49 protein-coding genes and 1 pseudogene (1 of these 50 only partly in view) are annotated in these 56,739 nt (G+C 70.9%); 25 read left to right on the top strand and 25 right to left on the bottom strand.

What is annotated here, in order from left to right; all coding sequences use genetic code 11:
• Positions 1 to 644 carry the 3' end of a bifunctional [glutamine synthetase] adenylyltransferase/[glutamine synthetase]-adenylyl-L-tyrosine phosphorylase gene (locus tag ACFWXC_RS40010; protein WP_384486880.1) on the top strand. It extends 2,374 nt beyond the left edge of the window, so the window shows 644 of its 3,018 coding nt (coding positions 2,375–3,018); its start codon lies beyond the left edge, outside the window; it ends in the stop codon at positions 642 to 644.
• Here ACFWXC_RS40010 and ACFWXC_RS40005 read toward each other — a convergent pair.
• A complete protein-coding gene (locus ACFWXC_RS40005) occupies positions 641 to 1,639 on the bottom strand; it encodes a DMT family transporter (RefSeq protein WP_384486878.1) in 999 nt (332 codons plus the stop codon). The two genes, ACFWXC_RS40010 and ACFWXC_RS40005, sit on opposite strands and share 4 nt — an antisense overlap.
• Before the next feature lie 72 nt (positions 1,640 to 1,711).
• On the opposite strand from ACFWXC_RS40005, the gene ACFWXC_RS40000 reads away from it, so the two are divergent.
• Positions 1,712 to 2,614 carry a LysR family transcriptional regulator gene (locus tag ACFWXC_RS40000; protein WP_384486876.1) on the top strand — a complete coding sequence of 301 codons (903 nt, stop codon included), beginning with the start codon at positions 1,712 to 1,714 and terminating at the stop codon, positions 2,612 to 2,614.
• Here ACFWXC_RS40000 and ACFWXC_RS39995 read toward each other — a convergent pair.
• On the bottom strand, positions 2,607 to 3,209 hold the full coding sequence (locus ACFWXC_RS39995) for a TetR/AcrR family transcriptional regulator (RefSeq protein WP_384486874.1): 603 nt from the start codon (positions 3,207 to 3,209) through the stop codon (positions 2,607 to 2,609). The genes ACFWXC_RS40000 and ACFWXC_RS39995 overlap by 8 nt on opposite strands.
• 177 nt (positions 3,210 to 3,386) lie before the next feature.
• Between ACFWXC_RS39995 and ACFWXC_RS39990 the strand changes: the two genes are divergently transcribed.
• Together ACFWXC_RS39990 and ACFWXC_RS39985 are read left to right on the top strand one after the other, a co-directional pair.
• The gene (locus ACFWXC_RS39990) at positions 3,387 to 4,838 is read left to right on the top strand and encodes an APC family permease (RefSeq protein WP_384486872.1); all 1,452 of its coding nucleotides are present in this window, start codon (positions 3,387 to 3,389) and stop codon (positions 4,836 to 4,838) included.
• Between the two features lie 29 nt (positions 4,839 to 4,867).
• Positions 4,868 to 6,442 carry an amidohydrolase gene (locus ACFWXC_RS39985; protein ID WP_384486870.1) on the top strand — a complete coding sequence of 525 codons (1,575 nt, stop codon included), beginning with the start codon at positions 4,868 to 4,870 and terminating at the stop codon, positions 6,440 to 6,442.
• Between the two features lie 78 nt (positions 6,443 to 6,520).
• On the opposite strand, the gene ACFWXC_RS39980 is transcribed toward ACFWXC_RS39985, so the two are convergent.
• Together ACFWXC_RS39980 and ACFWXC_RS39975 are read right to left on the bottom strand one after the other, a co-directional pair.
• Entirely contained in the window at positions 6,521 to 7,342 is an 822-nt protein-coding gene (locus ACFWXC_RS39980) for a phosphatase PAP2 family protein (RefSeq protein WP_384486868.1), read from the bottom strand.
• Positions 7,343 to 7,424: 82 nt separating this feature from the next.
• Positions 7,425 to 8,447, bottom strand: a complete 1,023-nt coding sequence (locus tag ACFWXC_RS39975; protein ID WP_384486866.1) for a LacI family DNA-binding transcriptional regulator — start codon at positions 8,445 to 8,447, stop codon at positions 7,425 to 7,427.
• A 394-nt stretch (positions 8,448 to 8,841) separates the two neighbouring features.
• On the opposite strand from ACFWXC_RS39975, the gene ACFWXC_RS39970 reads away from it, so the two are divergent.
• The 5 genes from ACFWXC_RS39970 (at position 8,842) to ACFWXC_RS39950 (ending at position 15,555) form a co-directional block, all read left to right on the top strand.
• On the top strand, positions 8,842 to 10,116 hold the full coding sequence (locus tag ACFWXC_RS39970; protein ID WP_384486864.1) for an extracellular solute-binding protein: 1,275 nt from the start codon (positions 8,842 to 8,844) through the stop codon (positions 10,114 to 10,116).
• 102 nt (positions 10,117 to 10,218) lie between these two features.
• A complete protein-coding gene (locus tag ACFWXC_RS39965) occupies positions 10,219 to 11,223 on the top strand; it encodes a carbohydrate ABC transporter permease (protein WP_384486862.1) in 1,005 nt (334 codons plus the stop codon).
• A 13-nt stretch (positions 11,224 to 11,236) separates the two neighbouring features.
• On the top strand, positions 11,237 to 12,148 hold the full coding sequence (locus ACFWXC_RS39960; RefSeq protein WP_384486860.1) for a sugar ABC transporter permease: 912 nt from the start codon (positions 11,237 to 11,239) through the stop codon (positions 12,146 to 12,148).
• Positions 12,149 to 12,368: 220 nt separating this feature from the next.
• Entirely contained in the window at positions 12,369 to 14,030 is a 1,662-nt protein-coding gene (locus ACFWXC_RS39955) for a glycoside hydrolase family 13 protein (RefSeq protein WP_384486858.1), read from the top strand.
• Positions 14,031 to 14,181: 151 nt separating this feature from the next.
• Complete coding sequence (locus ACFWXC_RS39950) at positions 14,182 to 15,555, top strand: alpha-amylase family protein (RefSeq protein ID WP_384486856.1); 1,374 nt, start codon at positions 14,182 to 14,184, stop codon at positions 15,553 to 15,555.
• Here the strand turns inward: ACFWXC_RS39950 and ACFWXC_RS39945 are convergent.
• Entirely contained in the window at positions 15,531 to 16,394 is an 864-nt protein-coding gene (locus ACFWXC_RS39945; protein ID WP_384486854.1) for a helix-turn-helix transcriptional regulator, read from the bottom strand. The two genes, ACFWXC_RS39950 and ACFWXC_RS39945, sit on opposite strands and share 25 nt — an antisense overlap.
• Positions 16,395 to 16,480: 86 nt before the next feature.
• Here ACFWXC_RS39945 and ACFWXC_RS39940 point away from each other — a divergent pair, with 86 nt between their 5' ends.
• Positions 16,481 to 17,257: an SDR family NAD(P)-dependent oxidoreductase gene (locus ACFWXC_RS39940; RefSeq protein WP_384486852.1), complete on the top strand. Its 777-nt coding sequence runs from the start codon at positions 16,481 to 16,483 to the stop codon at positions 17,255 to 17,257.
• A 153-nt stretch (positions 17,258 to 17,410) separates the two neighbouring features.
• Here ACFWXC_RS39940 and ACFWXC_RS39935 read toward each other — a convergent pair whose 3' ends face one another.
• Complete coding sequence (locus ACFWXC_RS39935) at positions 17,411 to 18,016, bottom strand: DUF4232 domain-containing protein (protein ID WP_384486850.1); 606 nt, start codon at positions 18,014 to 18,016, stop codon at positions 17,411 to 17,413.
• Positions 18,017 to 18,151: 135 nt separating this feature from the next.
• On the bottom strand, positions 18,152 to 20,227 hold the full coding sequence (locus tag ACFWXC_RS39930; RefSeq protein ID WP_384486848.1) for a carbohydrate-binding module family 20 domain-containing protein: 2,076 nt from the start codon (positions 20,225 to 20,227) through the stop codon (positions 18,152 to 18,154).
• Positions 20,228 to 20,426: 199 nt separating this feature from the next.
• On the opposite strand from ACFWXC_RS39930, the gene pulA reads away from it, so the two are divergent.
• From pulA to ACFWXC_RS39915, 3 genes are all read left to right on the top strand, one after another.
• On the top strand, positions 20,427 to 25,793 hold the full coding sequence (gene pulA / locus ACFWXC_RS39925; protein WP_384486846.1) for a pullulanase-type alpha-1,6-glucosidase: 5,367 nt from the start codon (positions 20,427 to 20,429) through the stop codon (positions 25,791 to 25,793).
• Between the two features lie 72 nt (positions 25,794 to 25,865).
• Entirely contained in the window at positions 25,866 to 27,488 is a 1,623-nt protein-coding gene (locus tag ACFWXC_RS39920; RefSeq protein WP_384486844.1) for a SpoIIE family protein phosphatase, read from the top strand.
• A gap of 35 nt (positions 27,489 to 27,523) precedes the next feature.
• The gene (locus ACFWXC_RS39915) at positions 27,524 to 27,880 is read left to right on the top strand and encodes a 5-carboxymethyl-2-hydroxymuconate Delta-isomerase (RefSeq protein WP_384486842.1); all 357 of its coding nucleotides are present in this window, start codon (positions 27,524 to 27,526) and stop codon (positions 27,878 to 27,880) included.
• Between the two features lie 110 nt (positions 27,881 to 27,990).
• On the opposite strand, the gene ACFWXC_RS39910 is transcribed toward ACFWXC_RS39915, so the two are convergent.
• From ACFWXC_RS39910 to ACFWXC_RS39895, 4 genes are all read right to left on the bottom strand, one after another.
• On the bottom strand, positions 27,991 to 28,680 hold the full coding sequence (locus tag ACFWXC_RS39910; protein WP_384486840.1) for a TetR/AcrR family transcriptional regulator: 690 nt from the start codon (positions 28,678 to 28,680) through the stop codon (positions 27,991 to 27,993).
• Positions 28,681 to 28,736: 56 nt separating this feature from the next.
• Positions 28,737 to 29,765: a PDR/VanB family oxidoreductase gene (locus tag ACFWXC_RS39905; RefSeq protein WP_384486838.1), complete on the bottom strand. Its 1,029-nt coding sequence runs from the start codon at positions 29,763 to 29,765 to the stop codon at positions 28,737 to 28,739.
• Positions 29,765 to 30,670, bottom strand: coding sequence for a metal-dependent hydrolase (locus ACFWXC_RS39900; protein WP_384486836.1), 906 nt, complete (start codon positions 30,668 to 30,670; stop codon positions 29,765 to 29,767). The genes ACFWXC_RS39905 and ACFWXC_RS39900 overlap by 1 nt, the downstream gene beginning before the upstream one ends.
• Before the next feature lie 94 nt (positions 30,671 to 30,764).
• Positions 30,765 to 32,693 carry a hypothetical protein gene (locus ACFWXC_RS39895; RefSeq protein WP_384486834.1) on the bottom strand — a complete coding sequence of 643 codons (1,929 nt, stop codon included), beginning with the start codon at positions 32,691 to 32,693 and terminating at the stop codon, positions 30,765 to 30,767.
• Positions 32,694 to 32,852: 159 nt separating this feature from the next.
• Between ACFWXC_RS39895 and ACFWXC_RS39890 the strand changes: the two genes are divergently transcribed.
• On the top strand, positions 32,853 to 33,260 hold the full coding sequence (locus ACFWXC_RS39890; protein WP_384486832.1) for a hypothetical protein: 408 nt from the start codon (positions 32,853 to 32,855) through the stop codon (positions 33,258 to 33,260).
• A gap of 78 nt (positions 33,261 to 33,338) precedes the next feature.
• On the opposite strand, the gene ACFWXC_RS39885 is transcribed toward ACFWXC_RS39890, so the two are convergent.
• The 9 genes from ACFWXC_RS39885 to ACFWXC_RS39845 form a co-directional block, all read right to left on the bottom strand.
• Positions 33,339 to 34,898, bottom strand: coding sequence for a DUF1996 domain-containing protein (locus ACFWXC_RS39885; protein WP_384486830.1), 1,560 nt, complete (start codon positions 34,896 to 34,898; stop codon positions 33,339 to 33,341).
• Positions 34,899 to 35,071: 173 nt separating this feature from the next.
• The gene (locus ACFWXC_RS39880; protein WP_384486828.1) at positions 35,072 to 35,722 is read right to left on the bottom strand and encodes a LuxR C-terminal-related transcriptional regulator; all 651 of its coding nucleotides are present in this window, start codon (positions 35,720 to 35,722) and stop codon (positions 35,072 to 35,074) included.
• A complete protein-coding gene (locus tag ACFWXC_RS39875; protein WP_384486826.1) occupies positions 35,707 to 37,002 on the bottom strand; it encodes a sensor histidine kinase in 1,296 nt (431 codons plus the stop codon). Before ACFWXC_RS39875 ends, ACFWXC_RS39880 begins: the two co-directional genes overlap by 16 nt.
• A gap of 173 nt (positions 37,003 to 37,175) precedes the next feature.
• Positions 37,176 to 38,186, bottom strand: coding sequence for an NAD-dependent epimerase/dehydratase family protein (locus ACFWXC_RS39870; protein WP_384486824.1), 1,011 nt, complete (start codon positions 38,184 to 38,186; stop codon positions 37,176 to 37,178).
• Between the two features lie 65 nt (positions 38,187 to 38,251).
• On the bottom strand, positions 38,252 to 38,839 hold the full coding sequence (locus ACFWXC_RS39865) for a winged helix-turn-helix domain-containing protein (RefSeq protein WP_384486822.1): 588 nt from the start codon (positions 38,837 to 38,839) through the stop codon (positions 38,252 to 38,254).
• A gap of 328 nt (positions 38,840 to 39,167) precedes the next feature.
• Positions 39,168 to 40,106 carry a DUF6891 domain-containing protein gene (locus tag ACFWXC_RS39860; protein WP_384486820.1) on the bottom strand — a complete coding sequence of 313 codons (939 nt, stop codon included), beginning with the start codon at positions 40,104 to 40,106 and terminating at the stop codon, positions 39,168 to 39,170.
• Positions 40,107 to 40,188: 82 nt separating this feature from the next.
• On the bottom strand, positions 40,189 to 41,220 hold the full coding sequence (gene glnII / locus ACFWXC_RS39855) for a glutamine synthetase (protein WP_384486818.1): 1,032 nt from the start codon (positions 41,218 to 41,220) through the stop codon (positions 40,189 to 40,191).
• Between the two features lie 273 nt (positions 41,221 to 41,493).
• On the bottom strand, positions 41,494 to 42,192 hold the full coding sequence (locus ACFWXC_RS39850) for a hypothetical protein (RefSeq protein WP_384486816.1): 699 nt from the start codon (positions 42,190 to 42,192) through the stop codon (positions 41,494 to 41,496).
• Between the two features lie 121 nt (positions 42,193 to 42,313).
• On the bottom strand, positions 42,314 to 42,682 hold the full coding sequence (locus ACFWXC_RS39845) for an arsenate reductase family protein (protein ID WP_384486814.1): 369 nt from the start codon (positions 42,680 to 42,682) through the stop codon (positions 42,314 to 42,316).
• 136 nt (positions 42,683 to 42,818) lie between these two features.
• Here ACFWXC_RS39845 and ACFWXC_RS39840 point away from each other — a divergent pair, with 136 nt between their 5' ends.
• From ACFWXC_RS39840 to ACFWXC_RS39815, 6 genes and pseudogenes are all read left to right on the top strand, one after another.
• Complete coding sequence (locus ACFWXC_RS39840; RefSeq protein WP_384486812.1) at positions 42,819 to 43,262, top strand: hypothetical protein; 444 nt, start codon at positions 42,819 to 42,821, stop codon at positions 43,260 to 43,262.
• Positions 43,262 to 43,909 (top strand): annotated as a pseudogene (locus ACFWXC_RS39835) (caspase domain-containing protein); the annotation flags it as partial. The gene ACFWXC_RS39840 and the pseudogene ACFWXC_RS39835, both read left to right, overlap by 1 nt.
• A gap of 237 nt (positions 43,910 to 44,146) precedes the next feature.
• Positions 44,147 to 44,743 carry a peptidylprolyl isomerase gene (locus tag ACFWXC_RS39830; RefSeq protein ID WP_384486946.1) on the top strand — a complete coding sequence of 199 codons (597 nt, stop codon included), beginning with the start codon at positions 44,147 to 44,149 and terminating at the stop codon, positions 44,741 to 44,743.
• A gap of 196 nt (positions 44,744 to 44,939) precedes the next feature.
• Positions 44,940 to 45,254, top strand: a complete 315-nt coding sequence (locus tag ACFWXC_RS39825) for a hypothetical protein (protein WP_384486810.1) — start codon at positions 44,940 to 44,942, stop codon at positions 45,252 to 45,254.
• Between the two features lie 170 nt (positions 45,255 to 45,424).
• Entirely contained in the window at positions 45,425 to 46,765 is a 1,341-nt protein-coding gene (locus ACFWXC_RS39820) for a DUF2252 domain-containing protein (RefSeq protein WP_384486808.1), read from the top strand.
• 246 nt (positions 46,766 to 47,011) lie between these two features.
• On the top strand, positions 47,012 to 47,296 hold the full coding sequence (locus ACFWXC_RS39815) for a hypothetical protein (RefSeq protein WP_384486806.1): 285 nt from the start codon (positions 47,012 to 47,014) through the stop codon (positions 47,294 to 47,296).
• Between the two features lie 28 nt (positions 47,297 to 47,324).
• Here the strand turns inward: ACFWXC_RS39815 and ACFWXC_RS39810 are convergent, their stop codons facing one another.
• The 4 genes from ACFWXC_RS39810 to glnA form a co-directional block, all read right to left on the bottom strand.
• Positions 47,325 to 47,909, bottom strand: coding sequence for a hypothetical protein (locus tag ACFWXC_RS39810; protein WP_384486944.1), 585 nt, complete (start codon positions 47,907 to 47,909; stop codon positions 47,325 to 47,327).
• 2 nt (positions 47,910 to 47,911) lie between these two features.
• Complete coding sequence (htpX, locus tag ACFWXC_RS39805; RefSeq protein ID WP_384486804.1) at positions 47,912 to 48,832, bottom strand: zinc metalloprotease HtpX; 921 nt, start codon at positions 48,830 to 48,832, stop codon at positions 47,912 to 47,914.
• Positions 48,833 to 48,969: 137 nt separating this feature from the next.
• Positions 48,970 to 49,227 (bottom strand): hypothetical protein, encoded by a 258-nt coding sequence (locus ACFWXC_RS39800; RefSeq protein ID WP_384486942.1) that lies wholly within the window; start codon positions 49,225 to 49,227, stop codon positions 48,970 to 48,972.
• Between the two features lie 103 nt (positions 49,228 to 49,330).
• Positions 49,331 to 50,740: a type I glutamate--ammonia ligase gene (gene glnA, locus ACFWXC_RS39795; protein ID WP_351732124.1), complete on the bottom strand. Its 1,410-nt coding sequence runs from the start codon at positions 50,738 to 50,740 to the stop codon at positions 49,331 to 49,333.
• A 211-nt stretch (positions 50,741 to 50,951) separates the two neighbouring features.
• On the opposite strand from glnA, the gene ACFWXC_RS39790 reads away from it, so the two are divergent.
• On the top strand, positions 50,952 to 51,419 hold the full coding sequence (locus ACFWXC_RS39790) for an RDD family protein (RefSeq protein WP_384486802.1): 468 nt from the start codon (positions 50,952 to 50,954) through the stop codon (positions 51,417 to 51,419).
• Positions 51,420 to 51,616: 197 nt separating this feature from the next.
• Here the strand turns inward: ACFWXC_RS39790 and ACFWXC_RS39785 are convergent, their stop codons facing one another.
• A complete protein-coding gene (locus tag ACFWXC_RS39785; RefSeq protein ID WP_384486801.1) occupies positions 51,617 to 53,260 on the bottom strand; it encodes an FAD-dependent oxidoreductase in 1,644 nt (547 codons plus the stop codon).
• Positions 53,261 to 53,462: 202 nt separating this feature from the next.
• On the opposite strand from ACFWXC_RS39785, the gene ACFWXC_RS39780 reads away from it, so the two are divergent.
• From ACFWXC_RS39780 to ACFWXC_RS39765, 4 genes are all read left to right on the top strand, one after another.
• Positions 53,463 to 54,527, top strand: a complete 1,065-nt coding sequence (locus ACFWXC_RS39780; RefSeq protein WP_384486799.1) for a SchA/CurD-like domain-containing protein — start codon at positions 53,463 to 53,465, stop codon at positions 54,525 to 54,527.
• 40 nt (positions 54,528 to 54,567) lie between these two features.
• The gene (locus ACFWXC_RS39775) at positions 54,568 to 54,984 is read left to right on the top strand and encodes a cupin domain-containing protein (RefSeq protein WP_351732132.1); all 417 of its coding nucleotides are present in this window, start codon (positions 54,568 to 54,570) and stop codon (positions 54,982 to 54,984) included.
• Positions 54,981 to 56,255 carry a beta-ketoacyl-[acyl-carrier-protein] synthase family protein gene (locus ACFWXC_RS39770; RefSeq protein WP_384486796.1) on the top strand — a complete coding sequence of 425 codons (1,275 nt, stop codon included), beginning with the start codon at positions 54,981 to 54,983 and terminating at the stop codon, positions 56,253 to 56,255. The genes ACFWXC_RS39775 and ACFWXC_RS39770 overlap by 4 nt, the downstream gene beginning before the upstream one ends.
• Positions 56,252 to 56,739 (top strand): beta-ketoacyl synthase N-terminal-like domain-containing protein (locus ACFWXC_RS39765; protein ID WP_384486794.1); only part of this gene is annotated, 488 nt, incomplete at its 3' end. The genes ACFWXC_RS39770 and ACFWXC_RS39765, both read left to right, overlap by 4 nt.

Genomic DNA, 56,739 nt, shown 5'->3' with positions numbered 1-56,739 from the left:
GCAAGTCCGGGCCGCTGGTGCGCACGCTCAAGTCCTACGAGGCGTACTACCGCCGGTGGTCCCTGGTGTGGGAGTCGCAGGCCCTGCTGCGGGCCGAACCGGTGGCCGGGGACGAGGAGCTGGGGAGCCGGTTCATCGAGCTGATCGACCCGCTGCGGTATCCGGCGGAGGGGCTCGGCGAGGACGCGGTACGCGAGATCCGGCGGCTGAAGGCCCGGATGGAGTCCGAGCGGCTGCCGCGCGGGGCCGACCCCAAGCTGCACACCAAGCTCGGGCCGGGCGGGCTGTCCGACGTCGAGTGGACCGTGCAGCTGCTCCAGCTGCGGCACGGCTGGGCCGAGCCGGGGCTGCGGACCACCCGGACCCGCGAGGCGCTGGCCGCGGCGTGCGCGGCGGGGCTGCTGGGGGCCGAGGAGGCCTCGACACTGGACGAGGCGTGGGTGCTGGCCACGCGGGTGCGGAACGCGGTGATGCTGGTGCGGGGGCGGGCCGGCGACACGTTTCCTCCGGAGAGCCGGGAGTTGGCCGCGGTGGGCCGGTATCTGGGGTACGGGGACGGGCATGCGGGGGACATGCTGGATGCGTACCGGCGGACTGCGCGGCGGGCTCGGGTGGTTGTGGAGGAGCTTTTCTACGGGGCCTAGGTGTTTGGTTCGGGGGCGTTCGGTCGTGTTGCGGGTGCGGGTGCGGGTGCGGGTGCGGGTGCGGGTGTGTGGGGGCTGGTCGCGCCCCGCGGCGGAGCCGCTGATGTATACGGCCCCGCGCCCCTTGCGGGGCGCTCCGGTTGGCGGCGTGTCAAGGCCACCCCGGTCAACACGACCACCATGCCCGCCACCACCCGCCGGCCGATGTGCTCGTCCAGGATCAGGGCGCCCAGGGCCACCGACACCACCGGTAGCAGGTAGCCGACCGTTGCCGCGCTGGTCGCGCCTTCGTCGGCTATCAGGCGGTAGTTGAGGTAGAAGGTGACGCCCGTCGCCAGGACGCCCAGGGCCGTGACCGCGAGGATTCCGACGGCGTCCGTGTCCACCGGGCCCGCCCACGGCAGCCCCAGCGTGCTCCATGCCGTGGCCGTCAGGAGTTGCGCGGCCGAGACCGCCAACGGGGCGCCCCGGCCGGTGAGATGGCGGGCCATGTACGCGAACGCCACCGAGTAGCTGGCCGCCGCCCCGAGCAGGGACAGCGCGCCCCAGCTCAGGAGGCCGGAGCGGTGCCAGGGCGCGAAGATCAGGACCGTACCGGCGAAGCCCACGAGGAGGCCGGTCAGGCGGGTGCCGGACAGGCCGCGGTCGGTGCCGACGGCGAGGCCGATGAGCAGGGACCACAGGGGAGTCGTGGCGTTCAGGACGCCCGCGATGCCCGAGTCGACCGACCGCTCGCCCAGTGCGAACAGGGCGAAGGGGATGGCGTTGCAGAACAGGGCGGCGACCGCCAAGTGGCCCCACAAGGCACGGGAGTTCGGGAGGCGCTGGGCGGCCCTGCGGGCCAGCAGGGCCAGGACCGCGGTGCCCAGGGCGCAGCGCACGATGGTGATCTGGGCGGGGGACAGGCCGTGGTTCAGGGCGAGTTTGATCCAGAGGAAACCGGAACCCCAGAGCAGGGCCAGGGCGGCCATCCGGACGGTCGAGGCGAGCGGCATGGCTCCCACCGTGCCCGCCCCGACCCATCAGGACAAGTGAAAGGTTGTGCATGCACCGTTAAGCTGTACTGCATGCTGGATGTGCGACGGATGCAGATGCTCCGGGCCGTGGTGGCCGACGGATCGGTGACCGGCGCGGCGGCCACCCTCGGCTACACGCCCTCCGCGGTGAGCCAGCAGATCGCCGCGCTGGAGAAGGAGGCCGGGGCCGCGCTCCTGGAGCGGGTCGGGCGGGGGGTGCGGCCCACCGCCGCCGGGCTGCTGCTCACCGGGTACGCCGACACGGTGGCCCGGCAGGTCGCCGAGGCCGAGGCCGCCCTGGCCGACCTGCTCGCGGGGCGCACCGGGCGGCTGTCGGTGCGGTACTTCGCCACGGCGGGGGCGGCCCTGGTCGCCCCGGCGGTCGCCCGGCTGCGCGCGGAACACCCCGGGGTGCGGCTCGAACTGCGGCTGTCCCGCGACTCCGAGGAGCCGCTGGCCGACGTGAAGGAGGGCCGGGCGGACCTGGCGCTCCTGGTGCGGGCCGAGGACCGGCCGGAGACCGGCGTACGGCTGGTACGGCTGCTCGACGACCCCTATCTCGCCGTGCTGCCGCGCGGGCACCGGCTCGCCGGGCGGCGCAGTGTGCGGCTGACCGAGCTGGCGGAGGAGGAGTTCGTCGGCAGCGAGTGGCCCGGGCCCTGTCTGGACGCGCAGTTCGACGCCTGCGAGGCCGCCGGGTTCCGGCCCCGGTTCGTCGTGGACAGCGAGGACTATGTCACCGCGCAGGGGTTCGTCGCCGCCGGGCTCGGGGTGAGCCTGGTGCCCCGGCTCGGGCTCGGCAGCCGGCATCCGGGCGTGGTGGTACGGGAGGTGCGCGACCCCGTGCCGGTGCGCGCGATCCACGTGGCGGTACGGGAGACCGCGCCGCCGCAGCCCGCGCGGGAGGCGTTCCTCGACGCGCTGCGGGCGGCGGCCGGGGCGACCGTCAAGTGAGCATGGCCCGTGCGTGGTTCATGAGCCCCGTCAGCCCCACCTCGAAGGCCCGGTCCGCGCGGCGGTCCGCCACCGCGGCCAGGGCCTCGGCCAGCCGCGGGGTCGGGGTCCGCGTGGACAGCTCCCACATCGTCTCCGGCGCCGCCAGGTCCAGTGCCGAGCCCAGTACCAGGTTCTCCAGGGCGATCAGCAGCGGCATCACGTCCGCGGCGGCGAAGCCCGCGTCCAGCAGCACCGTGACCGCGCGCTCGTACTGCTCCAGGACCCGGGGGGCCCGCACCGGCGAGGTCATCAGGAGCGGGATCGCCTTCGGGTGCGCGGCGAACGCGGCCCGGTAGGAGCGGGCCCAGGCCTCCAGCGCGGTGTCCCAGGGGGTCAGATCCAGGGTCGCGGGGTCGATCACGGCGGCGACGCGTTCGCGCAGCAGCTCGACGATGCCGTCACGGCCGTCCACGTGGTGGTACAGCGAGCCGGCCTGCGTGCCGAGCCGCTTCGCGATCCCCGGGACGCTGAAGTCGCCCTGCTCGTCCACGAGTTGCAGCGCGGTCGTGGTGATCCGCTCCCGGTCGAGGAGCGGGGTGCGCGGCCGTCCCATCAGCGTGTTCTCTCCTGAAGGTGTGAAACGGGGCTTCCCGGATGTCCAGGAGGAGGCTACATTGCCAAAACCGAAAGGCTTTAGATTTACGGGTCCGGGGCAGCCATGCCCCGGTAGCGCCGGTCATCCCGCACGCCCGGAACCCTCCCGTCCGTCGCGCTCGAAGGGCTCCTCCCCATGTCCGTCACCGCTCGCGAGGAGAGCACGCCACCCGCCGTGGCGACGCTCCGCTCCGGCTCGCTCGGCACCTCCGACATCGCCTTCTTCGTCATCTCCGCCGCCGCCCCGCTCACCGTGATGGCCGGCGTCGCCCCGCTGGCCGTCCTGCTCGGCGGCATCGGCGCCCCGGCCGGCTACCTGATCGCCGGCATCACCCTCGCCGTCTTCGCCGTCGGCTTCACCACCATGAGCCGCCACGTCAGGAGCGGCGGCGCGTTCTACGCGTACATCACCCGAGGCCTCGGCCGCCCCGTCGGCATCGGCGCCGCGCTGCTCGCGCTGATCGGCTACAACGGCATGGAGATCGGCGTCTACGGACTGCTCGGCAGCGCCGGGCGGGACACCGCGAAGGCGCTGTTCGGCGTCGACGTCCCCTGGCTGCCGATCGCCCTCGCCGGACTGCTCCTCATCGGCTACGGCGGCTACCGCTCCATCGAGTTCGGCGCCAAGGTGCTGGGCGTGCTGCTGGTCGCCGAGACCGGGATCCTCGTCCTGCTCGCGGGCGGAGTGCTGGTCAAGGGCGGCGCCCACGGACTGTCCGGCGCCTCCTTCGCCCCGGACCACGTGTTCGTCTCCGGTACGGCCGTCGTCCTGGCCTTCGCCTTCGCCGCCTTCACCGGCTTCGAGTCGACCGTCATCTACCGCCGCGAGGCCCGCGACCCCGAGCGCACGGTCCCGCGCGCCACCTACGCGGCCGTCGCCTTCCTCGGCCTCTTCTACGCGCTCATGGTGTGGATCGTCATCCAGGCCTTCGGCAACGAGGAGGTCGTCGCGGCGGCGGCCAAGGACCCCGGCGGCCTCTTCTTCACCGCCATCACCACCTACGTCGGCGGCTGGGCGGCCGACCTGATGCACCTCTTCATCGTCACCAGCATCATCGCCTCGCTGCTCGCCTTCCACAACGCCATCAACCGCTACGCCCTCGCCCTCGCCGAGGAGGGCGTCCTGCCCAGGGCGCTCGGCACGATCCACCCGCGGCACCGCTCCCCCTACCGGGCCGGCGTCGCGCAGACCGTCATCGGCCTGGTGGTCGTGCTGGGCTTCTGGGCGGCGGGCGCCGACCCGTACAACCAGCTGCTGCTGTGGGTCAACACCCCGGGAATGATCGGCCTGTTCGCCCTCCAGCTGCTCGCCGCGATCGCCGTGCCCTGCTACTTCCGCCGGGTACGGCACGACGAGGGCACGCTGCGCACCGTGGTGGCGCCGACCGTCGCCGCCGTCCTGCTCGCCACCGCCATAGGGCTGGTCATCACCCACATCGACGTGTTCACCGGCGCCTCCGGCACGGTCAACACGGTCCTGATCGTCATCGCGCCCGCCGTCTTCGTCGCGGGCCTCGGCCTCGCCTGGTGGCTGCGCCGCGAACGGCCCGCCGTGTACGCGGACTTCGCCGCCGAGCCCGCCGAATGACCGTACCGAACGAAGGAGTTCGCCCCGCCATGACCGCCGCCCCCGACCTGGTCCTCACCGGCGCCCGGGTCCGCACCCTGGACCCCGCCCGCCCGTTCGCCACCGCGGTCGCCGTGCGCGACGGGGTGATCGCCGCCGTCGGCGACGAAGGGGACGTCCCCGGCTGGCGGGGGCCGGGCACGGAGGTCGTGGCCCTGGACGGCGCCCACCTGGTGCCGGGCCTGGTGGACGCGCACAGCCACCCGGTGTGGGGCCTCGACATGGCGACGGGCACGGACCTGTCGGGGGTGACGGATCTGGCGGGACTGCGGGCGGCGCTGGCCGGAGCGGGCCGGGTCGACGGCTGGGTGATCGGGTACGGCCTCGACCACAACGCGTTCGAGGGCCGTCCCGTCCACCACGACCTGGTGGCCGACGTGCTCGGCGACGCCCCGGCCTTCCTGCGCCTGTACGACGGCCACTCCGCCCTCGTCACCGGTCCGGCGCTCGCCGCCGCCGAGGTCGCCGGGCCGCGGGTGTTCGCGCAGCGCGCGCAGGTGGTCTGCGACGGCGCGGGCCGGCCGACCGGGCACCTCGTCGAACACGCGGCGATGGAACTGGTCGAGCGGGTCATGCCCCGCCCCTCGTACGCGGCCCGCCGGGCCCGGCTCGTGGAGCTCCTCGGCGCGATGGCGGCCACCGGGCTGACCGGGGCGCACGTCATGGACGCGGGGGACGCGGAGCTGGTCGGGGCGGTGGCCCGGGAGACCGTGCTGCCGCTGCGGCTGAGGTTCGCGCCCTGGTGCATGCCGGGCGTGGACGAGGCCGGGCTGGCGGAACTGGTCGCCGCGCAGGGCCGGGGCGGGCGGCACTGGGTGGTCGACGGGGTCAAGTTCTTCATGGACGGGACCGTGGAGGGCGGCACGGCCTGGCTGGAGCACGCGGACTGCCACGGGCAGGGGACGGCGGCGTTCTGGCCGGACCCGCAGGCGTACGCGGCGGCGGTACGGGCGCTGCACGCGGCCGGGGTACGCACGGCGACGCACGCGATCGGGGACGCGGCGGTACGGCATGTCCTGGACGTGGTGGCGGGGCTGGGGGAGGGGGCGGCCGGCCGGCACCGGGTGGAGCACATCGAAACGGCCCCGGACGACCTCCTGCCCCGCTTCGCGGAGCTGGGGGTGGCCGCGTCGATGCAGCCGCCGCACACGGCGTACACCCGGGCCGACGGTACGGACGAGTGGTCCCGCCGGCTGGGCGCGGACCGCGCCGCCCACGCCTGGCGCCTGCGCGACCTCCGCGACGCGGGCGCGACGGTCGCCCTGGGCTCGGACTGGCCGATCGCCCACTACGACGTACGGACCGTACTCGCCACCGCCCGCGCCCCGCGCGGCGCCGCGTCGGCCCGCTCGGGCCTGACGGGCCTGGAGGCCCTGGAGGGCTGCACCAGCCATGCGGCGCGCGCGGCGGGCGAGGCCGAGGTGGCGGGCCGCATCGCACCGGGCTACCGGGCCGACCTGACCGCGTTCGCGGTGGACCCGGTATCGGCTCCCGCGGACGAACTGACGGAGGCACCGGTACGAGTGACGGTGACCGGGGGGTACGTGGTGCACCGGGGGGAGTGAACGGCCGACGGACTGAGCCCACTCCGGCACCGCCGAACTCCGCCACCGCGGCCGAGCACCGCCGCGGCACTCGCCGGGCTACGCCTGTTTCGGTAATGCGTGGGGCAGGGTGCCGTACCACAGGCCCGCCAGGGTGACGCCGAAGGTCAGGCAGAGCATGCCGCCCGCCGCGTCGAGCCAGAAGTGGTTGGCCGTGGCGACGATGACCAGCAGGGTCGCCGTCGGGTAGAGGAGGCCCAGGACGCGTGCCCAGGGCACCGATGCCAGGGCGAAGATCGTCAGGCCGCACCACAGGGACCAGCCGATGTGCATGGACGGCATCGCGGCGTACTGGTTGGACATGTGCTTGAGGTCGCCGGAGGCCATCGAACCCCACGTGTGGTGGAGCATCACCGTGTCGATGAAGCCGTCGCCGTTCATCAGCCGCGGCGGGGCGAGCGGGAACAGGTAGTAGCCGAGGAGGGCCACGCCCGTCGTGGCGAAGAGGGCGAGGCGGGCCGCCGCGTAGCGGCCGGGATGGCTGCGGTAGAGCCACACCAGCACACCCAGCGTCACCACGAAGTGCAGTGTCGCGTAGTAGTAGTTCATCCCGACGATCAGCCAAGTCACCGAGTTCACCGCGTGGTTGACCGAGTTCTCGACGGCGATCCCCAGATGGTGCTCGGCCCGCCAGATCCAGTCCGCGTTGCGCAGCGCCTGCGCCTTCTGCTCCGGGACCGCGTTGCGGATGAGCGAGTAGGTCCAGTAACTCACCGCGATCAGCAGGATCTCGAACCAGAGCCGGGGCCGGCGCGGCGTGCGCAGCCGGCGCAGGAACCCCTGCTCTCCCTCGCCCGTGACGGTCCGCGGAAGGGTCTGTTGTGCACGACCTTCCGGCTCTGTCACGGTCGAGTCACTCATAGGCACAGAGTCTGCCAGAAAAGAAGTCTCCGACAGATCATCCCAAGGTTGGGTTCACGGTGCATGTTCTACGGCGGGGCGACTACTTCCCCGGTACTGCCGCCGTAGAACCGCGTACCACCAACTCCGGCATGAAAACGAACTCGCTGTGCGGAGCCGGCGTCCCCCCGATCTCCTCCAGCAGGGTGCGCACCGCGGCCTGCCCCATCGCCGGGACCGGCTTGCGGATCGTGGTGAGCGGCGGGTCGGTGAAGGCGATCAGCGGGGAGTCGTCGAAACCGACCACCGAGATGTCCTTGGGGACGTCCAGCCCCCGCTGCCGGGCCGCCCGTATCGCGCCGAGGGCCATCATGTCGCTGGCGCAGACGATCGCCGTGCAGTTGCGGTCGATCAGCGCGCTGGTCGCCGCCTGACCGCCCTCCAGGGTGTAGAGGGAGTGCTGCACCAGCTCGGTCTCGATCGTCCCGGCCGGCAGCCCCAACTGGTCCTGCATGGCCCGTACGAAGCCCTCGATCTTGCGCTGCACGGGGACGAAGCGTTTCGGGCCGAGAGCGAGGCCGATCCTCGTGTGCCCCAGGGACGCCAGGTGCGTGACCGCCAGGGTCATCGCCGCCCGGTCGTCGGGGGAGATGAACGGCGCCTGCACCTTGGGCGAGAAGCCGTCCACGAGGACGTACGGCACGCCCTGCGCCCGTAGCCGCTCGTAGCGCTGCATGTCGGCGGTCGTGTCCGCGTGCAGGCCGGAGACGTAGATGATGCCGGCGACCCCGCGGTCCACCAGCATCTCGGTCAGCTCGTCCTCCGTGGAGCCGCCGGGGGTCTGGGTGGCGAGCACGGGGGTGTAGCCCTGCCGGGTCAGCGCCTGCCCGATGACCTGGGCCAGGGCCGGGAATATCGGGTTCTCCAGCTCGGGGGTGATCAGCCCCACCAGGCCCTCGCTGCGCTGCCGCAGCCGTACCGGACGCTCGTAGCCGAGCACGTCCAGGGCGGCGAGCACGGACTGGCGGGTGGTGGCGGCGACGCCCGGCTTCCCGTTGAGGACCCGGCTGACGGTCGCCTCGCTCACCCCCGCCTGCGCTGCGATGTCGGCAAGCCGTGTGGTCACGGCACTGGACTGTACCGGCCGTATGTCCCCTTGCACACCGATCGGGCGCCTGATGCGGCCTGGGGGGCGGCCCGGTGCGGGCTGCTGCGTCATCGCACTCCCTCGTGAAACGTGATGGCAAGAGCTTGCAGAGTCTTGCACAAGTGGCCCTCGTAGCGCTCTACCGCCGTAAACAAGCAGCAAGCAAGCGTCTCACGGCGGTCGCCGACAGGTCACGCCCGGATAACTTCGGAGATCTCTTGCACTTTTTTGCTGCAAGGTCTTTCGTCGCGCTTACATCGCTGTTACGTTCCCTGACGCCCGGCCGCCGCAACGGCGCTGTCGGCACGACGGCGAGGACGGCGGACGGGGCCGCCCTCGCATCACTCGGGCTTTTCACCCTCAAGGAGAACTCATGCGGCGTGGCATAGCGGCCTCCGCGCTGGTGGCGTCCCTCGCCCTCACGGCGACGGCGTGCGGCGGGAGCGACAGCGACAGCAAGTCGGACGGCCCGGTCACCATCACCTGGTGGGACACCTCCAACGCCACCAATGAGGCACCGACGTACAAGGCCTTGGTCAAGGAGTTCGAAGCCGCGAACAAGGACATCAAGGTCAACTACGTCGACGTCCAGTTCGACCAGGCGCAGAACAAGTTCGACACGGCGGCCCAGTCCGGCAAGGGCGCCCCCGACGTGCTGCGCTCCGAGGTCGGCTGGACCCCCGCCTTCGCCAAGGCCGGCTACTTCCTGCCGCTGGACGGCACCAGCGCGCTCGCGGACAAGGACAAGTTCCAGTCCAGCCTGATCACCCAGGCCCAGTACGAGGGCAAGACCTACGGCGTCCCGCTGGTCACCGACACCCTCGCGCTCGTCTACAACAAGGCCCTGCTGAAGAAGGCCGGCATCGCCGAGGCCCCGGGGACCTGGGACGAGGTGAAGGCCGACGCCGCCAAGATCCAGGCCAAGGCCAAGGTCACCGGCTACTGGGGCCCCGAGGCCGCGTACTACACGCAGCCCTTCCTCTACGGCGAGGGCACCGACATGGTCGACGCCTCCGCCAAGAAGATCACCATCACCTCGGCGGCGGCCGAAAAGGGCTACCAGACCTGGCTGGACCTCTACTCCGGCAAGGGCCTGCAGAAGGCGGACACCACCGCCGACGCCTACGCCCACCGCCAGGACGCCTTCGTCAACGGCAAGGTCGCCATGACCATCGAGGGCCCCTGGGAGATCACCAACTTCTACAAGGGCTCCGCGTTCAGCGACAAGTCCAACCTCGGCATCACCACCGTCCCGGCCGGCTCCACCGGCAAGGCGGGCGCCCCGACCGGCGGCCACAACCTCTCCATCTACGCCGGCATCGACAAGGCCCACCAGGAAGCCGCCGAGAAGTTCGTCGCCTTCATGACCTCCGCCAAGACCCAGACGCAGATCGCGCTGAAGAACTCCACCCTGCCGACCCGCTCCGACGCCTACACCGCCGAGGTCAAGGCCGACCCGGGCATCGCCGGCTACCAGGCCGTCCTCTCCTCCGCGCAGCCGCGCCCGGCGCTCGCCGAGTACTCCTCGCTGTGGGGTCCGGTCGGCACCGAGCTGACCAAGATCGCCGGCGGCAAGGAGTCCCTCGACAAGGGCCTGAGCACCGCCGAACTCGGGATCGAGAAGCTCGTCCCCGACTTCAGCAAGTAAGCCCCGAGTGGCCGTCGGATCCCCTGGAACACGGGGGAAGGGATCCGGCGGCCACCGGCCTGTGCCCAGCCCGATCCCGGAAAACCCAGAAGGTGTCGAACCATGACAGTCGCCATCGACCGCGCGACCGGCAAGCGCCACGGAGACCGCGCGCCCCGCCCCGGGCTGGGCCGGCGGTTCCGCAACAACTACCAGAAATACTGGTACGCCTACGCGATGATCGCCCCCGTGGCCGTCGTGCTCGGGGCGCTCGTCATCTACCCGTTGGTATACGGCTTCTACCTGACGCTGACGGACGCCAACAGCCTCAACACCGCCCGCACCATCGGCGTCAACCACATCGACGCCACCTACAAGTTCATCGGCCTGGACAACTACAAGGACATCCTGTTCGGCCCGACGTCCTACGACCGCTTCTGGTCGCACTTCGTCTGGACGATCGTCTGGACCGCGCTCTGCGTCACCCTGCACTACACCATCGGCCTGGGCCTGGCCCTGCTGCTCAACGAGAAGTTCCGCGGCCGCACCTTCTACCGCATGGTCCTGGTGCTGCCCTGGGCGGTGCCCACCTTCGTCACCGTCTTCGGCTGGCGGTTCATGCTCGCCGACGGCGGGATCATCAACGCGGCCCTCCACTTCCTCCATCTGCCGCAACCCGACTGGCTGGAGGACACCTTCTGGCAGCGGGCAGCCGCCATCCTCGTCAACACCTGGTGCGGTGTGCCGTTCATGATGCTCTCGCTGCTCGGCGGCCTCCAGGCCATCGACGGCACGCTCTACGAGGCCGCCGAGATGGACGGCGCGAGCGCCTGGCAGCGCTTCCGGTACGTCACCCTGCCGGGGCTCAGGTCCGTCAGCTCCACGGTCGTCCTGCTCGGCATCATCTGGACGTTCAACCAGTTCGCCGTCATCTTCCTGCTGTTCGGCAACACCGCCCCGGACGCGCAGATCCTGGTCACCTGGGCCTACTACCTCGGCTTCGGACAGCAGCCGCGTGACTTCGCCCAGTCCGCCGCCTACGGCATGCTGCTGCTGGCCGTCCTGATCGTCTTCACCTCCTTCTACCGCCGCTGGCTCAACCGCAACGACCAGCAGCTCGCGATCTGAGGCAGGAGTTCCCATGAGTACGACCACTGTCGAGACCTCCGCCCAGGTCGCCGAGGAGGCCCCTGTGACCAGCAGTCCGCGCCGTGCCCGCCGCCGGGACGAGCGCGGCCCGCTCGGCACCGCCGTCACCCACGGCATCCTGGGCGTCGCGAGCCTGATCGCGTTCTTCCCGGTCGGCTGGCTGATCTTCCTCTCCCTCGGCCCGGACAAGGACGACTACCTCCATCCGAGCGGCATCTGGCACAAGATGACGCTGGACAACTACTCCTTCGTCCTCCAGCACACCGGCTTCTGGGACTGGTTCAGGACGACGATGATCGTCGTCGGCGGCACCACGGTCATCGGGCTGATCCTCGCCTCGACCACCGGCTACGCCGTCTCCCGCATGCGCTTCCCGGGCTACCGGAAGTTCATGTGGCTGCTGCTGGTCACCCAGATGTTCCCGATCGCGGTCCTGATCGTGCCGATGTACCAGATCCTGTCGCGGCTCGGCCTCATCGACAGCTACCTCGGCCTGATCCTGGTCTACTGCACCACCGTCGTCCCCTACACGGCCTGGCTGCTCAAGGGCTACTTCGACACGATCCCCTTCGAGATCGACGAGGCCGGCCGGGTCGACGGGCTCTCGCCCTTCGGCACCTTCATCCGGCTGATTCTGCCCCTCGCGAAGCCGGGTCTCGCGGTCGCCGCGTTCTACAACTTCCTCACCGCCTTCGGGGAGGTCGCCTTCGCCTCCACGTTCATGCTCAGCGACGACAAGTACACCTTCGCCGTGGGGCTGCAGAGCTTCATCAGCGAGCACGACGCACAGCGCAACCTGATGACCGCGACGGCGGTGCTGATCGCGATACCGGTGGCCGTGTTCTTCTACCTCGTGCAGAAGAACCTGGTGACCGGGCTTACCGCGGGCGGCACGAAGGGCTGACGCCGGCCGCCGGAAAAGCTGCCCCGGCCGTCGTTCGGGTGCGGCGCCGTCGTGGCTGGTCGCGCAGTTCCCCGCGCCCCTTACGGGGCGCTGCCCCACGGGGCGCGGGGTGGCGGCCGTGGTCACCATCCGACCCCGCTGTGACCGCGGCCGCCTCGTCACCCCACCCGTATCCGTATCCACCTCTGACCCGATGACTCCGTTACACATCAAGGACGCCATGAGCCAGCAGCAATCCGCCGCACCGGCCACCGCCACGACCACCGTCGCCCGTCGCCGCGACTGGTGGCGGGACGCGGTGATCTACCAGGTCTATCCGCGCAGCTTCGCCGACAGCAACGGCGACGGGATGGGGGACCTGGAGGGCGTACGTTCCAGACTCCCGTATCTGCGTGACCTCGGTGTCGACGCCGTGTGGCTCAGCCCGTTCTACGCCTCCCCGCAGGCCGACGCCGGCTACGACGTCGCCGACTACCGGGCCGTGGACCCGATGTTCGGCAACCTGCTCGACGCGGACGCGCTGATCCGGGACGCCCACGAACTGAGCCTCAGGATCATCGTCGACCTGGTCCCGAACCACTCCTCCGACCAGCACGAGTGGTTCAAGCGGGCGCTGGCGGAGGGCCCCGGCTCGCCGCTGCGGGAGCGCTATCACTTCCGTCCGGGCAAGGGCGCGAACGGCGAACTCCCGCCCAACGACTGGGAGTCCATCTTCGGCGGCCCGGCCTGGACGAGGGTGGCGGACGGGGAGTGGTACCTGCATCTCTTCGCCCCGGAGCAGCCCGACTTCAACTGGGAGCACCCCGCCGTCGGCGACGAGTTCCGCTCCATCCTGCGCTTCTGGCTGGACATGGGCGTGGACGGCTTCCGTATCGACGTGGCACACGGCCTGGTGAAGGCGGAGGGCCTCCCGGACCTCGGCGGCGCCGACCAGCTGAAGCTGCTGGGCAACGATGTCATGCCGTTCTTCGACCAGGACGGTGTGCACGAGGTCTACCGGCAGTGGCGGCACGTCCTCGACGAGTACGCGGGCGAACGGATCTTCGTCGCCGAGGCCTGGACGCCGACCGTGGAGCGCACCGCCAACTACGTCCGCCCGGACGAGCTGCACCAGGCCTTCAACTTCCAGTATCTGAGCACCGACTGGGACGCGAAGGAACTGCGCACCGTCATCGACCGCACCCTGGAGGCGATGCGCCCGGTCGGCGCCCCCGCCACCTGGGTCCTCTCCAACCACGACGTCACCCGGCACGCCACCCGGTTCGCCAACCCGCCCGGCCTCGGCACCCAGATCCGCACGGCCGGAGACCGGGAGCTGGGCCTGCGCAGGGCGCGGGCGGCCACCCTCCTCATGCTCGCGCTGCCCGGATCGGCGTACATCTACCAGGGCGAGGAGCTGGGTCTTCCGGACGTCGTCGACCTGCCCGACGAGGTCCGGCAGGACCCCGCGTACTTCCGTGGCGCCGGGCAGGACGGCTTCCGGGACGGCTGCCGGGTGCCGATCCCGTGGACACGGGAGGGCTCGTCGTACGGCTTCGGCGGCGGGGGCAGCTGGCTGCCGCAGCCCGCGGGCTGGGGCGAGCTGAGCATCGAGGCGCAGACCGGGGTGGCCGGTTCCACCCTGGAGCTGTACCGCACCGCGCTGCGCGTCCGTCGTACACAGTCCGATCTGGGCGCGGGCGAGGCGGTGGAGTGGCTGCGCGCCCCGGAGGGCGTACTCGCCTTCCGGCGCGGGGAGTTCGTGTGCGTCGCGAACACCAGCGGGGAGTCGGTGACCACTCCGGCGTACGGGCGGGTGCTCCTGACCAGCGGTGAGGTGACCGAGGCGGGCGGCGAGGCGAAGCTGCCGGCCGACACCACCGTGTGGTGGACGACCGCCTGACGGACCGTCAATCGGTAACTTCTTGCGGCAACTTCTGAGGGCCCGCTACCCATTCGGGGAGCGGGCCCTTAACATCTGCGCAACCGCAAGGTTTCAGCAACCTTTCAGCAAGAGCCTTCAACGGCGCCTTCAAAGACGAAGGAACCCCCACATGGCACCCAAGACCCTCTCCGCCGCGCTGGCGCTGGCCGCCTGTAGCGTTGTCATGACCCCGTCCGTCGCGGCCGCCTCCCCGCCCGGCACCAAGGACGTCACCGCCGTCCTCTTCGAGTGGAACTACGCCTCGGTCGCCAAGGAGTGCACCGCCACCCTGGGCCCCGCCGGCTACGGATACGTCCAGGTCTCCCCGCCCGCCGAGCACATACAGGGCTCGCAGTGGTGGACGTCGTACCAGCCGGTGTCCTACAAGATCGCGGGCCGGCTCGGCGACCGCACGGCCTTCCAGAACATGGTGAACACCTGCCACACGGCCGGTGTGAAGGTGGTCGTCGACACGGTCGTCAACCACATGTCGGCGGGCAGCGGCACCGGCACCGGCGGCTCGTCGTACACGAAGTACGACTACCCCGGCCTGTACTCCTCCTACGACTTCGACGACTGCACCTCCTCCGTCTCGAACTACTCCGACCGCTGGAACGTCCAGCACTGCGAACTGGTCGGCCTGGCCGACCTGGACACCGGCGAGGAGTACGTCCGCAAGACCATCGCCGGCTACATGAACGACCTGCTGAGCCTGGGCGTCGACGGCTTCCGGATCGACGCGGCCAAGCACATCCCGGCCGAGGACCTGGCCAACATCAAGACCCGGCTCACCAACCCGTCGGCCTACTGGAAGCAGGAGGTCATCTACGGCAGCGGCGAGGCCGTCCAGCCGACCGAGTACACCGGCAACGGGGACGTCCAGGAGTTCCGCTACGCCTACGACCTCAAGCGCGTCTTCAACAACGAGAACCTCGCCTACCTGAAGAACTACGGCGAGGGCTGGGGGTACATGAGCAGCTCGGTCGCCGGCGTCTTCGTCGACAACCACGACACCGAGCGCAACGGCTCCACCCTCAACTACAAGGACGGCGCCAACTACACCCTGGCCAACGTCTTCATGCTCGCCTATCCCTACGGCGCCCCGGACATCAACTCCGGCTACGAGTGGACCGACGCCGACGCGGGCCCGCCCAACGGCGGTACGGTCAACGCCTGCTGGCAGGACGGCTGGAAGTGCCAGCACGCCTGGCCGGAGATCATCCGCATGGTGGCCTTCCGCAACGCGGTACGCGGCGAGTCGGTGACGAACTGGTGGGACGACGGAGCCGACGCGATCGCCTTCGGGCGGGGCGCCAAGGGCTACGTCGCCATCAACCACGAGTCGGGCTCGCTGACCCGCACGTACCAGACCTCGCTGCCGGCGGGGACGTACTGCAACGTGCAGGCGAACACCTCGGTGACGGTCAATTCCAGCGGCCAGCTCACCGCCACCCTGGCCGCCAACACCGCCCTCGCGATCTACGCGGGGAAGTCCACCTGCTGATCCATCCGCTGCGTACCGATCACCGACAGCAGCCGCAGCGCCTCCTCGGAGCGTGAGCCCGGGGTCGCGGTGTAGATCACGACCTGCTGGTCCCGGTCGGTGATGTCGAGGGCGTCGCAGTTGACGGTGACCGGGCCCACCACGGGGTGCTGGAAGGTCTTGACCAGGGTGGGTTCGGCGGACACGTCGTGCGACTCCCACAGCCGCCTGAACTCCTCGCTCCCGGCGAGGAGTTCGGCCACCAGTCCGGTCACCTCGGGGGCGCCGGGGTAGCGGGCGGCGGCGGCCCGCAGACGCTGCGCCGAGAGCTGTGCGAAGGCGTCGACGTCCGACAGCCCGTAGAGCCTCCGGCCGCCCGGGCGCGGGCTGAGGAAGGCTCGGCGCACGATGTTGCGCTCGCGCGGGGGCAGCGCGGAGAAGTCCTCCATGAGCGCGGCCGCGAGATCGTTCCAGGCCAGCACCTCGAAGGTCGCGGAGGTCACGAAGGCGGCGGCCTGCGGAAGCCGGTGCAGCAGGTCCAGGATGCTCTGCCGGACTTCGCGGGAGGGCCCGGGCGGCGGTCCCGGCGGAGCTCCGGCGAGGTGGTGCAGATGGCCGCGCTCGGCGTCGGACAGCCGCAGCGCCCGCGCAAGGCCGCCCAGCACCTCCCGCGACGGCCGCGGCCCCCGCGCCTGCTCAAGCCGCGTGTAGTACTCCGTCGAGATGAACGCCAGCTGCGCCACCTCCTCGCGCCGCAGCCCCGGCGTCCGGCGGCGCGGGCCGCGCGGCAGCCCCACCTCGGCGGGAGAGATCCGCTCACGTCGGCTGCGCAGGAAAGCAGCGAGTTCTTGCTTGTCCACGCATCCAGTGTGCGCCGGGCGCCCGACCTCATCCAGGTACCGCCGGTGCCTGGATGGGCCCCGTGCCCGGACGCAGGCTCGAAGCCATGGACAACACAGTGAACACAGGCCTTCTGACCGGCAAGGTCGCCTTCATCAGCGGAGCCGGCCGCGGGATCGGCGCGGCGGCCGCCCGGCTCTTCGCCCGCGAGGGCGCCCGGGTCATGCTGGCGGCCCGCACGGAGGACCAGCTCAAGACGGTCACCGAGGAGATCCGCGCGGCCGGTGGCACCGCGGACTACACGGTGTGCGACCTGGCCGCCGCGGCGAGCGTCCGCGCCGCCGTCGACCGCACGGTGGAGGTCTACGGCCGCCTGGACCTCGCCTTCAACAACGGCGCCACCATCCAGCACCCCGGCCCCATGGACGAACTCCCCGAGGCCGACTTCGACCACATCACCGACGTCAACCTCAAGAGCGTCTGGCTCGCCATGACCGCCGAGGTCCACGCCATCCGGGCCACCGCCGGCACCGGCGCGATCGTCAACAACTCGTCCGTCGGAAGCCTGGGCGCCAACCCCGTCCTGCCGGTCTACGGCGCCCTGAAACGCGCCGTCAACAGCCTCACCGAGTCCGCCGCCGTCACCTACGGCCCCGAGGGCATCCGCGTCAACGCGGTCGCCCCCGGCGGCACGCTCACCGAGATGGTCCGCGCCTGGGAGGAGGCCACCCCCGGCGTCATCGACCGGATGAGGGCCACGACCCCGCTGGGCCGCACGGCCGACCCCGACGAGATCGCCGAGGCCGCCGCCTGGCTGCTCAGCGACCGCGCCTCCTATGTGACGGGCACGGTCCTGCGGGTGGACGGTGGGGCGCGGGCTTAGGCGGGCCTGGCGAAGTCCGCGGCGGTTCGGCAGCGCCCCGTAAGGGGCGCGGGCCTGTATCGATATGCGGCTCCGCCGCGTGGGCGCGGCCGGCCACGACGGCGCCGCAGTCGGCAGACGGCACATCGCGGCACTTCCAGCGGAGCCCTTAGGTCACGGAGTGACGTTGATGTGCGTGGCCAGCGCGGTGACCGAGAGGTCGGCGTGGTCGACCCACTGGGGGAACGCCAGCGTCTTGTGCTTGGTCGAGGCGGGCGGGGTGATCTCCAGGTAGGAGGCGTGCACCGCACCCGAGGTGCCGGTGTTGGCGTGGGTCCAGGCGACGACGGCCTCGGCGCTCTGGCCGTCCTTGAGGACCAGGGTCTTCTTGCCCGGGTCCTTGGCGTACCAGGTGTTGCCCCAGTGCGTGTGGGTCGTGATCGCCTTGTGCGCGGAGTTCTCCAGGCCCAGGCCGGGGTAGCCGCGCAGCGCACAGGTCTTCCCGCTGAGGTTGCGCAGCGTGATGACGACACCCTGGTGGTTCATGCCGCCGGCGAGCTGCTGGCCGAAGGTGGCCTTGAGCGCGGCGGCGGAGCAGGTGGGCGTGGCCTTGGCGGCGGCCGGGGTCGCCGCATTGGCGGTACCCGCCCAGACGAGGCCCAGACCGGCGAGCGCGGCCGCGCCTCCGGCAAGCTTGGCGCGGCTGATCCCGCGGCGGGCGCGGTGCCTGCCCGCGGACCCGGCGGTGTCGGTGCTGTAGGTGTTCAGGTCTTCGTTCACGGCGACGACGCTCCACTCGTGTCGTGAGGCACGGGGCGTGGTCTGCGCCCCGTGCCGTCCTCTGGTGCCTTACACGAGGTTCGATGCACGACACCGCGGATTTGTTCGCGCCGTGCCGCGGGAATCTTTCCGGGCCTACTTCCAGCTGTCACTCGTCGTGTAGCCGGAGGAGCTGCCCGTGGTGTAGGAGCGGTTGGTACCCGATTCCCATGTCACGGTTCCGGAGCTGTCCTTTTTGATGAACTTGTACTCAAATGTGGTGCTCTTCGGGACGATCACCAGCTTGCTCCACGTCGGGTACGACTCCGACGACAGCGGGATCGCGTCGCTCGTGTTCCAGGAGCCGAGGGACGCGATCGAGCCGACGACGTAGACGTTGGTGCCCCAGTCGGTGGTGGCGTACTCGTTGAAGGTGACGTCGGTGGCCGAGTCGCTCGCCACGTTCCAGGAGTTTTTCAGCGAGATCGCCGAAGTCGTCGTGGCCGCCGCTCTGTTGGCGTTCGATTCCCAGGTGACGTTCCCGGAGCTGTCCTTCTTCACGTATTTGTAAGTGAAGGACGTGTTGATCGGCACGTTCACCGCGCCCGACCAGACCGGGTAGCCGGAGGACGACAGCTGGACCGCCTTCGAGGTGTCCCAGCCGCCCAGGGCGTCGAGGGAGCCGACGACGTAGACATTGGTGCCCGAGGTGGTGGAGGCGTACTCGTTGAAGGTGGCCGTCACCGTGGGGGTGGAGCCGCCACCGCCACCTGTGTCGTCGCAGCCGACCGTGCAGGTGTAGTCGGCGTTGTAGAAGGCGACCGCGTCCTTCGCGGGGATGGTGATCGACGCGTTCCCGCCGGAGACCGTCACCGTGCTCGCGCCGCCGTCGACGACGTTCGCGTACGTGCCGTCCGCCATGCCGGTCGCGAAGGTGTAAGTGGCGGACGAGGAACCGTTGTTGACGGCGAAGAAGCCGGCGCCGCTGCGGCCGAAGCCGATGACGGAGGACGACTTGGTCGACCAGTCGGAGACGGCCGCGCTGCCGGCCGCGTTGTGCCAGGCCACCATGCCGACGACCGCCGTGTCCCGGTCCAGGCAGTTCCAGCCGTTGGAGCAGTCGGTGTCGGTGACGAACCCGGCCGAGTTCGGCGGCGCCTGGTCGCTCTGCGTCCACTGCCAGCTGGAGTAGATGGTCGGCGTCGACCACTTGTAGGCGAGCTCGAAGAGGTTGGCGAGCCGGTAGCTGTCGCCGTCCTTGTAGCTCATGTGCAGGCCGTTGCGCTCGGTGTCGTGGTTGGTCACGAAGGACACCGAGTTGGCGGCGGGCAGGATGCCGCTGCTCTCCAGGGAGGACAGGTCGCTGACGTTGCCCTGGAACGCCGACTTCATCCTGCTCGCGTAGGTGAAGTCGAGGACGTCACCCGAGCCGTAGTAGTCGCTGGGCTGCGGGGTCGAGCCCGGGTAGACCTCGTCGAAGACGTACGGCGTCGCACCGGACGTCGTGGTGTTCAGCCTGGCGACGATCGCCGCCATGTCGGTGGCCGGGATGTGCTTGGCCGAGTCCACCCGGAAGCCGTCGACGCCCAGGGCGATCTGCTTGTTGAGGAAGGCGGCGAGGCCCGAACGGACGTTGTCCGCACTGGTCTTGAGGTCCGGCAGGCCGAGCAGTTCGCAGTTCTGGACCTGCGTGAGGTTGGAGTAGTCCTGGATGGTCAGGTCGGAGGTGGGGCAGTCGGCGGAGGTGTGGTAGTCGCCCGGGTCCCAGTCGGGGGTGTCGTACTTGCCGGTGAGCGTGGTGCCGTCGTAACCGGTGCCGGTCTGCGCGGCGGTGTGGTTGATGACCGCGTCCGTGTAGACCTTCACGCCCGCCGCGTGACAGGCGCCGACCATCGACGCGAACTGGGTCGCCGTACCGAAACGGCTGTTCAGGGTGTACGAGTACGGCTGGTAGACGTCCCACCAGTAGTAACTGGACTGCTTGAGGGACTCGGAGGGCGGGGCGACCTGGACCGCGCCGTAGCCGGCCGGGCCGAGGACGTTCGTGCATTCGGACGCGATCGAGTTCCAGTTCCACTCCCACAGGTTGGCGATCACATCGCCCTTGGCGGTGGTGTCCGCCTGTGCGGGCGCGGCCGGGAGGGCGATCACGCCGGCCACGGCGAGGGCGCCCGCGGCCAGTGCACCCGCTGTGCGGCGGAGGACACCCGGGGGCCGGTGTCTGGTGGTCATGTGCGGCTCCGAAAGGCTCGGAAAGGAAGGGGACAGGCTTCAACAACCCGTGAGAGTGCGGCAGTTGGGATACCGCGTCAATACACCCCGTGAAAGTTCTTGCTGTGAATTGCAAGCCTCTTGCTGTAAGCCTTTCGTCGGCGGTACGGTCGCGCGGGGTCGGACCCAAGAGAGCCGCAATCGCTAGGAGTTCACACCGGTGATACATGTCAGACGGGTCGCGGCCGTCGCCGTCGCCGCCCTCGCCGCCGCGCTCGTGCAGCCCCTCGCCGCACACGCCGCCGCCCCGCCCGCACCGCCCTCCGACGCGAAGCTCGCCGCCGAGCCCGCCCGGCACGACGACACCCGCGAGCAGTTCTACTTCGTCATGCCGGACCGTTTCGCCAACGGCGACACCGGCAACGACCAGGGCGGCCTCACCGGCTCCCGCCTCTCCACCGGGTACGACCCCACCGACAAGGGCTTCTACCAGGGTGGTGACCTCAAGGGCCTGACCAAGCGGCTCGACTACATCAAGGGGCTCGGCACCACCGCCCTCTGGATGGCCCCGATCTTCAAGAACAAGCCGGTGCAGGGCACGGGCAGCAACGCCTCGGCCGGCTACCACGGTTACTGGATCACCGACTTCACCCAGGTCGACCCGCACTTCGGGACCAACAAGGACCTGGAGACCCTGATCTCCAAGGCGCACGCCAAGGGGATGAAGGTCTTCTTCGACGTCATCACCAACCACACCGCCGACGTCGTCGACTACGAGGAGAAGTCGTACGACTACCTCTCCAAGGGCGCCTTCCCCTACCTGACCAAGGACGGGCAGCCCTTCGACGACGCCGACTACGCGGACGGGAAGAAGAAGTTCCCGGCCGTCTCCGCCGCCTCCTTCCCGCGCACGCCGACCGTGGCCGGCGACAGCAAGGTGCCGTCCTGGCTCAACGACCCGACGATGTACCACAACCGGGGCGACTCCACGTTCGCCGGCGAGTCCGCCACCTACGGCGACTTCTCCGGCCTCGACGACCTGTGGACCGAGCGTCCCGAGGTCGTCAGCGGGATGGAGAAGATCTACCAGCGGTGGGTGCGGGACTACGACATCGACGGCTTCCGGATCGACACCGTGAAGAACGTCGACATGGAGTTCTGGACCCAGTGGGCGACCGCGCTCGACACGTACGCGGCGCGGCACGGCCGTAAGAACTTCTTCATGTTCGGCGAGACCTACTCCGCCGACACCTCGGTCACCTCCCCGTACGTCACCCAGGGGCGGTTGGACGCGACCCTCGACTTCCCCTTCCAGGACGCGGCCCGCGCCTACGCCTCCCAGGGCGGCAGCGCGCAGAAGCTCGCCTCGGTCTTCGGCGACGACTACAAGTACACGACCGACAAGGCCAACGCCTACGAGCAGGTCACCTTCCTCGGCAACCACGACATGGGCCGGATCGGGTACTTCCTGGAGCAGGACGACCCGAAGGCCACGGACGCCCAGCTGCTGGCCAAGGACCGGCTCGCCAACGAGCTGATGTTCCTCAGCCGGGGCAACCCGGTCGTCTACTACGGCGACGAGCAGGGCTTCACCGGCTCGGGCGGGGACAAGGACGCCCGGCAGACGATGTTCGCGTCGAAGGTCGCCGACTATCTCGACGACGACGAGATCGGCACCGAGCGCACGCATGCGAGCGACGCCTATGACACCGGGGCACCGCTCTACAAGCAGATCAGTGCTCTGAGCAAGCTCCGCGCGGCCAACCCCGCCCTCGCCGACGGCGTCCAGACCGAGCGCTACGCCGCCGACGGCGCCGGCGTCTACGCGTTCACCCGGACGGACGCGAAGACCGGCCAGGAGTACGTCGTCGCCTTCAACAACGCCGACACGGCCAAGACGGCCACCTTCGCCACCGGCTCCGCCGACATGCGCTACCGCGCGGTCTATGGCACGGACGGCACCGTCACATCCGACGGCTCCGCCCGGCTGACCGTCACCGTGCCCGTCGCCTCCGCCGTCGTCTACAAGGCCACCGGCCTCCTCGCCGAGCCCGCCACCAGCCCGGAGATCACCCTCGCCGCCCCGGCCGCCGGCGCCACCGGCACCGTCGACCTCTCCGCGAACGTCACCGGCGGACAGCTCAACCGGGTCGTCTTCGCCGCCCAGGTCGGCACCGGCAGGTGGACCACCCTCGGCTCCGCCGACCACGCCCCCTACAAGGTCACCCAGACCCTCGCCGAGGACGTCCCGGCCGGCACCGCCCTGCGCTACAAGGCGGTCGTAGTCGACTCGGCGGGCCACCGCGCCGCCGCCACGGCCGAGAGCACCTCCGGCACCCCGCCCACCCCCGAGACCCCCACCGCCTCCTCCCGCGACTACGCGATCGTCCACTACCGGCGCACCGACGGCGACTACACCGACTGGGGCCTGTACGCCTGGGGCGACATCGCCGACGGCGAGGCGACCACCTGGCCCGCCGGTCACCCGTTCGTCGGCCGCGACGCGTACGGCGCCTTCGCCTACGTCAAGCTGAAGTCCGGCGCCTCGAACGTCGGCTTCCTCGTCGTCGACAAGGACGGCGACAAGGACGTCTCCGCCGACCGCTCCATCGACGTCACCACGACGGGCGAGGTCTGGATCGAGCAGGGTAAGGCGGACGTACTGACGAAGAGACCCGATTACCCCGCCCAGGACACCACCAAGGCGGTCATCCACTACCACCGCGTCGACGGGAACTACGACGGCTGGGGCCTGCACGTCTGGACGGGCGCCGCGAACCCCACCGACTGGTCGAGCCCCCTGAAGCCGGCGAGGACCGACGCCTACGGCGAGGTCTTCGAGGTACCGCTCACCGAGGGTGCCACCAGCCTCAGTTACATCATCCACAACGGTGACGAGAAGGATCTCTCCTCCGACCAGTCCCTGGACCTCACCTCCAGCGGCCACGAGGTGTGGCTGTTGAACGGCCAGGAGAAGTACCTGCTCCCGCAGCCCGCCGGCAGCGCGGCCGCCCTCGACCTGACCACCTCCAAGGCGATCTGGATCGACCGGTCCACGGTCGCCTGGAACGGCGCCGACGGTGCCGCCTCCACCCAGCTCCTCTACTCCCACGACGGTTCGATCGCCGTCAAGGACGGGACGCTGACCAGCGACGACGAGCGGTGGCTGCGGCTGACGAAGACCACCCTCACCGACGCCCAGAAGGCCAAGTTCCCGCAGCTGAAGGACTACCCGGCCTGGTCGGTCGACCCGCGCGACCGTGACCGGGTGCGCGAGGCGCTCGACGGACAGCTCGTCGCTTCCCAGCGGGCGGCCAACGGCGCCGTGCTGGCGGCGACCGGGGTGCAGATCGCGGGCGTGCTCGACGATGTGTACTCCGGCGCCACGACCGCGACCCTCGGTCCGGTCTTCCACCGCGGAAAGCCGACCCTCTCCGTCTGGGCGCCGACCGCGCAGAGCGTGGGCCTCGAACTCGACGGCTCCACCCTGGCCATGAAGCGGAACCCCGCCACCGGCGTCTGGTCCGTCACCGGCCCCAGGTCCTGGAAGAACAAGCCCTACCGGTATGTCGTGAAGGTCTGGGCGCCCAGCGTCCGGAAGCTGGTGACCAACAAGGTCACCGACCCCTACTCGGTCGCGCTCACCGCGAACTCCGAGCGCAGTCTCGTCGTCGACCTGGCCGACAGGTCCCTCACCCCGGGCGGCTGGTCGACCTACACCAAGCCCGAGGCCGTACCGCTGAAGGACGCCCAGATCCAGGAGCTGCACGTCCGGGACTACTCGGTGGCGGACTCCACGGTCCCGGCCGCCGACCGGGGCACGTATCTGGCCTTCACCGACAAGGGCAGCGACGGCTCGAAACACCTGCGTGCGCTCGCGAAGTCCGGGACGTCGTACGTCCATCTCCTCCCGGCCTTCGACTTCGCCACCGTGCCCGAGAAGAAGGCCGACCAGGCGAGCCCCGGCTGCGACCTGGCCTCCTACCCGGCCGACTCCGACCAGCAGCAGGAGTGCGTCGCCGCGACCGCAGCCAAGGACGCCTACAACTGGGGGTACGACCCCTACCACTTCACGGTCCCCGAGGGGTCGTACGCCACCGACCCCGGCGGCACCGCCCGCACGGTCCAGTTCCGGCAGATGGTCAAGTCGCTGAACGAGGACGGCCTGCGGGTCGTCATGGACGTCGTCTACAACCACACGGCGGCGAGCGGGCAGGCGGACACGTCCGTCCTCGACAGGATCGTGCCCGGCTACTACCAGCGGCTGCTCGCCGACGGCTCGGTCGCGAACAGCACCTGCTGCGCCAACACCGCGCCCGAGAACGCCATGATGGGCAAGCTGGTGGTCGACTCGATCGTCACCTGGGCCAAGGAGTACAAGGTCGACGGCTTCCGCTTCGACCTGATGGGCCACCACCCGAAGGCCAACATCCTGGCGGTCAGGAAGGCCCTGGACGCGCTGACCTTGAAGAAGGACGGCGTCGACGGCAAGAAGATCATCCTGTACGGCGAGGGCTGGAACTTCGGCGAGGTCGCCGACGACGCCCGGTTCGTGCAGGCCACGCAGCAGAACATGGCCGGGACGGGCATCGCGACCTTCTCCGACCGGGCCCGGGACGCCGTACGCGGCGGCAGCCCCTTCGACGAGGACCCCGGCGTCCAGGGCTTCGCGTCCGGGCTGTACACCGACCCCAACTCGTCCACGGCCAACGGCACCGAGGCCGAGCAGAAGGCCCGCCTCCTGCACTACCAGGACCTGATCAAGATCGGCCTGAGCGGCAACCTCGCCGGGTACCGGTTCACCGACACCGACGGCAAGGAGGTCACCGGCGCCGAGGTCGACTACAACGGCTCGCCCGCCGGTTACGCGGACGCGCCCGGCGACGCCCTCGCCTATGTCGACGCGCACGACAACGAATCGCTCTTCGACGCGCTGACGTACAAGCTGCCGGCCACCACCAGCGCCTCCGACCGGGCCCGGATGCAGGTCCTCGCGATGGCCACGGCCGCCCTGTCGCAGGGTCCGTCGCTCTCCCAGGCGGGTACGGATCTCCTCCGCTCCAAGTCCCTGGACCGCAACTCCTTCGACAGCGGCGACTGGTTCAACGCCATCCACTGGAACTGCTCCGACGGCAACGGCTTCGGCCGCGGGCTGCCCTTGGCCGCCGACAACGCGTCCAAGTGGCCGTACGCCGAGTCGCTGCTGAGCTCGGTGCGCGTCGGGTGCGCGGAGATCGACGGGGCCTCGGCCGCCTACCGTGATCTGCTGAGAATCCGTACGACCGACAGCGTGTTCTCGCTGGACACGGCCGGACAGGTGCAGTCGAATCTCTCGTTCCCGCTGTCCGGGAAGGACGAGACGCCCGGCGTGATCACCATGGAACTGGGAGACCTGGTCGTCGTGTTCAACGCGACGCCGGAGCGGCAGGAGCAGCGGGTGGGCGCGCTGGCCGGTACCGGTTACCGGCTGCACCCGGTGCAGGCGGCGGGCACGGATTCCGTCGTCAAGTCCGCATCTTACGACCGGGAAGCGGGTACGTTCATCGTTCCGGGACGCACCGTGGCGGTGTTCTCCCGGACCGCATGACATCCGCACTACTTTGGTGGGGCAGGCCCAGAACCGGGTGCTGCCCCACCGGCGTTGTCCAGGGGCTGGTAAATGGACGTCAACGGCAAGCTGACAGACACCACCGTGCTGATCGTGGACGACGAGGCCGCGAGCCGGTACGCGATGGGCACCGTGCTGCGCCGGGCCGGTCACGAGGTCGTCCCGGTCGCCTGCGGCCAGGAGGCGCTCAGCGAACTCGACGTACGGCTGCGCAAGGGCCGGCTGCCCGACGTGGCCCTCATCGACGTGCACCTGCCGGACATGAGCGGCTTCGAGCTGTGCCGCCGGCTCAGGGCGCGGCCGCACATGGCCGGCCTGCCCGTCGTGCACTTCTCGGCCCTGTCCTCCGTCCCGGCGGACCGCTGCCCGGGCCTGGAGATGGGCGCCGAGGCGTATCTGACCGTGCCCGCCGAGCCGGAGGACATCGAGGCGGCGGTCCGGGCCGCGGTCCGCGCCGCCCGGCTGCGCGCCGACGACCAGGCACTGGTACGGCGGCTCAGGCAGCTGTCGGAGACGATCGTCACCATCCAGTCGGCGCGCTCGCTGCACGAACTGGCCGACGCGGCGGCGGACGGCGCCGCCCGGCTGCTCGGCAGCCCCGCCGCCGTCTTCGTCCTCGACCGGGACGGCGAGCTGTACCGCGGCCTGAGCCGGGAGCGCACCTCCCTCGCCCTGCCCGACGAGGGCGCCCACCGGGACGTGGCCGGGCTGCTGCGGCGGCTCACCCGAGGGCAGTCCGGGGTGCAGATCACCACCGTGCCGGCGCCGCTGTGGCCCACCGGGTTCTTCCGGCCTGGGGTACAGCACGACGCCCGGCTGACGCTGGTCCTCACCCAGGACGGCAAGGTGCCGGTCTGCCTGGCCACCCCCACCCGCGGCCGGCGCCGGGTCAGCCCCGAGAACGAGGCGCTGCTGGCCCAGCTGGCCCAGGCCACCGCGCTCGCCGCCGAGCCGCTGCTCATGTACCAGGTGGAGCGGCATGTCGCGCTCACCCTCCAGCACAGCTTCCTGCCCCGCCCGCACCAGCTGCCCGAGCTGCCGGGCGTCGACATAGCGGTGCGGTACGAGCCCGCCTCCCAGGAGACCGAGATCGGCGGCGACTTCTACGCCGCGCTACGGGTCGGCGACGGCGTGCTCACCGCGGTGGGGGACGTCGTAGGGCACTCGCTGGACGCGGCCACCGTCATGGTCGAACTGCGGCACGCCCTGCGCGCCTACTGCCTCGCGGAGAGCGACCCGGCCGCACTCGCCGAACGGCTCGACCGGCTGCTCCAGCACTACCACGCCGAGGTCACGGCCACCCTCTGCCTGGCCCTGATCGACCCCGGCACCGGGCGCACCCGTATCGCCAACGCCGGCCACATCCCGCCGCTGATACTGGGCGACGACGGCAGCGCCGAGTACGTCAAGGCGTCCGGTCCGCTGCTCGGCGTGGGCCTGCCGCACCCGCCGCCCACCGAGCTGGTCCTCGGACCCGCCGACCGGCTCCTCATGGTCACCGACGGCCTGATCGAGACCCGGGGCACCGACCTCACGGACTCCATGGAACACCTCCGCGCCGCCGCCGTCGGCGCCCTGCCCGGCCTGGAGGCCCTGTGCGACACCCTCCTGGCCTGCTTCGGCCGCGACCGGGAGGACGACGTCGCCCTGCTGGCCCTGAGCCTGGCGGACTAGGCTGGCCACCAGTTCCACATTGACCAGGAGGGTCCATGCCGCAGATCACCGTCGACTACACCGCCGCCGCGGAGGGCGTCTTCGACCGGGAGGGCTTCGCCAGGGCTCTGCACACCGCCGTCGTCGAGATCGCGGCTGCCAAGCCCGAGGCCTGCAAGACGCTGTTCCGCGCCGCGGACGAGACCGCCTTCGGCTATGACGCCGAGGGGGCTCATGTCATCGTGCACGTGACCTTCGGCCTGCTCGCCGGCCGCACCGACGAGACGAAGGCGAAGCTGACCGAGACGACCCTGGAACTGCTGCGGGAGCACCTGAAGCCGGAGGGGTCCGTGCTGCACGCGTCGGCGGAGGTCCGGGACCTGGACCCGTCGTACCGGAAGTACGAAGGCTAGCCTCAGCGCCCCGTAAGGGGCGCGGGGCTGTGCCGATATGCGGCTCCGCCGCGTGGGCGCGACCAGCCACGACGGCGCTGCAGATGCGCCTCGGCCCCACTCTCGGGGGCTCAGCCCGCCAACGCCAGCAGCCGGACGGCCAGGTCCGCGAACGGGCCGTCGCCCGGTTCGTCCTTGACCATCCGCTTCAGCAGGGTGCTCATCTCCTCGTCCTGGGCGGCGCTGACGGCGGCCAGCGCCGCGAAGTCGTGGACGAGCTGGACCTCCAGTTCGGCGCGGGGGATGCGCCGGCCGTCCAGCCAGATCAGCGCGGTCGACTCGGCGAGGGAGATCCAGGAGCGGACGACCAGTTCCAGCCGGGCCGGCGCCTCGGTGACGTCGAGGTGCGCGAGGATCTGCTCGTAGGCGGCCTGCCGCACGGAGTCGATGAGCGCGTTGGTCGCGGACGAGCCGACCGCCGGGCCACCGCGCATCAACGCGGCGAAACCGGGCCCGTGTTCGTCGACGAAGTCGAAGAAACGCCGCATCACCCGCAGCAGCCGCGCCCCGAGCGGACCCTCCTGCGGCTCGGCGAAGCGGCCCGCGAGATCCTCCGAGGCACGCTTCAACGCGGCCTCGTACAGGCTGAGTTTGCCGGGGAAGTAGTGGTAGACGAGGGGCCGCGAGATGCCCGCGGCCGACGCTATCTCGTCTATGGAGACCTCGTCGGGCGAGCGACGGCTGAACAGTTCGAGGGCGACGCCGATCAACTGCTGCCGCCGCTCCTCGACTCCCAATCTGCGGCGTACCCCGGTACTCATACGAACACCTTACCGATCGGATCCGGCCTCCAACGGACCTGACCCGTCATGGGCGTTCACAGATCCAGCACAAGTCTCCCCCGGCGCGCCCGGGATACGCAGATCAGCATCGAGTCGGCACGCTCCGTGTCCGTCAGCAGCTCGTCCCGGTGCTCCACCTCCCCGGCCAGCACCCGCTGCCGGCAGGTCCCGCAGAACCCCTGTGCGCAGGAGTACGCCGTGTCGGGGAGTTCCGCCCGCACCGCGGCCAGCACGGTCGAGTCGGCAGGCACCGTCACCGTCCGTCCGCTGCGCCGCAGTTCCAGTTCGAACTCCTGGTTGCCCGCGCTGCCGGTGTCCGGCGCGAAGCGTTCGAGGCGGACGGCGGGGAACCGTTCCTCCACCGCTGCCATCAGCCCCTGCGGGCCGCAGCAGTACACCAGCGCGCCCTCGGGGACCGTCAGCGCGTCGAGGTCCGGGCGGCCGTCCTCGTCCGCCGCGACGACCGTGACCCGGTCGTCCCCGGCCAGCTTCGCCAGGAACGGCATCGACGCCCGGCTCCGCCCGCAGTACAGCAGCCGCCACTCCACACCCGCCGGCACGGCCCGCACCATCGACAGGATCGGGGTGATGCCGATGCCCCCGGCGACGAAGACATAGGAGTCGGCCCCGACGAGCGGGAAGCGGTTGCGCGGCCCGCGCACCTCCAGCTCCATGCCCTCGGCCACCTGCTCATGGACCTCCCGGGAGCCGCCCCGCCCGTCCGCGACCAGCCGCGTGGCGATCGTGTACGACGAGGTGTCCGCCGGGTCCCCGCACAGCGAGTACTGCCGGACCAGTCCCGACGGCAGCACCACGTCGAGGTGCGCTCCCGGTTCCCAGCCCGGCAACCGCCGGCCTTCCAGGCGCAGTTGTACGACGCCGTCCGCGACCGTCGTGCGCGAGGCGACCCGCAGCCGCAGCGTCCGGGAGCGCGGCTGTCCGGAGACCGGCGGGTCCAGGGCCGGCATCGGCCACAGCGGGGAGACCTCTATACGGCGTCTCATGGCCCGCTTGACGAGCAGCGCGGCGCCCGCGAGGGCGACCACGGTCCGCAGCCTCGGCATCACTCGGCCCCCTTCCCGGCGTGCTCCGCGGCCAGCGCGGCGGGGGAGGAGGCGAGGTAGGCGACCGCCTGGGCGGTGGAGCCCTCCTGGGAGGGGTGGTAGCCGCGGCCCAGGTACCTCGGTATGGACCTGAGCATGTCGCCGGTGGCGGGCAGGGTGCCGCGCCGGCCGGCGAGATGGAAGTCCCGGAGCCGGGCCCGGCCTTCGAGGAGCGTCGGGTCGTTCGCCATGAAGAAGCGGGCACCGCGCTGCCACAGGAACACGATCGCCGTGAACGCCGTCGCCCAGGTCCGCACCCGCCGCCGGTAGCTGCCGTCGACGTGCTGGAACAGGTCGAAGGCGACCGACCGGTGCTCGACCTCCTCGGCGCCGTGCCAGCGCAGCAGGTCCAGCATGGTCGGGTCGGCGCCGCGCCGGTCGAGTGCGTCGGCGTTGAGCACCCAGTCGCCGAGGAAGGCGGTGTAGTGCTCGATGGCCGCGATCAGCGCGACCCGTTCGAGGAGCCACCAGCGGCGCGCCCGGCCCGGCGGCAGGGTCCGGTCGCCCAGCAGCTTCTCGAAGAACCAGTCGACCTGCGCGGTGTACGGCGCCGGGTCCAGCCCCAGCTCCTTGAGGTGGGGCAGCACCTCGTCATGGGCCTGGGAGTGCATCGCCTCCTGTCCGATGAACCCGACGACGTCCGCGCGCAGCCGCTCGTCACGGATCAGGGGCAGCACCTGCTTGTAGACGTGCACGAACCAGCGCTCGCCGGCGGGCAGCAGCAGATGCAGCACGTTGATGGTGTGCGTGGCGAGCGGATCGCCGGGAACCCAGTGCAGCGGGGTGTCCTGCCAGGCGAAGGACACGTTGCGGGCCGTGAGCGCGATGTGCTCGGACGCCACCGGTTGCGGCTGCTTGTTGGACATGGCGTCAATGTACTGACGGGTAAGCAGCGTGAGAAGACCTGCGGCAGGGCTTGTTTACGGAAGTGTCAGCAAGGTTCGGCCGCCCGGGGAGGTCTCACCGCAGCCCACTGATCTCGCCCCCGTCCTCCAGCGTCCCCGTCAGGTCGGCCTGCGCCCCCTGCTTCGCCTCGGCCGCCAGCAGCGTCCCCCGGGCCGACGCGGTGACCCCGCCGGTCGCCCGGATCGACGTCGTGTCGCGGCTGCCCGCGGCCAGCAGGTACCACTGCCCGGCCCCGGACTTCCACAACACCCCGGCCAGCACCTGCGGATCACGCGGACCGCACGCCGTCACGCCGGACCCCTTCGCCGCCACCGCCCCGTACCGGCTGCCCGGCGTCCGGAACTGGGCCAGCGACACCGCGCCGTCGCCCCGCCAGGTCTCCGCACGCGTGCACACCCACGACGCGGTGCCGCCGGCATCCGGCAGCGGCTGCTCCGCGAACGCCCACGCGTTGACACTGCGCACTCCGGCGGACCGCTCCGCGGACAGCGAGCAGGCGAACGGCGCCCAGTCGCGCAGCGCCTTCGCGCCCGAGGCCTCGCCGGTGTATCCGGGCCGGCCCGAGGTGAGGCGGGCCGGCACCAGTTCGCCCAGGTCGGTCGAGAGGTGCGTACCCTGCGCGTCGGTCAGCTGCAGCACGTTCCAGGACGTGCACGCCCCCTGCTGGAGGGCGGGGCTGGCCAGCGGACCGGTCACCCCGTCGGCCAGCCCGAGGTCCATCGCCCCCGCGGTCGGTTTCACCAGGTCCCGCTCCGCCGCCCTGGTCACCCAAGGAGCCGTCAGATAGCGGACGTTGCCGTCGGAGCGGCCCAGCACCATCGCCTCGGCCTCGACACCGGTCGCGCCGTCGACGCGGGCGAAGTCCAGGGCCGCGCCCTGGGTGCCGTCCTTCGGCTCGGCGTAGCGGGCGATGCGCAGACCGTCGTAGAAGATCACCACTCGGGCGCTGTCGACGACGCCCGCGTACAGCAGTTGGGGCGGTCCCGCCGGGCCGCCGGTCTGGGTGCCGGGGGTCGCCGAGACGCGGACGGTCTCGCCGGGGCGGGCCCAGACGGCGAGGGCGCGGCGCAGCAGCGCGGTGTCGCCGGTGAGGGCGCCGCGCGCGGGCCAGGCGGAGAGGTCGGTGCGGGCGGCGGTCTTCCAGGCGGTGGCCGGGGCCTTCGTCAGCTGCGCCGGGTCCAGGGCGGCCTGGGCCGCCGGGTTCTGCGCGTACACCGGCGCCGCCGCGCCGTCGGCGCCCCAGCCGCCGCCCGGCAGTGCGACCAGTGCCCCGCACACCGCGAGTGCGGCCGCGGCGGCCAGCGCGGCCTTGGTGTGCTGGCGGCGCCGCATCAGATCGGTGGGCCGCACCTGCAGGGAACAGGGGTCGAACTCGGGGGAGTCGAGCAGCGGGTACTCGGCCGGCACGCCGTTCGCCTCGGCGAGCGCGTCGTCCGGGTGCTCCACCCCGGCCGCCCGGAGGATCTTGCGGACGTCGCCGTCGGGGAGCTGCTCGAGACCGCGCAGGGCATAGGCGGCGCGGGCCGGGCCGGACAGGGTGGCGAGGCGCTGGTCAAGGGCGAGTTCGTCGGCGCCGCCGGAGTGCGGGAAGAGCCTGAGGCCCCACACCTGGGGGAGCAGCGGCGGCAGCTGCGCCCGCTTGGGCCACGCGGTCAGCCTGAGCGGCAGGCCCGCCTCCAGTGCCGTACGCACCACTTCGAGGCGGACCAGGGCGTACCCGGGGTCGGTGTTCCGGCCGGTGGACTGGGCCGGGATCACCGGGGCCTGCTTACGGCCGCGCGGCAGCGCCCGCTGGGCCAGGGAGTGCGCGGTCAGGACGCGGCGGCCCCGGGGCAGGCCCGGCGGCAGCACCAGATAGGCGAGCCGGACCAGCCGTGGGTAGTGCTCGACGAGCGCGGCCTCGGCCTGCTCGACATCGACGGCCGGACCCAGGGCTCCGGCGGAGGCTGCTGCGTGACGCTGGGCTACATCCTGTGACTGCACGTCCTGAAGAACGAGCGACCCGTTGGTAGGTCACCGCCACCCGGGTGACCACGGCATCCTGGAGCCCTGTTCGATTTGAGCACCCCGCGGCCCACAGCCGTATCGAAGGGGAGGGCCCCGAAGTCATTCCCGGGGCCGGCAACGCGACCGGAGGAACAGATGAGGTTGACCCGACCGATGCTCGCCGTGGCCGGCGCGGCGGCCGTACTGGCGCTGGCGGGCTGTGGATCCGGTGACAGCAGTGCGGAGGCGAAGATACCGGTCACCGCGACCGGCAGCCTGGAGAGCCTGGCCGCCAAGGTGAAGTGCACCCCGGACATGCAGATCGACTCCGACGAGGTCCGCCAGGCGATCTGCAAGACCACGGCCGGCAAGTTCGTCTTCGCCACCTTCGCCACCGACCGCGGCCAGCGTGAGTGGATCAACGACGCCAAGGACTACGGCGGTTTCTACCTCGTCGGCCGCAAGTGGGTCGCCGTCGGCGACGACAAGGTGGTCAAGGCGCTCCGGACCACGCTGGGCGGCGACGAGGAGATCGGGACCGACCACAGCAAGCACACCAGCTGAACCTCCCGGCACACACGAGAAGGCGGGCGGTGGGATCTCCCACCGCCCGCCTTCTCGCTATCGGCTGCTAGGTGTTGCTCACTGGCACTTGCGGCCGGTGTTGATGCAGTTGGCGATCTTCGCCGCCAGGTTGTTCTTGGTGACGCTGATGAAGTCGTCGTGGTCGGTCGACGGCTTGTGCAGCTGCTCCGGGAAGCCGTCCACGGCGTAGGCGTTCTTCACCGTGCCGTCCGCCTGGAGGGTGGGGGGCGTGATCTTGTAGACCAGGCTCATCGTCAGCTGCGGGATCGCCTTGAAGCCGTTGCCGCAGACGCCGCTCGCCGGGTCCGCGAAGGCCACGTGCGAACGGTGGTTGGCGCTGTCGATGTTGACGCCGTCCCAGCAGCTCTGGAAGGCGAAGATGCGGACCACGTTGCTGCCCTGCGGGCAGATCGGGTACTGCTCCGTCAGCTGCACCTTGTTCTCGAAGCCGGTGCAGCTCCAGTGCGCGTTGGCGTTGGCCAGACCGTTGGTCGTGGTCTTGGCGTCACCGGTGATGATGCGCAGGAACTGCGGCATCGCGACGACCTTGGCGGCCGGGCTGCCGACGTACTTGATCTGCGCCGACTGCGGGACCAGGATCTTGCCGACGTTGCCTTCCTTGCCACCGCCGTCCGCGTTCTGGTCGAAGTCCTGCGAGCCGTCCTGGACACGCACGACCGGCCAGTAGTACGACGACAGGTCGCTCTGGTTCTGGCAGGAGCTCGGCGCCGCCAGCATCGAGTCGTTGGTGGCGAACGCGTTGACCTTCTGGTTGCCGACGTAGTCGTGCAGGTGGTGCGCGCCGTTGGTCACGCCGGGCGCCACGATGACGTTGTCGGTGTTGTGGTTCTTGTTCGCGTTCACACCGCAGCGGGTGGTGAAGGTGCCGGTCGAAGCGGTGCGCTGCTTCTGCGGCTTGGCCAGCACGTTCGGCGCGACCTTCGTGATGTCCACGAAGTCGGCCGCGACCGGGCCGTTGCCGGCCTGCCCGCCGATGTTCGCCGGCGCGCTGGCGCTGGCACTCGGGGCGGCCGTGGCCTGGCCGTTGTTCCCGTTGTTGTTCCCGCCGTTGTTCTGCCCGCCGTTGTTCTGGCCGTTGTTGTTCTGACCACCGTTGTTGTTGCCACCGCCGGCGGTGGTCTGGTTGGCGGTCTGCGTGGTGCAGGCGGCGAGCTGGGCCAGCGAGCTGTCGAACTGTCCGCCGACCCGGGTGATGTCGATCCGGATCCGGTCGATCGTGGCCGCCCGCTTCTCCTTCAGGGGGCCGACGATCGCGTTCTGTACGAAGTTCGCGTCGTTCGCCTGAGCCTGGCGGGTGGAGGCGAGACGGGCGTAGGCCTCGGTGATCTGCTTGTCGAGTTTCGCCAGTTCCGCCGCCACCCCCATCTTGGCGTTGGCGGGCACGTTCGTCAGTTTCTGGCCGACGTCCGGGCAGGAGATCGTCGCGACCGAGGCAGCGGCGGCCTTCGTGTAGTTCTGCGCCGAGTTGTTCGACTCGTGAGCCGAAGCGTTCATCTGCGCATAAAGCAGCCCGCCCCCGCCGAGTGCGACAGCCGCCGATGCGGCTATGACCTTGACGGTCAGCGGCGAACGGCGTTTGCGTATGTTGCGTCCCATGGAACTCCTCAGACCTTCCTTGCGGGGCGGCATCGAGGCGCCCGACAGGAGTGAAGCGGCGTCCATTCATACGCAGCCCGTCTCAGGCGTGTTCAGGCGTCTCACAAATTCATCAGAGATTTGTTACGCACTTGGGGCACAACTGCCGTTTGAGCAGGGAGATTTCTGGAAAATCAGCGGTCGCGGTCCAGATACGCGAGCACCGCGAGGACGCGCCGATTGTCATCGTCCGACACCTCAAGTCCGAGTTTGGTGAAGATGTTGGAGGTGTGTTTGGCGATGGCCCGTTCCGTGACGACGAGCTGCCCGGCGATCGCCGCGTTCGAACGGCCCTGCGCCATCAGCTCCAGCACCTCCTGCTCGCGCGGTGTCAAGCCCTCCAGCGGCCGGTCGCCGGAACGCCGGGACAGCAGCTGCTGGATCACCTGCGGGTCCATGGCCGTACCGCCGGCCGCGACCCGCCGTACGGCGTCCACGAACTGCTCCGCGTCGAACACCCGGTCCTTCAGCAGATACCCCACCCCGCCGCTGCCGTCGGCCAGCAGCTCCCGCGCGTACAGCTGCTCCACGTGCTGGGAGAGGACCAGCACCGGCAGCCCCGGCCGGTCCCGCCGGGCGGTGAGCGCGCACTGCAGCCCCTCGTCGGTGTGCGTGGGCGGCAGCCGTACGTCCACCACCGCCACGTCCGGCTCCAACTCGGCCAGCGCCCGGGTGAGTTCGGGGCCGGTCTCGACGGCGGCCGCGATCTCGAAGTCGTAGGCCTCCAGCAGCCGGACCAGCCCGTCGCGCAGCAGGAACAGGTCTTCGGCTAGGACAACGCGCACGGAATCTCCATGGTGACCATGGTGGGGCCGCCCGCGGGGCTGCTGACGGCCAGGACGCCGTCGAATGTACCGAGCCGCCGCTCGACCCCGGCGAGTCCCGACCCGGCGCCGATGACCGCGCCGCCCCTGCCGTGGTCGGTGACCGAGATCCGCAGCATGCCCGTGCCCTCCGGCACGTGATGCAGGTCGACCCAGATCCGGTCGGCGCCGGAGTGCTTGACCGCGTTGGTGAGCACCTCGCTCACCGCGAAGTACGCGGCCGCCTCCACCGGTGCGTCCGCCCGGCCCGGCAGGTCCACGGTCACCTCCGTGGGCACCGGCAGCCGCAGCGCCAGCGCCCGTACCGCGTCCCCGAGGCCGCGCTCGGCCAGCACCGGCGGATGGATGCCCCGCACCAGGTCGCGCAGTTCCCCCAGGGCCTCCACGGACGCCTGCCGGGCCTGCGCGAGCAACTGCTTCGCCTTCTCCGGATCCTTGTCCAGGAGCATCTCGATGGTCCCCAGGTCCATGCCCATGGCGACCAGCCGGGCCTGGGCCCCGTCGTGCAGATCCCGTTCGATCCGGCGCAGCTCGGCCGCCGAGGTGTCCACCGCGTCCTTCCGGGTCTCGGTCAACACCCGTACGCGCTCGACGAGTTCGCCCTGACCGGTGTCGAGGACGGCGCGGGTGAGCTTGAAGTGGACGGTCAGCAGGGCCGGGGCGTAGCGGTAGGCGGCGACGAGGATGACGGCGCCGAGCCCGGCGGCGGCGAACGCGGTGGCCTGCCCGCTGACCGGCACGAAGCCGTACCAGTACGGCCCGTACTTCCCGTACGGCCCGCCCGTCATGGTCCGCCACAGTCCCGCCGCCAGCGCGAACCCCTCGAAGGGATAGAACACGAGCACCGCCGGCAGCAGCGCCGTCACGAACCCGGCCGTCATGTCCACCAGCAGCCACAGCACGTCCCGCCCGACCTGCGGGTCCTGGAGCAGTGCGAGGGTGCGGGTCCAGGGGTTGGCGTTCGCCGGCACCGGCCGGTACGCCGACGGGATCCGCACCCCGCACCACTCGTACGCGAGCCGCCGCCGCACGTCCGCCACGTCCCGCACACCGCCGAGGATCCAGGGGGTCGTGAGGATGCCGAGGCCGGTCGGGATCAGCGCGACGGAGACCGCCGTCAGGACAAAGCAGAGGATCGAGATCGCCGGCATCACCAGCGCCAGCACCAGCCCCCGCACGGCGGCCAGCAGCACCTCACGGACCCTGCCGCGAAAACCGCCGCTGTTCGTGTTCGTCGTCATGCGGCCAGTCTGTCCGACCACCTCTCCACGGGTCACTGGCCCGAAGCCCCATGTGAGGGGGTGGTGCTACGTACACCCTGGGGACTGCAGCGCCCCGTCAGGGGCGCGGGGCTGTGTCCGACATGCGGCTCCGCCGCGTGGGCGCGACAAGCCCCCACCGACCCGCGGCTTGATCACGACCCTCCTGCCGGAAGGCCGAGCACCCTCGCTTCGACATCCCGGTCCAGCCCCTTGACCGTACGGTCCGGCCGGAGCGGTGCCTCGCCACCGGCCCCCCGGAGCCACCCCCACGTATCCGCCACGGTCTCCGAAGCCGAACGGCACACCAGCCCCGTCGCCACCGCCCGCGACACGTCCATGCGATGCACGGCGTCGTGCAACTCGCTCCCCGGCGGCACCCACACCGGCAGCTGGACCCACGGCTCGATCCCGGCGGCGAGGATCACCTCGGGGTCGGTCCAGCGGAGCTCCGCGGCCGAGCCCGTGACCTCGCGGCACGCCTCCAGCAGCGCGCCCATCGTGGTGTGGCCGGGCGGGCCGACCAGGTTGTACGGCCCCGACAGGCCCCGCTCGACCGCGCCCAGGGTCCACTCGGCGAGGTCGCGGGCGTCCACGAACTGGACGGGCAGGTCGTGCGGGCCCGGTGCCAGCACCGGGCCGCCCCGGGCGATCCGGTTCAGCCACCAGGGCAGCCGGCCGACGTTCTCGTACGGCCCGAGGATCAGCCCGGCCCGCACCAGCACCGAGCCGTCCGCGCCGAAGGACTCCACGGCGGCCAGCTCACCGCCCAGCTTGTCCTGCGCGTACTCGGTCGGCCCGGCGTCGGCCGCGGCCCCCGTCACCAGGGCCGCGTCCTCGGCGAAACCGGCCGGGCGCGGCCAGTCGTACACCGAGCAGCTCGACACGTACGCGTACCGTCCCGCGCGGTCCCGCAGCAGCCGTGCCGTCTCCCGCACGGCACGGGGCGCGGCCGACCAGGTGTCGACGACCGCGTCCCATTCGGTGCCGTCGGCGAGGGCGGCGAGACCGTCGGGTGCGGTGCGGTCGCCGTGCAGCGCGCGCACGCCCGGCGGGGGCCGGTGCTGTCCCCGGTGGAAGACGGTCACCTCCCAGCCGCGCCCCAGCGCCGCCGTCACGACGGCCCGCCCCACGAACTCGGAACCACCCAGTACGAGAAGTCTCATGCCGGTGATCGTGCCCGGAGGGGACGCCGGACGGAACGGGACTCTGCCGAGGGCAGAGCGGCTCGTCAGCGGCCGGTCGGCGGGGTGTACTTGTAGCCGACCCGGCGGACCGTCTGGATCGCGCCCCGGTGCTCCGCGCCGAGCTTGCGGCGCAGGCGGGCGACGTGGACGTCGACCGTGCGGCCGTCGCCGACATGGCCGTAGCCCCAGACCGTGGTGACCAGCTGATCGCGGGTGTGCACCCGGTTCGGGTGCGCGACCAGATGGGCGAGGAGCTCGAACTCCAGGTAGGTGAGGTCGAGTTCGCGCCCGTCGACCTGGGCGGTGCGCTGCCCGGAGTCGACGGTGACGAGCGGCCGGGTGCCGCTCGTGGCCCGCTCGGCCGGTGTGTCGATCTGCTCCTGCGCGTCCGGCACCGCGACGGGCAGGAACGGCGGCCGCTGGTCCGCCGGCACCAGCACCAGATAGCCGATCATCGGCGGCTGGCCCGGCAGGGTGGGCAGGGTGTGCTGCGGGGCGGGCAGCCAGGTGGCCCCCGGCGGCAGGAAGTCCGCCATGTCCACCACCTCGTCCCGGTCGACGGCACGCAGCCGGTGCCGGCCGGCGGAGGAGGCGTGGGCGGAGGCGGGGGAGAGAGAACGAGTGGTCGCCATGAGACGTCAGCTCTTTCGCGCGAGGAGTTCGTCGGTCGGGACGACGGCCGCGATTCGTGGTCGGGCGCGCCGGGACGTTCTGCGTTTCGCGCTGGCCGAAGGCCGGGGTGTACGGCTTTAGAGGGCCCGCGCGTTCATCGCGCGGCAACACACCCGGTCGAAGTCGTGGTGCTGACGGGAAGGCCAGAAGGGCTCGAGGTCATGGCGACCCGTCGCGGTGTACTTCTGGTAGCTGACCATGCGCCCATTGAAGCAGACACAGCCCGGAAACAGGACCCTCCTCTCACTGCTTGGACGCGCCCCTGGCGGGATCCTGATGCTGCCCGTCTCATCCCACCAGGCGTTTGTGCCAGGTCAGCGGGGTGAGCTCGATCGCCTTGTCCGGATTGCCGTCCCACACTGCGGACAGCCCGGCGGCGGCGAGGGCGGCCACCACCGCGCGGCCGACGGCCGTGGTGGTCCCCGCGGAACCGTCGAAGCCGCCGTAGTAGAGGCTGAGGCCGTGGCCCTCGGCGGCGGAGCGGGTGCCCTGGTGGTGGAAGAAGACGAAGCCCCGGGTCCTGCCCGCGTCCTCGGCCTCGGCGCCGATCTCGGCCATGCCGCAGGAGCGGCAGCAGGTGAAGTCCTCGCGGGCGACGACGCCTTCGCGCTCCAGGGCCGTGAACGCCCGTGTCAGCCGGTCCGGGTCGGTGAGCCCGGCCCACGTCCGCTGCTCCGCCACCCGCGCCACCCAGAGCCGCTCCACGATCTCGCGCGCCTGGGCCGAGGAGACCGGCGCGGCGCCCTCCCGGTCGTCGTCCGCCATCAGGTCCACGGTCTCCTGGACGAGCCGGTCGATCCCCAGGTAGCCGTCCCGGAGCTGGGCATGCACCTGCTCCTCGGCGCGGGCCGCCACGTCGGCCGCGAGCGCGGGTACCTCCTCGCGCGGCGGCACCGGGACCGGTTCCCAGGCCACGCCCGCGTCCCAGCCGTCGTCCTCCCGCGCCCAGCCGGCCAGCAGGTCCGCCACCCGGTCCGGGTCCGTGAGGCCGGTGCCGGAGAACTCGTCCGCGCCGCGCCGGTGTTCGAGGCGGTAGTCGCCGCCCGCCTCGTGCCACACCTGCGCGAACACCTTCGGCAGGTCCGGGACGCGCTGGGCGATCAGGAAGCGGTTCCCGGTCGCGCCGAGCCCGTGCACCGCCTGCCGTAGCTCGTCCGGCGAACTCCACAGGTACCTCTGCCCGTTCTCCGTCCAGGCGTTGACGGCGAGCACCTCGTCGATCTCCATGCGCCCACCATGGCACGCGCCACCGACAACGCCGCAGGGGCGCCCACCGTGACGGTGGACGCCCCTGCGGGGAGAGCGCGGATCAGACCTGGCCGGCCTTGTCCAGGGCGGTGCAGCAGGTGTCGACGATCAGCCGGGTCACCAGGTACGGGTCGACGTTGGCGTTCGGGCGGCGGTCCTCGATGTAGCCCTTGCCGTCCTTCTCGACCTGCCACGGGATACGGACCGAGGCACCGCGGTTGGAGACGCCGTAGGAGTACTCGTTCCACGGGGCGGTCTCGTGCAGGCCCGTCAGACGGTCGTCGATGCCGGCGCCGTAGTGCTTGACGTGGTCGAGCGGCTTGGAGCCCTCGCCGAGGGACTCGCAGGCGGTGATGATCGCGTCGTAGCCCTCGCGCATCGCCTTGGTGGAGAAGTTGGTGTGCGCGCCGGCGCCGTTCCAGTCGCCCTTGACCGGCTTGGGGTCGAGGGTGGCGGAGACGCCGAAGTCCTCGGCGGTGCGGTAGAGCAGCCAGCGGGCCACCCACAGGTGGTCGGAGACCTCCAGCGGGGAGACCGGGCCGACCTGGAACTCCCACTGGCCGGGCATGACCTCGGCGTTGATGCCGGAGATCGCCAGACCCGCCTTGAGGCAGTTGTCGAGGTGGGCCTCGACGATCTCGCGGCCGAAGATCTCGTCGGCGCCGACACCGCAGTAGTAGCCGCCCTGGGGGGCCGGGAAGCCGCCCTCGGGGAAGCCCAGCGGACGGGCGCCGTCGAAGAAGGTGTACTCCTGCTCGATGCCGAAGATCGGCTCCTGCGCGGCGAACTTCTCCGCGACCTCGACCAGCGCGGCACGCGTATTGGAGGAGTGCGCGGTGAAGTCGATGTCCAGGACCTCGCACAGGACGAGTACGTCGTCGCCGCCGCGGATCGGGTCCGGGCAGGTGAAGACCGGCTTCAGCACACGGTCCGAGGAGTGCCCCTCGGCCTGGTTCGTGGAGGACCCGTCGAAGCCCCAGATCGGCAGCGCGTCGAGACCGGCGGGGGCGCCCGCGATGATCTTCGTCTTCGAACGCAGCTTGGCCGTCGGCTCGGTGCCGTCGATCCAGATGTACTCAGCCTTGAAGGTCACGGGCCACATCCTTCGGGGTGGGTCGGGCGCACTTGCGGGTGCAGTGGCGCTACGGCACTGGGGCGCCTCGGTGTTGCCCGGCAGCCTGTCAACAGGCGATTTCCCGATCATTGCTCGAATGTGAACCCGGTGTTACCTGGCGGTTCTGTGGTGCGACTCACGTTGTGAGACGCGGGCGGGCGGGGTACGGAGCCCATTTCGGGCGCCGTGCACGGCGGCCGCCGGCTTTCCCTCCGTGAAAGCCGGCGGCCGAGCCGTAACCCGCCTCGTCGATCAGCCGACCTTCTGGATCAGGGCCCGGCGGATCAGGAACTTGCCGGGCTCCCGGACCTGTTCGAAGGCGGCGTTGTTGAGCAGCACGCAACTGCCGGACACCGAGGTGACCTTCACCGTCGTGGACTTGTTGTTGTCCAGGTTGGTGACCTTCAGCGTGGTTCCCGCCGGGAACTGGTTGCTGGAGGCGGCCGGGGCGCCGGCCTCGCCGGACAGCGTGACAGTCGAGCCGTTGCAGACCTGCTGGCCCGCGGCGGCGCCGCCTCCGGTGTTCCCGGTGGCCGCGCTCTTCGAGGGCGCCGGCGTGGCGGCCTGCTGGCCCGTCTGACCGGTCTGGCCCGTCTGCGCACCGCCCGCCGCCTGGGAGCCCTGAGCCGACTCCCCAACGACGCAGCCGGACGCCTTCTGCTGGACCTTGATCTGCGCGATCACCGCTTCGCGGTTGGTGATCCGGGCCGCCGACTGGGAGTCCGGGTTCGCCTTCTGGTCCGCGATGAACTTCTGGTTGTTGCCGAGGGCGGTGGCCAGCCCCGAGCAGACCGTCGAGTCCGCGGCCGACGACAGGGTCTTCGCGTTCTGCGGGGTCTGCGAAGCGTTCGAGGTGGACGCCAGGACGAAGGCCCCGCCGCCGGCGACGGCTGCGGCGCCGACCAGCAGTGCGATCGACTTCTTGGCGCCGAGAGTTCTCCTACGCGACATGCGCGCCTCCTGAAGAGGGGTGGGGGAGCGTACGCCGCTATGTACGAGGTACCGAACGCCGTTACTCAGCGGTTACAGGAGTCACTGAAGTAACGTACGTCACATCGGAGTTGAGGGAGATTCAACTCCTGCTCCTGGCCAGCGCTTCCTGCACGGCCTCGTCGGTGCGGGCGACCAGTGCCGTCCCGTCGTCCGCGGTGATGATCGGCCGCTGGATGAGCTTCGGGTGCTCGGCGAGCGCCGTGATCCAGCGGTCGCGCGCCGCCTCGTCGCGCGGCCACCCCTTCAGTCCCAGCTCCTTCGCCACCGCCTCCTGGGTACGGGTGATGTCCCAGGGTTCGAGCCCGAGCCGTTCCAGCACGGCCCTGATCTCGCCCTCGCCCGGCACGTCCTCCAGATAACGGCGGACGGTGTAGTCGGCTCCCTCGGCATCGAGCAGGCCGATCGCGGTACGGCACTTCGAGCAGGCCGGGTTGATCCAGATCTCCATACCGGCCACGGTAGCCACACCGCCGCGCCCGCCGGCCGCACCGGTGACCCCGCAACGCGGACGGATCACCCTCGGTGGCCTTTTTCCCTATCGTGGTCGGACGGCGAACGGAATCGGGGGAGCGATGCGGGTCCTGATGGCGACGACGACGGCGGCATCGGACGGCGGGCAGGACGCCGTACGAGATCTGTACCGATGGCTGCGCGAGGATCCGGACGTGCGCCGCTCGGCCAGGCCCGCCCTGGTGTCCGCACCGGACGCGGCGGAGCAGCGCCCGGGCACCGCCATGGGCGCGGTCGAGATCATCGAGCTGGTCCTCGGCCAGGGCTTCTCGGCGCTGAACCTGGCGCTCGCGTACGCCGCCTGGCGCGGCCAGCGGCCGGCCGCCCCGCCGATCGTCATCCAGCTCGGGGATGGCCGGTCCGTCACCGTGCACGACGGCTCCGCCGAGACCGTACGCCGCATCGTCGCCGCCCTGGAGGAACCGGCCGGCCGGCCGCAGGACGCGGCGGACGCGGCGGACGCGGCGGACCCGGACGGGACCGGGGCGGGAACGCCGGGAACCCCGGGAGGGTCGTGATGGGCCTGCCCGACCCGGTCGGCTCCCGCGCGCTGCTGATCGGCGTGAGCGACTACGCCACCCTGCCCGGACTGCCCTCCGTGGCCGACGGCGTCGACGACCTCGCGGCCCTGCTCCGCGCCGCCGACCTGTGGGGACTGCGCCGCCCCAACTGCCGCGTCCTGCACGATCCCGCGTCCCCGGAAGCGGTCCTGGACGCCGTCCACGACGCCGCCACCGAGGCGACCGACCTGATGCTGGTGTACTTCGCGGGCCATGGACTGGTGTCCCAGGACGGCGACCTGTACCTGGCCCTGCCCCGCGCGGACGCGAGCAGGCTCTACCGGGCGGTGCCCTACGACGCGATCCGCCGGATGCTGGTGTACGAGTGCGACGCGCCCCGCAAGGTCGTCATCCTCGACTGCTGCTACGCCGGCCGGGCGATGACCGGCCACCTGGGAGCGGACGGCACGCTCGCCACCCTGGCCGAGGCGGACGGCACCTATCTGATGACGGCCTCGACCGAGACCAGGACGGCCTGGGCGCCGGAGGGGGAGAGGTACACCGCGTTCACCGGCGAACTGATCGCCGCGCTCGGCCGGGGCGTGCCCGGCGGGGCCGAACTCCTGCAGATGGACACCCTGTTCTGGCACGTCCACCGGGAACTCACCGCCAAGTCCAGACCGAAGCCGCAGCAACGCGCACGCAACGGCGGACACGGCATCACGCTCGTACGGAACCGGTGGACCGAGAGCGGGACGGGCGCGGCGGGCACCGGTGGGGTGGGTGTGGCGGGGACCGGAAACGGGGTGGACAGGGCAGGCGCCGGTGGAGTGGGTGTGGCGGGTAGTCGGGAGGGTGCGGCGGCTGGTGGGGAGGGGCCGGCGCAGCCCGTCCCGACGGCGGTGCCGCTCAACCGGGCGCCCGCCGGCGCGCCGGCCCATCACCGCGTCCCCGTCGGTGAACTCCTCGCCGTCCTGCACACCAGCCTCGGGGACATCGCGCTGCGGCTCCTGCCGGACCACGCGCCCGACACCGTAAAGAACTTCGTCGAACTCGCCGAGGGGAAGCGGGAGTGGACCGATCCGCTCAGCGGCCGCAGAACCCGGGCCAGGCTCTACGACGACACCGTCTTCCACCGGGTGATCGAAGGGTTCATGATCCAGGGCGGCGACCCGCTGGGAACCGGAACGGGCGGCCCCGGCTACCGGTTCCGGGACGAGTTCCACCCCGACCTGAAGTTCGACAGGCCGTACCGGCTGGCGATGGCCAACGCCGGCCCGAACACCAACGGCTCGCAGTTCTTCATCACCGTGGCACCCACCACCTGGCTGAACCGCAAGCACACCATCTTCGGCGAGGTCCTCGACGCGGCCGGCCGGCAGGTCGTCGACGCCATCGCCGCGACCCCCACCGGGTCGGGCGACCGTCCTCGTGGGGATGTCGTCCTGCGCGGCGTCAGCGTGCTCGGATCCGGCCACGGGCGGGAGACCGACGGCTAGCCTTGTTCGAATTTCTGCGGCCCCACGCGCACCATCCGAAACCGCTGAACCGGAACCTCAATTCCCTTCATCACCTGCTGTTTTGACGGATCGTTCAGGACCCACGATTGTCAGTGGCGGCCAGTACACTGGAAGCAGTGTTCGAGAGAGTCGCCGGGGTGTCCGGAGGCCCTCTGACCGCGACAGGAGGATGCCTGTGCCCGCTGCCGCACTGAAGCCGAAGCCGTTGCCGACCCAGTCCACCGCGAAGCGTGCCGTCCTGCTCGACTCGCCCTACGCGCCGGCGGAGAAACGCCCGCTGCCGGCCGGGCGGCCACGCGAGTGGTACGTCACGCACAACCGCCGCCTCAAGGCCATGCGCCTCGCCATCGCCCTGCTCGACTCCGGCGTCTACCTGCCCAACCAGGCGCGCGACGAGACGATCCGGAGCACGGCGCTGAGCATCGGCGTCCATCCGCCGTCGGACACCACGTGCCACATGGTGCGGGCGCTGATGCGCTACTCACGGTGAGCCGGTGGCGCCGGGTGCCGTGTGTCCGACGCGGCTCCCGGCGCCCTCGTCACCGGGGGCTCCCGCCCCCGGTCACCCGTTCGCTGGCCCCGGCATGCGGACCCCCTTGGTACGCCCTTCACTGCGATCAGCAGGTGTCGGAGGGAGCAGTCGACACAGGGGAGCGCCGTATGACCACACCGGCCGAGCGTGCCGCCCGCGGCAAGGCCGCGCGCAAGCGCGCTCCCCGCTCCGCGCACGCCTTCTGGCTGCCCTCCGTCGACCGGCCCGACCCCGTCGCCGTACTGGAGCGGCAGGGCCGTGACCGGGTGCCCGAACTGCTGCCCATCCGGTACGGGCGGATGGCCGCCTCGCCCTTCGCGTTCCTGCGGGGCGCGGCCGCCGTGATGGCCGCCGACCTCGCCGGCCGGCCGCACACCGGACTCACCGTGCAGCTGTGCGGCGACGCGCATCTGCTGAACTTCGGGCTCTACGCCTCCCCGGAGCGGACCCTGGTCTTCGACCTCAACAACTTCGACGAGACGTTCCCCGGGCCCTTCGAGTGGGACGTCGAACGGCTCGCCGTCTCGGTCGCCGTCGCCGCCCGCGAGAACGGGCACAGCGACGTGCGGGCGCGGGCGGCGACCCGGGCGGCGGTGGCCGCCTACCGGACCGCCATACGGCGGCTGGCCGGGCTCGGCGAACTCGCCGTCTGGCACGAGCGGGTCGACGCCGACGGGCTGCCGCACCTGGTCCGCTCCGCGCGCCGCCGGTGCCGGATCGAGGACAGCCTGACCCGGGCCCGGCGCCGTACCAGCCTGCACGCGCTCGGCACGCTCACCGAGGTGGTCGGCGGCCGGCGCCGCATCATCCAGGACCCGCCGCTCCTCGAACCCGCCGGCGCCCCCGACATGGCCTCGCTGCGCAAGATCTTCAGCGACTACCGCTCCACCCTCGCCGGGGAGCGCCGGCTCCTCCTCGACCGCTACCGCTTCGTCGACGCGGCCCGCAAGGTCGTCGGCGTCGGCAGTGTCGGCACCCGCTGCTTCATCGTGCTGCTGGCCGGCCGGGACGCCGACGACCCGCTGTTCCTCCAGATCAAGGAGGCCCGCAAGTCCGTGCTGGAGCAGCATCTGCCGAACGGGCCGTACGCCCACCCGGGCCACCGGGTCGTCGCCGGACAGCGACTGCTTCAGGCCGCCGGGGACATCTTCCTCGGCTGGATGACGGGCCCCCAGGGCCGTGCCTTCTACTGGCGCCAGCTGCGGGACATGAGGGGCTCCGCCGAGATCGCCGCCATGGACCCGAAGGGCCTGCGCGGCTACGCCGCCCTGTGCGGTACGACCCTGGCACGCGCCCACGCCCGCTCCGGTGACCGCATCGCCATCGCCGCCTACCTGGGCGGTACCGACACCTTCGACCACGCGATCACCGACTTCGCGCTCGCCTACGCCGACCAGACCGCCACCGACCACGCCGTCCTCGACGCGGCCGTCACGGCGGGCGTCCTGGCGGCGGCACCCGGGGTCTGAGCCGGCCCCGTCCACTGGTGCGGGGGCTCCCGTCATGCGGGCGGTCCCGAAAACGGGATGCACGCCGAGTGACCGGATCCCTACGCTGGAGATGCGTTCCGGAGCGGTCCACCACCGCTTTCCCCAGGGCCGACCGCGTCCCGGGGACTCGGGGCTACTCTGCTACGCACCGACGGACGGCCGCCCGTCCCCCGCGTGCCGTCGGATCCGTCGACCGCTCACACACCCACGCCACGGAGACCCGTCATGGGCACCATCGTCCTATCCGGAACTGTCGTTCTGGTCATCCTCGGATTCGGAAACCACAACTGGTGGCTCGCCGCCGTCGCCCTGCTCTTCCTGTACGTCCACTACGGGCGCGGCTCGTCGTCGGCATCCTCGTCGGGCAGTCCGTCCGGCGGGGGCGGGGGCATGCCGAACGACTACAAGACGTACCGCGACCGCCGTGACCGTCAGGCCAAGTGGGAGCGCCGCTACCGGCGCGAGCGCCCTCTGGAGGTCCGGCGTCAGCAGCGGAACAAGGGTCAGTAAGGACCCGTAGGCGGGTGTCCCCGGCCGGTCAGAGGCCGGGGGCGCCCCACACCGGGAACCAGCGGCTGAGGTCCTGCTCGATCCGCAGGTCGTTCGCGAGGGTCGCCTTCACCTGCAACTCCAGTGCGCTGTCCCGCCGTTCACCGGACCCGGGCAGTGGCGCGAAGGGGTAGAACGTCGCCCGCTTGTAGAGATAGACGAGCGCGAGCCTGCGCCCGCGCTCGTCCTCGAAGGAGGCCAGGGAACAGAGCAGTTGCGGGCCGAAGCCGTTGACCTCCATCGAACTGTTCACCGCGTGCAGGTCGTTGACCAGCTGCGGAAGCTGGTCCGGGGTGCGCCGCGAGACCAGCCAGGAGTAGCCGTAGTCGTCCTGGTGCAGTTCGACCGGGGAGTCGCCCCGGTCGGCGTCCGCGTCGAGCAGCGCCTGCACCTCGCGGTGGGTCTGCTCGAAGGCCGCGCCCTCCACGGTGGCGAAGCACACCGCTCCCAGGCCGGTCGGCCGGAACCCGGCCGCCGCCTCCAGGGTCACCGCCGCCGACGGCAGCGCGAACAACTGGTCCAGGTCGGGAGCGACGGGCTTGGTGCGGCCGAGCAGGATGTCCAGGAACCCCATGCTCACCCGGCCTTCCCGGGCGTCGCCGCCTCACCCAGCTCCGCCGAGATCCGCCCCAGCTGCTCCAGCCGTGCTTCCAGGGTCGGGTGGGTGGAGAAGAAGCGCTCGATGCCGGGCTCCTTGCCGGTCGCCGGGGTGAAGTAGAACGCGTTGAAGGCCTGGGCGGTCCGCAGGTCCTTGGTCGGGATCCGGGCGATGTCCCCGGAGACCTTGGTGAGCGCCGACGCCAGCGCGGAGGGGCGCCCGGTGAGCTGGGCGGCCGCCCGGTCGGCGGCCAGCTCCCGATACCGGCTCAGTGCCCTGATCAGCAGGAAACTGAGCGCGTACACGGCCGCGGAGACCCCGATCACGATGGCGAAGACGGCGGCCGTGTTCTGGTCCCGCCTGCCTCCGCCGAAGATCTGCGAGTAGAAGGCGAACCGCACGATCAGCCCCGCGATCACACCCAGGAACGACGCGATCGTGATCACGGCGACGTCCTTGTGCGCCACGTGCGACAGCTCGTGCGCGAGCACCCCCTCCAGCTCGGCGGGCTCCAGCCGCCGCAGCAGGCCCGTGGTCACGCAGACCACGGCGTGATCGGGGTTGCGCCCGGTGGCGAACGCGTTCGGCATGTCCATCTCGGACACGGCGACCACGGGTTTCGGCATGTCGGCGATGGCACACAGCCGGTCCACCACCGCATGCAGCTCGGGATACTCCTCCCGCTCTACGACCCGCCCGCGCATGGCGAACATCGCGATCCGGTCGGAGAACCAGAACTGTGCCACGAACATCGCGCCCACCAGTACGACGACCAGCAGCCACGACTTCAGCAACACGATCAACGCGGCAACGAAGCCCACGTACAACAACCCGAGCAGGAACAGCGTGACCGTCATTCGCACGGTCAGTCGCCGGTCGCTCCGGAAGCGGCTCTGCATCTGCCATCACCCCGCAGTCAGGCACTCGTCCCGCTGTCCAGTGTGCACCTGCCGGGGGCAATGAGGAGGCCCCGAACGTACCTAGTGGCGGCAAAAGGTCGCTGTGAACGCGCGGCGCCGTCGGGACGGCGACCGGGTCAGTACGGCGACCGGGTCTGTATGTACCCCAGCAGGACGATCACCGCCACCACGCACCCCAGTACCAGGACCGTGGACACCCACGACGACCGGCGTGGCTCCACCGGCCCCGGGTCCGCCCGGAACGGTACTGGGCCGGGCGGGTTCTCCTTCCAGCGCGCGGCCAGCATCCGGGCCCGCGCGGACGGCTCCTTGTGCTCCGCCCGGTCGGCCCAGCGCAGGTCGAACTCCTGCTCCTCGTCACCCTGTTGGGACATCATGGTTCCCCCGTCTCGAACATGAGTACACCCGCACGATACGACGACGCCCCCGTCCTGAGAAACCAGGAACGGGGGCGCCGAGAGCCGCGAACGGCGTCTGTCACACGTCGAAGTACAGCTCGAACTCGTGCGGGTGCGGACGCAGCTGCAGCGGGGCGATCTCGTTGGTGCGCTTGAAGTCGATCCACGTCTCGATCAGGTCCGGCGTGAAGACGTCGCCCGCGAGCAGGAACTCGTGGTCGGCCTCCAGGCGGTCGAGGACGGCCGGGAGGGAGGTCGGGACCTGCGGGACGCCCGCGTGCTCCTCGGGGGCCAGCTCGTAGAGGTCCTTGTCGATCGGCTCGGCCGGCTCGATCTTGTTCTTGATGCCGTCCAGGCCCGCGAGCAGCAGCGCCGAGAAGGCGAGGTACGGGTTGCCGGAGGAGTCGGGCGCGCGGAACTCGACGCGCTTGGCCTTCGGGTTCGAACCCGTGATCGGGATACGCATCGCGGCCGAGCGGTTGCGCTGCGAGTACACCAGGTTCACCGGGGCCTCGAAGCCGGGCACCAGGCGGTGGTACGAGTTCACCGTCGGGTTGGTGAAGGCGAGCAGCGACGGGGCGTGCTTGAGGATGCCGCCGATGTAGTAGCGGGCGGTGTCCGACAGGCCCGCGTAGCCGGCCTCGTCGTAGAACAGCGGGTCGCCGTTGGCCCACAGCGACTGGTGCACGTGCATGCCCGAGCCGTTGTCTCCGAAGATCGGCTTCGGCATGAAGGTCGCGGTCTTGCCGTTGCGCCAGGCCACGTTCTTCACGATGTACTTGAAGAGCTGCAGGTCGTCGGCGGCCGCGAGCAGCGTGTTGAACTTGTAGTTGATCTCCGCCTGGCCGGCGGTGCCCACCTCGTGGTGCTGGCGCTCGACCTTCAGGCCGTTCTTCTCCAGCTCCAGGGAGATCTCGGCGCGCAGGTCGGCGAAGTGGTCGACCGGCGGGACCGGGAAGTAGCCGCCCTTGTAGCGGACCTTGTACCCACGGTTGTCCTCCAGGGCGCCGGTGTTCCAGGCACCCGCCTCGGAGTCGATGTGGTAGAAGGACTCGTTCGCGGTGGTCGCGAAGCGGACGCTGTCGAACACGTAGAACTCGGCCTCGGGGCCGAAGTACGCGGTGTCGGCGATACCGGTCGACGCGAGGTACGCCTCCGCCTTCTTCGCCACGTTGCGCGGGTCACGGGAGTACTGCTCGCCCGTGATCGGGTCGTGGATGAAGAAGTTGATGTTGAGCGTCTTGTCGCGGCGGAAGGGGTCGACCCGGGCCGTCGACAGGTCCGCGCGCAGCGCCATGTCGGACTCGTGGATCGCCTGGAAACCACGGATCGAGGATCCGTCGAAGGCGAGCTCCTCGTCCGGGTCGAACGCATCGACGGGCACCGTGAAGTGCTGCATGACGCCCGGCAGGTCGCAGAACCGGACGTCGACGAACTTGACGTCCTCGTCAGCGATGAACTTCTTGGTCTCGTCGGCGTTCTGGAACATCCAGCTCCTCCTACTTCCGGGCGTTCCCGCGCCGGGGTGGTAGTTCGTTCGTGCGGCCAGTGCGGTGGCACACGCTGTCCTCGACCCTAGGGACGGGTGATTTCTCGGGCGTGACCCATTTGTTTCGCTGAAGTTAACCGGCCTTGTTCCACCGTAGCCCCGGGGCACCCCGCCGGACCCCGGGAGTTTGCCCGGGCAGTACCGTGTTCGGGTGGACAACAGGCAAGCAATCGGATCGTGGCTCTCGGGACCCCGCGCGGCCATGGAAGAGGCCGGTGCGGAGTTCGGGTACCGGGGCGAGCAGCTGGGTCTGCCGGAGGACGGGCCGGGCTCCATCGCCCGTCCGGGGCGGCGGCTCGGAGCGCTGGTCGTGGACTGGGCGCTGTGCGTCTTGATCGCATACGGCCTGATCACCGACGGCTACAGCCCGGCTACCGGCAACTGGGCCCTGCTCGTCTTCTTCGTCCTGGGGGTCCTGACCGTCGGTACGCTCGGCTTCACGCCGGGTAAGCGGCTGTTCCGGCTGCGGGTGGTCGGCGTGGGGACGGGGCGGGTGCAGCCGCTGCGCGCGCTGGCCCGCACGGCGCTGTTGTGCCTCGCGATCCCGGCGCTGGTGTGGGACCGCGACGGCAGGGGGCTGCACGACCGGCTGGCGAAGACCGTCGAGGTGCGGATCTGACTGCGGGCCGGTGAGGGCTGATCGCGCGGTTCCCCGCGCCCCTGACGGGGCGCCGTAGTCGCGTCAGCTACATAGCTGCGGCCAGTCGTGCCGCAGGGGCGATGGGGGTCCCCCGCTCGAGCGAAGCCGAGAGTGAGGGAGGGTGGGCGCGGCGGCACCCTGCAAGCGCCGGTAAGCGTCTCCACCCCACCCCCGGCTCACCGTCTCCGCAGCAGCCGGGCCAGTACGTCCCGCAGTTCTCCCTCCGGGTCCGGTACCGCCTCCTGCGAGCGCCAGGCCACGAATCCGTCCGGCCGCACCAGCACCGCGCCGTCCGCCGTCGTGCCGTGTGCCGCCGCCCAGTCCATGCCCTCCCCGTCGTGGACGAGGTCCGCTCCCGCCGCCCCGATCCGGTACGTGTCCAGGCGTAGCCGCTCCGTGTCCGCGATCCGGCGGGCGGCCGCGTGCCAGGCCCCGCCGGCCGCCGAGCCCGCGTCGCTGAGCAGCACCAGGGACCGCTCGTACAGGTCGAGCGTGGAGAGCCGTTCGTCCGCGCGGCGCAGCCACAGGTGGGGGGCCCGGCTGCCCGGCTGCCCGGTCAGGTTCATCCCATCGGGTACGACCGGCCGGCCGGGGTCCGCGCCGGCGACCGCGCCCTTCGGGTACCGGTAGCCGAGGACGATGTTGAGGATGCCGCCGCGCTTGCCGGCGCCGATGCCGGGCGCGGGCGCGAAGCCGGGGTGGCTGTGCTCCACCGAGCGGGCCGAGGCGCGGGCGCTGGTGGCCAGGGCGACCGGGCGGCGCTCGGCGTCGTAGGACTCCAGCAGCCCGGGGCCGGCCCAGCCGTCGAGGACGGCCGCCAGCTTCCACGCCAGGTTGTGCGCGTCCTGGATGCCGGTGTTGGAGCCGAACGCGCCGGTCGGGGACATCTCGTGCGCGGAGTCGCCGGCCAGGAAGACCCGCCCGGACCCGTACCGTTCGGCGACCCGTTCGGCGGCCCGCCAGGAGGCGCGGCCGGTGATCTCGACGTCGAGGTCGGGGACGCCGACCGCCCGGCGGATGTGCCGGGTGAGCCGTTCCTCGGTGAACTCGTCGAGGGTTTCGCCGCGTTCGGGGTGCCAGGGGGCGTGGAAGACCCAGTGCTCCTTGTTGTCGACGGGCAGCAGCGCGCCGTCCGCCTCGGGGTCGGTGAGGTAGCAGCAGATGAACCGCCGGTCCCCGACGGTGTGGGCGAGCAGCTTGGAGCGGAAGGTGATGCTGACGTTGGCGAACAGGTCGCCGGGGCCCGTCTGGCCGATGCCGAGCCGGCCCCGGACCGGGCTGCGCGGGCCGTCGGCGGCGACCAGGTAGTCCGCGCGGACGGTGTACATCCGGTCGGAGTCACGGTCGCGGACGTACGCCGTCACCCCTTCGGGGCCCTGCTCGAAGGACTCCATCTCGTGGAAGTAGCGCAGGTCGCCGGTGAGGGACTCGGCCGCCTGGCGGAGCACGGGTTCGAGGTCGTTCTGGCTGCACAGGCACCACCCCGTAGGGCTGAACTTCGCGATTCCGCCGCCCGGGTCGATCTCCTTGAACAGCCATTCGCCGGCGTCGCCGACCAGCGTCGGGGTCTGCAGGATGCCGTGGTTGTCGGCGAGGAGTGAGGCGGCGGACTTGATGGCGGGCTCGATGCCGGCCTTCCGGAACAGCTCCATCGTCCGCACGTTGTTGCCCCGGCCGCGTGGATGGATCGAGGTCCCGGAGTGCCGTTCGACGAGCATGTGGCGTACGCCGAGGCGCCCCAGGAAGAGGGACATGGACAGGCCCACGAGGGAGCCGCCCACGACGAGGACGGGGACCTGGTGATCGGTTCTCTGCTGCAACGGGGACTCCAGGGGCGGGTGGTGGTGCGTCAGGTGCGTTGGAACTTCCATGCCCCTTCCGGAGGGGTTCCGCGTGCTCAATCACCCACCTGGTTCACGCGAGTCGCGCGCTTCCGAGGACCGGCACAGGATCAAAAAGCGCTGACGCCGCGTCATCGGCGAAGGCGCAGGCCGCTGCCCCCGCGAAGGAGATGTGCGAAGCATGACGACGATCTCGGAAAAGGTTTCGGAAAAGCTGACCCGCCCGGTGTCGAAACGGGTCTCCCAGTCCGTCTTCGACGGCTCCCGGCTCCGGGTCGTCCTGCTGGTGGACGTCTACGACGGCGCGCAGCAGCAGTTCCTGGAGTCCTACGAGCAGCTGTGCAAGCAGGTCGCCCAGGTGCCCGGTCACGTCAGCGACCAGCTCTGCCAGTCGATCGAGAACGCCTCGCAATGGCTGATCACCAGCGAGTGGGAGAGCGCCCCGCCGTTCCTCGCCTGGGTGAACAGCGAGGAGCACGTGGAGATGGTCAAGCCGCTGCACAACTGCGTGCGCGACACCCGTTCGCTCCGCTTCCACGTCGTCCGCGAGACCGGCGGGCCGTCGGCGGACGCCGAGCGGATCCTGCAGGACGGGCCGCGGGTGGGCGACGGCGTGATCCGCCACGCGCTCACCTTCACGGTCCGGCCGGGCAGTGAGGCCAAGGTCGCGAAGATCCTCGCGGACTACGCCTCGCCCCAGGCCGAGGTCGACGACTCCACCCGGCTGTGCCGCACCTCTTTGTTCATGCACGGCAACCGGGTGGTGCGGGCCATCGAGGTGCGCGGCGACCTGATGGCCGCTCTGCGCCATGTCGCCCAGCAGCCCGAGGTGCGGGCCGTCGAGGAGGCCATCAACCCCTATCTGGAGCAGGACCGCGACCTCGAGGACCAGGACTCCGCACGGGTGTTCTTCACCCGCGCGGCGCTGCCTGCCGTGCACCACGTCAACAGCGCCGAGGAGGTGGCCGAGGGCGACCGCCACGCGCTGTACTACCCGGCCCGCCCGGGCTGCGGGATGCGGCTCGCCGAGCTGCTCGCGCAGCAGGACGAGGCCGCGGCCGAGGACCCGGCGAGCCCGGTGCTGCACAGCACGGTCTTCCAGCGCGACGACGTGGTCGTACGACTGGTCGAGCAGCGGCCCGGCACCCCCGTGGACGCCACCCCGGCCCATGCGCTGACCGCCCTGCTGGACGGCGACGCGGTGCGGATGCGGCTCCTCACCGACCGCCGCTCGCCCGACGCCTGACCCCACCACCGCCGGATCACCCTCAGGGAGGAACGTAGAGATGAAGCCCATTCCGAAGATCGTGGACCTCAGCGAGATCGAGCCCAACACGCGGCGCGGCGGCGATCTGCGCGCCATGCTCACCCCGGCCACGGTGGGTTCCACCAGCGGTTTCATGGGTGTGGCCATCGTGCAGCCGGGCGACCGCATCGCCGAGCACTACCACCCGTACTCCGAGGAGTTCGTGTACGTGGTCTGCGGTGAGATGGAGGTCGACCTGGACGGCGAGCCGCACCCGCTGCGGCCCGAGCAGGGGCTGATGATCCCCATCAACATGCGCCACCGCTTCCGCAACGTGGGCAATGTCGAGGCCCGGATGGTCTTCCACCTCGGTCCGCTGGCCCCGCGCCCGAGCCAGGGTCATGTCGACACGGAGGAGACGGAAGCCGCCGTCGCCGTGGGGCAGGTCCGGTCGTGACCCGGCGCGTGGCGGTTACGGGCATAGGCATCGTGGCTCCGGGGGGTGTGGGCGTACCGGCGTTCTGGGACTTGCTCGCCTCCGGCCGGACCGCGACGCGCGGCATCACCTTCTTCGACCCCTCCGGCCTCAGGTCGCGGATCGCCGCCGAGTGCGACTTCGACCCGGCGGCGCACGGCCTGGACGCCGAGGAGATCGAACGGGCGGATCGTTACATACAGTTCGCCCTGGTCGCCGGTGACGAGGCGGTCCGGGACTCCGGTCTCGACTTCGGCCGGGAGGACCCCTGGCGGATCGGGGTCTCCCTGGGCACGGCCGTCGGCGGCACCACCCGTCTGGAGCACGACTACGTCCTGGTGAGCGCCGGCGGCCAGCACTGGGACGTGGACCACCGGCAGGCGGGGCCCCAGCTGCACCGGGCATTCTCGCCGAGCACGCTCGCCTCCGCGGTGGCGGAACGTTTCGGCGCCCAGGGTCCGGTGCAGACCGTCTCCACCGGCTGCACCTCGGGCCTGGACGCCGTCGGCTACGCCTTCCACACCGTGCAGGAGGGCCGCGCCGACATCTGCATCGCCGGTGCCTCGGACTCCCCGATCTCCCCGATCACCATGGCCTGCTTCGACGCGATCAAGGCCACCTCCCCGAACAACGACGACCCCGAGCACGCCTCGCGTCCCTTCGACAACCGCCGTGACGGGTTCGTCATGGGCGAGGGCGGCGCGGTGCTCGTCCTGGAGGAGCTGGAGCACGCCAAGGCCCGCGGCGCGCACATCTACTGCCAGCTCGACGGCTACGCCACCTTCGGCAACGCCTACCACATGACCGGTCTCACCAGCGAGGGCCTGGAGATGGCCCGCGCCATCGAGACCGCCCTCGACCACGCCCGCCTCGACCCCACCGCCATCGACTACGTCAACGCGCACGGCTCCGGCACCCGGCAGAACGACCGCCACGAGACCGCGGCCGTGAAGAAGGCGCTCGGGCAGCACGCGTACAGCACGCCCATGAGCTCCATCAAGTCCATGGTGGGCCACTCGCTCGGCGCCATCGGCGCGATCGAGGTCGTCGCCTGCGTGCTCGCCCTGGCCCACCAGGTCGTCCCGCCCACCGCGAACTACGAGACCCCCGACCCCGAGTGCGACCTCGACTACGTGCCACGGGTCGCCCGCGAACGGCCCCTGGGCGGCGTCCTGTCCGTGGGCAGCGGGTTCGGCGGTTTCCAGTCCGCGGTGATCCTGACCCGGCCGAGAGGAAGGACAAGGACACGATGAGCGGATCCCGTCCTCGGCGGGCTGCGGTCACCGGTATCGGTGTCGTCGCGCCCAACGGAACCAGCACCGAGACCTTCTGGAAATCCGTCCAGGAGGGACGCAACGTCCTCGACAAGGTGACCCGCGACGGCTGCGAGCACCTGCCCATGAAGGTGGCGGGAGAAGTCCGTGACTTCGACCCGGAGGCCGCCGTCGAGGAACGTCTCATCGTCCAGACCGACCGCTTCACGCACTTCGCGATGGCCGCGGCCGACCTGGCACTCGAAGACGCCCGGCTCGGCCGCGGCGACACCGACGGTTCGCCCTTCGACATCGGTGTGGTCACCGCGGCCGGCTCCGGCGGCGGCGAGTTCGGCCAGCGCGAGCTCCAGCAGCTCTGGGGCAAGGGCAGCCGGTTCGTCGGCCCCTACCAGTCCATCGCCTGGTTCTACGCGGCCAGCACCGGCCAGATCTCCATCCGGCGCGGGTTCAAGGGACCCTGCTC

The organism is Streptomyces sp. NPDC058683 (assembly GCF_042716195.1).
In the GTDB taxonomy this organism is placed as follows: Bacteria; Actinomycetota; Actinomycetes; order Streptomycetales; family Streptomycetaceae; genus Streptomyces.
This window is presented reverse-complemented; position numbering and strand designations above follow the sequence as displayed.

Excerpts from the sequence above, each read along its gene's own strand:
- ACFWXC_RS39955 (WP_384486858.1), top strand. The coding sequence starts at position 12,369 with ATGAGCCAGCAGCAATCCGCCGCACCGGCCACCGCCACGACCACCGTC.
- ACFWXC_RS39800 (WP_384486942.1), bottom strand. The coding sequence starts at position 49,227 with ATGTCCCAACAGGGTGACGAGGAGCAGGAGTTCGACCTGCGCTGGGCC.
- ACFWXC_RS39840 (WP_384486812.1), top strand. The coding sequence starts at position 42,819 with ATGGCGACGACGACGGCGGCATCGGACGGCGGGCAGGACGCCGTACGA.
- ACFWXC_RS39890 (WP_384486832.1), top strand. The coding sequence starts at position 32,853 with ATGAGGTTGACCCGACCGATGCTCGCCGTGGCCGGCGCGGCGGCCGTA.
- glnA (WP_351732124.1), bottom strand. The coding sequence starts at position 50,740 with ATGTTCCAGAACGCCGACGAGACCAAGAAGTTCATCGCTGACGAGGAC.
- ACFWXC_RS39980 (WP_384486868.1), bottom strand. The coding sequence starts at position 7,342 with ATGAGTGACTCGACCGTGACAGAGCCGGAAGGTCGTGCACAACAGACC.
- ACFWXC_RS39915 (WP_384486842.1), top strand. The coding sequence starts at position 27,524 with ATGCCGCAGATCACCGTCGACTACACCGCCGCCGCGGAGGGCGTCTTC.
- ACFWXC_RS39960 (WP_384486860.1), top strand. The coding sequence starts at position 11,237 with ATGAGTACGACCACTGTCGAGACCTCCGCCCAGGTCGCCGAGGAGGCC.
- ACFWXC_RS39995 (WP_384486874.1), bottom strand. The coding sequence starts at position 3,209 with ATGGGACGGCCGCGCACCCCGCTCCTCGACCGGGAGCGGATCACCACG.
- ACFWXC_RS39810 (WP_384486944.1), bottom strand. The coding sequence starts at position 47,909 with ATGGGGTTCCTGGACATCCTGCTCGGCCGCACCAAGCCCGTCGCTCCC.
- ACFWXC_RS39900 (WP_384486836.1), bottom strand. The coding sequence starts at position 30,670 with ATGTCCAACAAGCAGCCGCAACCGGTGGCGTCCGAGCACATCGCGCTC.
- ACFWXC_RS39780 (WP_384486799.1), top strand. The coding sequence starts at position 53,463 with ATGACGACGATCTCGGAAAAGGTTTCGGAAAAGCTGACCCGCCCGGTG.
- ACFWXC_RS39865 (WP_384486822.1), bottom strand. The coding sequence starts at position 38,839 with ATGGCGACCACTCGTTCTCTCTCCCCCGCCTCCGCCCACGCCTCCTCC.
- ACFWXC_RS39845 (WP_384486814.1), bottom strand. The coding sequence starts at position 42,682 with ATGGAGATCTGGATCAACCCGGCCTGCTCGAAGTGCCGTACCGCGATC.
- ACFWXC_RS39965 (WP_384486862.1), top strand. The coding sequence starts at position 10,219 with ATGACAGTCGCCATCGACCGCGCGACCGGCAAGCGCCACGGAGACCGC.
- ACFWXC_RS39930 (WP_384486848.1), bottom strand. The coding sequence starts at position 20,227 with ATGACCACCAGACACCGGCCCCCGGGTGTCCTCCGCCGCACAGCGGGT.
- ACFWXC_RS39875 (WP_384486826.1), bottom strand. The coding sequence starts at position 37,002 with ATGACGACGAACACGAACAGCGGCGGTTTTCGCGGCAGGGTCCGTGAG.
- ACFWXC_RS39950 (WP_384486856.1), top strand. The coding sequence starts at position 14,182 with ATGGCACCCAAGACCCTCTCCGCCGCGCTGGCGCTGGCCGCCTGTAGC.
- ACFWXC_RS39905 (WP_384486838.1), bottom strand. The coding sequence starts at position 29,765 with ATGCCGAGGCTGCGGACCGTGGTCGCCCTCGCGGGCGCCGCGCTGCTC.
- ACFWXC_RS39860 (WP_384486820.1), bottom strand. The coding sequence starts at position 40,106 with ATGGAGATCGACGAGGTGCTCGCCGTCAACGCCTGGACGGAGAACGGG.
- ACFWXC_RS39850 (WP_384486816.1), bottom strand. The coding sequence starts at position 42,192 with ATGTCGCGTAGGAGAACTCTCGGCGCCAAGAAGTCGATCGCACTGCTG.
- ACFWXC_RS40000 (WP_384486876.1), top strand. The coding sequence starts at position 1,712 with ATGCTGGATGTGCGACGGATGCAGATGCTCCGGGCCGTGGTGGCCGAC.
- ACFWXC_RS40005 (WP_384486878.1), bottom strand. The coding sequence starts at position 1,639 with ATGCCGCTCGCCTCGACCGTCCGGATGGCCGCCCTGGCCCTGCTCTGG.
- ACFWXC_RS39970 (WP_384486864.1), top strand. The coding sequence starts at position 8,842 with ATGCGGCGTGGCATAGCGGCCTCCGCGCTGGTGGCGTCCCTCGCCCTC.
- ACFWXC_RS39990 (WP_384486872.1), top strand. The coding sequence starts at position 3,387 with ATGTCCGTCACCGCTCGCGAGGAGAGCACGCCACCCGCCGTGGCGACG.
- htpX (WP_384486804.1), bottom strand. The coding sequence starts at position 48,832 with ATGCAGAGCCGCTTCCGGAGCGACCGGCGACTGACCGTGCGAATGACG.
- ACFWXC_RS39940 (WP_384486852.1), top strand. The coding sequence starts at position 16,481 with ATGGACAACACAGTGAACACAGGCCTTCTGACCGGCAAGGTCGCCTTC.
- ACFWXC_RS39775 (WP_351732132.1), top strand. The coding sequence starts at position 54,568 with ATGAAGCCCATTCCGAAGATCGTGGACCTCAGCGAGATCGAGCCCAAC.
- ACFWXC_RS39920 (WP_384486844.1), top strand. The coding sequence starts at position 25,866 with ATGGACGTCAACGGCAAGCTGACAGACACCACCGTGCTGATCGTGGAC.
- ACFWXC_RS39985 (WP_384486870.1), top strand. The coding sequence starts at position 4,868 with ATGACCGCCGCCCCCGACCTGGTCCTCACCGGCGCCCGGGTCCGCACC.
- ACFWXC_RS39885 (WP_384486830.1), bottom strand. The coding sequence starts at position 34,898 with ATGGGACGCAACATACGCAAACGCCGTTCGCCGCTGACCGTCAAGGTC.
- ACFWXC_RS39870 (WP_384486824.1), bottom strand. The coding sequence starts at position 38,186 with ATGAGACTTCTCGTACTGGGTGGTTCCGAGTTCGTGGGGCGGGCCGTC.
- ACFWXC_RS39815 (WP_384486806.1), top strand. The coding sequence starts at position 47,012 with ATGGGCACCATCGTCCTATCCGGAACTGTCGTTCTGGTCATCCTCGGA.
- ACFWXC_RS39910 (WP_384486840.1), bottom strand. The coding sequence starts at position 28,680 with ATGAGTACCGGGGTACGCCGCAGATTGGGAGTCGAGGAGCGGCGGCAG.
- ACFWXC_RS39820 (WP_384486808.1), top strand. The coding sequence starts at position 45,425 with ATGACCACACCGGCCGAGCGTGCCGCCCGCGGCAAGGCCGCGCGCAAG.